Genomic DNA, 56,406 nt, shown 5'->3' with positions numbered 1-56,406 from the left:
AGCGCGTTCATCACGCTCGTGGAGACGGGGTAGCGGCTGGGCGCCTGTGCGCCCCGGGGCGTTCGGACTACGGGGCTTGGTGGCTTCGCAGCTTGGCGAGTCACGGGGGCCTCCGGGCTAGGCAGTATCCCCTCACAGCGGGCCGAACGCTGGCATGTCCCCGGTGTTGGCCTCTGCCCGATGGCTCGTGGGCGCACCCAACTAACTTCGCTCGCATGACCTGACCACGCCGCACCGACGCATCCTCCCCGCCGCAGGCGCCGACGCTCACGAAGCCTCAGCGCCTCATCGAGACGAAGGGGCGGGGGAGTCTTCCGCACGGCAACGTGTTGTTCCTTCCCCACCTTGGTGAACTCCGCGGGCATCCGGTCTGCCGCATCGCCGGACCTCAGCGCACAAGCGGTGCGTTCGAACAGGAGCCGACCTCGCCTGCCGTCGACGCTGGCCCAAGGCACGACGAGGACGTCGACCACCCGCAAGCGTGGGCCATCGCCGGATGGGGCGAAGCGCAGTTGGCCGAATTCAGCGACGGACCCAGCTGGCTCGAACTGGTGAAGCAGTACCCGCACAGTGGCCTCTGGCCGGTGTGCAGTATCGACCCCCAGTACCTCACGCGGCCCTGGGAGCGGGGATGGTGGCGCGAGAACGGCGAAGGCCAAAGCATCCGACAGGTGTTCGGCCTGGAGCGCCACGCGTGGAGCATCCAGGAAGACGACTACTGCTTTGAATGTGGCGTCGTGGATGATCGCAGCGGCGAACTTCACATCGAGTCGCGGAGTTCTGACATGCAGCTCATCGATCGAGTGGCGGGGCATCCGCGAGACTTCTGGTCGCCCGCGCCTGTAGCCCAGGACATCGCGCTGGTACCAGCGTCGACGCCCGCCGAGGCGGTGGCCGAACTCGGATGGAGCGGGCCCTGCAACCGGAGGTGGCTCGGTGCCGACGTCGTGCCCGTGCTGCAGTCGTGGCAAGAGCGGTTCGGCGCCTATGTGTATTCGGCGAGCATGAGTCGGCTCACACTGATGGTGGCCCGCCCCCCGCGCGACGAGGCTGAAGCTCGACTTGTTGCTCGCGAACACTTTCACTTCTGTCGGTACGACACGCAGTTCCATGGCTTCGAAGGAATCGCCCCGTATGTGCGTCGCCTGGTCGGCTCGCACATGTGGAGCTTCTGGTGGGACTGACCGCTCCTCCCCAAGCGTTGGTTCGAGAACTTATCCACTGATCACAGCCGAGATCTTTCGAAAGTATGTTCGATTTGACAGGCTTGCGTTATGTCTTCGCTCACGCTCACAGATGCGGCCTCAACGCTGCCGTCTGAGGCGCGGGGCGCCCGCGAGGCGGGTATTGCCGTTAGTCTGCGGTACTCGAATGTGCCGTCTCGTCATGTGCTCCTCTCGGGCGCGCCGTCCGATCGCCCGCTGGGTGCGGATGTGCAGTCTGACCGGGTGTCGAGTCCGGACGTATCGCTTGGTCAGGTGTCGGTTTCGGGCAGCCTCGCAACCTTCGAGTCGGCCACTGACGCGCTTCGTCTCATGCCGGACTCACTCGATCTCTTCGACGCCCTAAGCGACGACGAGCTGCTCGCTGTCCAGCGCGAGCTCTCCGCGCAGCGCCGTCTCATCGAGTCGCGGTCCGCGCTCGTGGCGGCGCAGATCTCCCGTCGGTCCGCGCGCGAACTCGGATCAGACGGCCTCGCCCAGCGCGGCGGCTATCGCACCGCGGAGGAACTGATCCGGGTGACGACCGGGTCCACCGCGAACGAAGCGCGGCAAGCCGTCCGAGTTGGGCTCACCATCGACGAAGCCCAGCGCGGCGGCCGGGTCGACATGCGCAGCGGCGAACTGACCGCGCCGAGCCGCCCATGGCTGACGGCGGTGTCCGCTGCCGTTGCTTCCGGTGACCTTTCGCTCGCGTCTGCGGACTCCATCGCAAATGGTCTCGGCGCGCCCAATGATGACATCACCGCCGACATGTTGGCGGATGCCGCGGCCCGACTGCTCCTCGAAGCAACACGCGGCAGCGACGATGCCATCTTCACGCCTCTCGACGCCGACCGGCTGTACCGGCGGGCGCGTGACCTGCGGGACGAACTGGATCTCGCCGGCGTCGCGTCGAGGGAGGAGGCACGCAGAGCGGCCAGGGCGCTGCGCATCTACCAGCGCGTCGACGGGATGACGCGGCTTGTCTGGGACATGGATCCCGAGACTGCGGCCGTCGTCCGCGAAAGCTATGACCAGCTCACCTCTCCTCGCCGCGGTGGGCCCCGGTTCGTAGAGGGAACGCCCGAGAACGACCGTGCCGAGCGCATACTTAGTGACGGCCGCACGACAGAGCAGCTTGCGTCAGACGGATTCCTTGAGCTTCTCCGCATCGCCGCCGACACGGCGCCGACCACCCTGATCGGGACACGGCGACCTTCCGTCCGGGTGCTCGGGGCAGCGCCCGTTCTCGAGAAGCGACGGGGCAGCGGCGCGATCGAAGGGCAGGCCGACCCAGTGTCGATCGACACGGTCGAACGCCTCGCCTGTGCGCAGGGAGTCCAGGCAATCGTCATGGATGCCGACGGCCAGCCGCTGGACGTCGGGCGGGAGCAGCGCCTCTACACCCGGCGCCAACGCATCGCGCTCGCCGCCCGCGACGGCGGATGCCGCTGGCCCCGCTGCGAACGCCCGCCCGCCTGGACAGAGGCGCACCACATCAAACACTGGTTCCGCGATGGGGGAGCAACCAACGTCGCCGACGGGATCCTACTGTGTCGACACCATCACCTGCTTCTGCACAACAACCACTGGGAAATCACGCGAACGGGTGGCGACTATTGGCTGACCCCGCCGCCGAGCGTCGATCCGGAACAGCAACCGATCCGCATGCCAAGCCGCAGCCCCACCCCGCGGGACCTGCAGGGCACTGGCATGCACTGACGGGAGTGCGGTGCCGCCCGGGGCAGGCGCGCATGGGGGTGGGGCATGTGCGCGTCGACGCTGCTGCGTAGGCCAGAGCTCCAAGCTTGAGAGGCTTTGCCGCGGGCATTGAGGCATTCTCGCTGTGCAGGCCTACGCGGTCTGGCCCTCGTGCTTGCCCTCCGCGAACTCCTCCACGATCTTCGAGTTGAAGGCCGGCAGGTCGTCGGGGGTGCGGCTCGACACGAGGCCCGCGTCGACGACAACCTCCTCATCGACCCACTCCGCGCCCGCATTCCGCAGGTCCGTCTGGAGGCTCGCATAGGAGGTGAGCTTGCGGCCCTTCAGCACGTCGGCGTCGGCCAGGATCCAGCCGCCGTGGCAGATCGCCCCGACAGGCTTGTGCTGCGCGAAGATCTCGCGCACGAACGACACGGCCGACTCATCCATGCGGATGGTGTCGCCGTTCACGACCCCGCCGGGCAGTACCAGCCCCTGGAAGTCGGCGGCAGAAGCATCCGAGGTCGACATATCGACCGCCTGCTTGTGGCCGTTCTTGCCCTCGATCGAGCCGGACTCGGGAGAGATCATCACGGGCGTCCCGCCCGCCTCGCTCACGGCCTTCCACGGTTCGGTGAGCTCCGAGTCTTCAAAGCCGTTCGTCGCAACGAATGCGATCTTCTTGCCGGTCAGGTCAGCCATGTGGGCTCCTCCTTCGATCAGTCCTCCGGCGCGCCGGGTGGGCGCGCCGCCGTACGGGCACACCGTACGGCCGCTTGTCACGGAGTTGGGCCGAGTCTCACGAACCTCGGAGAAAAGTTGGCGTGAGGCGGAATTTTTATGCCGCGGCGCCGTTGAATAAAATTGAGTCACAGGCACTCAACTTCAAGCCAGGAGGACACATTGCCTACATTCTTCGGACCCGTCGGTAGCGACGCGTTCAACGAGTTTCTCGCCCAGTTCCTGCAGGGCCAGCGCGCCACCGGCCGCCCCATCGACATCACCCGTTTCCTCAGCCGGCGCACGACCGAGCTGATGGGCCGCGCCGCCCGCTTCGCCCGCGAGCACGGTCACAGCGAGGTCGACTCGCTCCACATCCTGCGCGCGCTGCTCGACGAGACGAGCCTCCACGGGGCGTTCCGCGCCGTGCGCGCCGACCGCAAGCAGATCGCGAAGTCGCTCGAGCAGCGCCTGCCCGCCGACGGCGAACAGACGACGGATGCCCCGTCGCTCACGGGTGCCGCGCAGCGCGCGCTCCTCGACGCCTACCAGGCGGCCCGCGCCTTCGGCTCGACCTACATCGACCCCGAGCACCTCTTCTGGGTCTTCGTCGCCAACCAGGATGCGCCCGCCGGCCAGGTGCTCGCGCAGCACGGCGTCACGCCACAGGCCCTGCAGACCCTGCAGGCGACGGCGGAAGACCGCGGGGTTTCGACAGGCTCAACCCGCGAGGGCGGGGTTTCGACAAGCTCAACCGGCGAAGGCAGCTCAACCCCCGAAACCCCCACCCTCGACGAGTACTCGATCGACCTCACCGCCCGCGCGCGTGAGGGTGCCCTCGACCCCGTCATCGGCCGCGCCGAGGAGATCGAGCAGACGATCGAGATCCTCTCCCGTCGCACCAAGAACAACCCCGTGCTGATCGGGGAGGCGGGCGTCGGCAAGACCGCGATCGTCGACGGCCTCGCCCAGGCGATCGTCGACGGCACCGTGCCGGAGCAGCTGCGCGACAAGCGCGTCGTGAGCCTCGACCTTGCCGGCATGCTCAGCGGCACCCGCTACCGCGGCGACTTCGAGGAGCGCCTCACGAACGTCATGGACGAGATCAGCGCACACCCCGACGTGATCGTCTTCGTCGATGAACTCCACACGATCGTCGGCGCTGGCGGCAGCGGTGACGCTGGCGGCATGGACGCCGGCAACATCCTCAAGCCCCGCCTCGCCCGCGGCGAGCTGCACCTGATCGGCGCGACGACCCTTAAGGAGTACCGCCGCATCGAGAAAGACCCGGCCCTCGAGCGCCGCTTCCAGCCCGTGCACGTGGGCGAGCCGAGCGTCGACGACGCCGTGCAGATCCTCCTGGGCCTGCGCGAGCGCTACGAGCAGCACCACGGCCTGCGCTACACCGACGAGGCCATCCGTGCGGCGGTCGAGCTGTCGCACCGCTACGTGACCGACCGCTTCCTGCCCGACAAGGCGATCGACCTGATCGACCAGGCAGGGGCACGGATGCGACTGCGCTCAGGTGTCGTCGCGGCACCCGAGCAGACCCTCGCCGAACTCGAGGAGGCCAAGAACCAGGCCGTCGCCGATGAACGCTACGAGGATGCATCCGCTCTCCGTGACCGCATCGAGAAGCTCACGGCGGCCCCGGCCGGCCAGCTCGAAGTCACCGAGCGCGAGATTGCGGAGGTCATCTCCCGCGCGACCGGCATCCCCGCCGCGCGCCTCACGGAGGACGACCGCAGCCGCCTCGCGCGACTCGAGGGCGAACTCCACGAGCGCGTCATCGGACAAGACGACGCCGTCACGGCAATCGCCAAGTCGATCCGCCGCAGCCGCACGGGTCTCGGTGACCCGAACCGGCCCGTGGGCAGTTTCCTCTTCCTCGGCCCGACCGGCGTCGGCAAGACCGAACTCGCCAAGTCGCTGGCCAAGTCGCTCTTCGGCGACGAGAAGCGGATGCTGCGCTACGACATGAGCGAGTTCGGTGAGCGCCACACGGTCTCCCGCCTCGTCGGTGCCCCTCCTGGCTACGTCGGCTACGACGAGGCGGGCCAGCTCACCGAGCAGGTGCGCCGCAACCCCTACTCGGTCGTGCTGCTCGACGAGATCGAGAAGGCCCACCCCGACGTCTTCAACCTGCTGCTGCAGGTGCTTGACGACGGGCGGCTGACCGACGGCCAGGGTCGCACGGTCGACTTCCGCAACACGGTCATCATCATGACGTCGAACCTCGGCAGCGAGTTCCTCGCCTCCCGCACGGGAAACATCGGGTTCGCGGCCCCGGGGGAGCAGGCGATGGATGTCAGGGCTCGCGTCATGGGCAAGGTGCGCGAAGCGATGCGCCCCGAGTTCATCAACCGCATCGACGAGATCGTGCTCTTCCAGAAGCTCGACCGCGAGCAGCTGCGCGACATCGTGCGCCTGCAGCTTGCGCGGTCGACGGAGCGGCTCGCGGCGCAGGGCATCGAGCTCAGCGTCAGCGATGAGGCGATCGACTGGATCGCGAATGCCGGCTACGAGCCCGAGTACGGTGCCCGCCCGCTGCGCCGCGTGATCCAGCGTGAGGTCGACGACCGCATCGCGGAGCTGCTCGTCGCGGGCGGCTTGGCAGCAGGTGATCGAGCCGTAGTGACCGCCCGTGACGGCGAGCTCGCCGTCACTGGCGAGCGTGCCGCGATGGCGGCCTGATCCACCCAGTCGAGAACGCCCTCTCCCGAACGGGGGAGGGCGTTCTTGCGTGCCAGGCGCTCAGAAGCGGAGCGAGGGCTCGTCCCGCGTCGAGAGGCCCAGCACCGCGGTCTCGACGAACTCGTTCTCTTCGATCCTCTGCGCGATGTGCCGCAGCCGTTCGGCGATCTCGTGCTCGGACGCGTCGCCCTCGAGGTCGACCCCCGCGACGACAAAGAGTCGTTTCGGCCCCACATACTCGAGATGGAGGTAGGTCACCCTGGCGATCTCCGGCTGCGAGAGCAACGCCCGCCCCGCCATGGTGCGCACCGCCGCGGTGGAATTCGCGCCCACGAGGTAGCGCCGGTTGCGGTCGATGAGCACGACGGCGACGACGCCCAGCAGGATGCCGATGAGTATCGATCCGATCGCGTCGAAGACCGGATTCCCCGTGATCTGGTGCAGCGCGATGCTCCCCGCGGCCAGGAGCACGCCGATGAGCGCCGCGAAGTCCTCCGCCACGACCGCGCGGAGCGTGGCGTCGGAGCCGTTGAGCACGACATCCATCGTGCGGACCCCGCGCTGGCGCGCCTGCTGGCGGGCCTGGCCGATGCCCTGCACAAACGACGCCCCTTCGAACACGAAGGAGACCCCGAGCACGATGTAGGCGACGAGGGGGGACTCGACGGGCTCGGGATTCGAGAGCTCCTGAACCCCGTGCATGATCGACACCACGGCACCCGCCGTGAAGATTCCCACGGCCGCGAAGAGCGACCAGACGAAGGCCTCGCGCCCGTAGCCCAACGGATGCTGCGCGTCCCTCGGTCGCGCTGAGCGACGTTCCGCGATCAGGAGGAAGATCTCGTTGCCAGCGTCGACCCAGGAATGGGTTGCCTCGGCAACCATCGATGCAGAGCCGGTGATCGCGGCGGCGACGGTCTTGGCGACAGCCACGACGATGTTGGCGAGGAACGCGATGATCACGGTCACGGCGTCACACTACGCTTCGGCACCGCCGGAATGAAGGCCCGAACGTGGTGAACAGTAGCGTCGATCGCGGCACAGAAGACTCCCGATGCCTGCCGCGAGGAATTTCCAGCGGATGCTTGCGTTGCAAGCAACGCATCCGCTAGCGTTTCCGAGCCGCGAAACTGACGTTCTGACACGCGTTCGCGACAAGCCCAGCACAATCAACCGAATCGCGACGCCGGCCGTTCCCCAGGGCCGCACAAGAAGAGAGAAAGGAGGGGATGACATTGATTACCGAAGCGAAGATCTGTGCCCCAGTCCCCTCCCACACCACTCCTTCCCACTAGACGCGCGCCTCATCCGGCGTGCGACGCCAGATTCGATGAGGTACACAGATTGTCTAGTCAGCACGAGCTCCCCCTCCAGGGCTGGAGCAAAGAACAACTCCCTCCTTTCAGCATCCCCGCGCGGGTACTGCGCGTAGACGGTGCAGCACTGCGGGTGGTGACAAGCGATGGTGCCCGCACCATCCGCAACCGCGCGCGTCGCACGATCTCGGTAGGCGAATGGCTGGCGCTCGACGCCGGTTACTCGCACATCATCCGGGCGGCGCTCCCGCCGCGGGATGACCGCTACGAGATCGCCCTCGACGCGGAACTCGCTCAGGTCCGTGCCGAAGTCGAACGACTCCAAGGCGAACTGGACCAGGTGCGCACCCTCGTCGCGCGCCTCGCGGAGCCGGCCCCAGCCGTCTGAGGCCCGCGTGGTCTGAGGCCCCCGCGTGGTCTCTCCCAGCGAATGACCGGATTTCGGACAGATGACGTTGCCGCGGCACGATCATCTGTCCGAAATCGAGTCACCTGGGAATCCGGGCTTCCCCCCTCGGCGCGGCCTCGCCAGTCGGCACCCGCACCGACTTCGGGCGACGCAAGCTGGGGTATACAGGGGAGACCATGAGCATCCCCCTCGAGGACTACGCGTTCCTGTCCGACCTGCACACCGGCCCACTCGTTTCTCGCCGCGGGAGCATCGACTGGTTGTGCCTGCCGCGCTTCGACTCGCCCGCCTTCTTCAGCGCGATCCTGGGCGATGCGGATGATGGGCGTTGGCTCCTGCAGGTCGTCGACGGCGAGGTGTCCGACCGCCGCTACATCCCGAACACCTTCGTGCTCGAGACCACCTGGACGACCGGCACCGGGATCGCGAAGGTCACGGACTTCCTGCCCGCGGGTGACGGCCACGCCAACCTGATTCGACGGGTCGAATGCCTCGAGGGCACCGTCACCGTCGAGCATGACCTGCGCATCCGCTTCGACTACGCCCGCGCGACGCCGTGGGTGCGCGAAGTGACGCACCACGGCGCCCCTGCGCTGCTGGCGCTCGCCGGCCCCGACGCACTGCTCTTCAACGGTCCGCTGCTGCAGTGGCGGGACAAGCCCGCGGACGGTGCCATCTGCGGCGCGCGCGCTCCCCAGCTTGGGGGTCGATTCGAGATGTCGGCGGGCGACCGCCATGACTGGGAACTCACCTGGTTCCCCTCCTACAAGGACGCGCCGAAGCCCGTCGACCCCGACGAGGCCTATGAGCAGGCGGTGCGCTTCTGGACCGACTGGACCGAGCAGTTCATCGCGACCGACTCCGAGCACCACGAGCTTGTCGGGCGATCACTGCTCGTGCTTCGTGGCCTCACCCACGTCGACACGGGCGGCATCGTCGCGGCGCCGACCGCATCGCTGCCGGAGAACTTCGGCGGTTCCCGCAACTGGGACTACCGCTATGTCTGGCTGCGCGACGCCGCCCTCACGATCGAGGTCTCCATCGCCCACGGCATGAGTCAGAAGGCGACCCTCTGGCGTGACTGGCTGCTGCGCAGCGTCGCTGGCGACGTCAACGACGTGCGCATCATGTACGGCCTCGGTGGTGAGCGCGACCTGCGCGAGTCGGAGCTTGAGCACCTGAGCGGCTACGAGGGATCCCGGCCCGTGCGTGTCGGCAATGGCGCCGCCGGGCAGTACCAGGCGGATGTCGTGGGCGAGGTGATGCTCGCGCTGGGAGCCCTGCGCGACGCCGGCGAGCCCGAGAACGACTACTCCTGGGCGCTGCAGCGGGGACTCCTCGACTACTGCGAGGACAACTTCGACCGCAAGGACCACGGCATCTGGGAGATGCGCGGCGACACCCACTACTTCACCCACGGTCGCGTCATGATGTGGGCGGCCTTCGACCAGGGCATCCGTGCCGTCGAGGAGCACGGGCTCACGGGCCCCGTCGAGCGCTGGCGCGAACTGCGCGACCGCCTGCGCGCCGAGATCGACGAACACGGCTACGACGAGGAGATCGGCAGCTTCACCCAGACCTACGGCAACAAGGAGGTCGATGCATCCCTGCTCCAGCTGCCACACACGGGCTTCATCGCCTACGACGATCCGCGGATGCTCGGCACGGTGGCGCGCATCGAGCGCGACCTGAGCGACGAGGAGGGGTTGCTGCACCGCTATCGCACCGAGGCGCACCTCGACGGGCTGGAGGGGGAGGAGTATCCCTTCCTCATCTGCAATTTCTGGCTCGTCGAGCAGTATGCCGAGAGCGGTCGATTGGATGACGCCGAACGCTTCATGGCCCAGCTGGTCGGGTACGCCAACGACCTCGGCCTGCTCGCGGAGGAGTATGACCCGAAGTCGCGGCGCCTCGCGGGCAATTTCCCGCAGGCCTTCAGCCACCTCGGGCTCGTGCGTGCCGCCGACGCGCTCGCCGCCGCACGCAAGCGCCGGTAGAAGGCCCGTCAGCCGTCGACGAGCCAGCGGATGTCCTCCGCCGTGAGCTTCTCCGAGAACACGCCATCCGCGTCCATCACCGAGGAGAACAGTTCAGCTTTTCGCCGGGAGAGCGCGAGGACCTTCTCCTCGATCGTGTCGGCCGCGATCATCCGATAGACCATGACGTTGCGCTGCTGCCCGATGCGGTGGGCGCGATCGATCGCCTGGTTCTCGGCCGCCGGGTTCCACCACGGGTCGAGCAGGAACACGTAGTCCGCCTCGGTCAGCGTCAGGCCGAAGCCGCCGGCCTTGAGGCTGATGAGGAACACGGATGCCTCACCCTCAGTGAAGCCGTCGATCACCTCACGGCGCCGCCGCGTCGACCCGTCCAGGTAGGCGTAGCGGATGCCCGCGGCATCCAGCCCGCCGGCAACAACCTGCAGGTAGGAGGTGAACTGGCTGAAGACGAGCGTGCGGTGCCCCTCGGCGGCGGCCTCCTCGAGCTGTTCGAGCAGCACCTCGAGCTTGCTCGACGGCACGCCCGCGTGGGCCTCATCGATGAGGGTGGCGTCGAGCGCGAGCATCCGCAGCAGGGTCAGCGAGCGGAAGATGATCATGCGGTTGCGGTCGACGTCGTCGATGAGCCCGAAGAGCTTCTGGCGCTCGCGCTGCAGCACCGTGTCGTAGAGGTGCCGGTGCTCGGGCTGCAGCTCGACCGTCACGACCTGCTCCTGCTTCTCGGGCAGGTCGGCCGCGACGAGCGCCTTCGTGCGGCGCAGCATGAGCGGGCGGATGCGACGGCGAAGGCGCTCGAGGCGCTCCCGCTGTCCGCCCTCGATCGGGCGCACGTATTCCTCCGCGAAGCGCCGGGCCGAAGGGAAGAGCCCGGGCGCGACGATCGCGAAGAGCGCGCGCAGCTCCATGAGGTTGTTCTCCATGGGTGTGCCCGTGATGGCGAGCTTGAACGGGGCGACGAGGTCGCGGGCGCAGCGGTGCACGAGGGCCGCGTGATTCTTGACGAACTGCGCCTCATCGAGCACGAGCCCCGCCCAGGTCGCGGCGCGGTAGTTGGCGAAGTCGAGGCGGAACAGCGCATAGGAGGTCACCACGATGTCGGCCGAGAGGTCAAGCTCCTCACCCGTCGTGCCGACCTGCTGCACCCGCAGCATGGGCGCCCAGCGTTCGGCCTCGGCGGCCCAGTTCGATACGACCGAGGTGGGTGCGACGACGAGGAAGGGATGGCGCGCGCTCGCGGCATCCGTCGCCGTTCGCCGCACGTGCTCGACGAGCGCGAGCGTCTGCAGCGTCTTGCCGAGCCCCATGTCGTCGGCGAGCACGCCGCCCAGGCCGTGGGAGTGGAGGAAGGCCAGCCAGTCGAGCCCCTCCTGCTGGTACGGGCGCAGCGTCACGTCGAGGCCGTGCTCCACGCGGGGAATCTCGGCGGCGTCGAGCAGCCCGCGCGCGGCGGCCCGCCACTCGACCGCCTCGTCGGTCTCATCAGCGAGGTCTTCGAAGTCGGCCCAGAGGCTCGCCTGGTAGCGGCTGATGCGGGGCGCGACGTCCCACTCGTCGATGTCCTGCGCCTCAGCGATCAATTCGCGCAGGCGGTCGAAGACCGGCAGGGTCAGCTTGAGGTGCGTGCCGTCGACTAGCTTGAACTTCTTCTGCCCCTTCGCGAGCGCCTTGAAGAGCGGGCCGAAGGGGATGTCGTACTCGCCGACCCGCACGATGATGCCGAGGTCGAACCAGTCCGGCTGGTCGGTGGGCACGGTCTTGATGATGAGCCGGGGCGGTTCGGGGTGCTCCTCGTCGCGCTCCGCGGCCGGGGGAGGCGCGGGCGCAGGCACCGTGACCGTGGCATCCGTGCTCGTGACGCCCACGCGGCGCTGCAGTTCGGGCACGAGCTCCGCGACGACCTGGTCGACGGATGCCGCGGGCACGACGATCGCGTCCTGCTGCAGCAGCGCCTTCCGCTCGGGTGTGAGCGGCCGGTTGAGCGGGGCCAACTCGAAGCGGGGCGGCGTGAGCTCGAAGCGGTAGAGCCCGTGGTCGGCGATGACGCCGACGGATGCCGCGGCGGTCTGCTGGGCGTCGAACTCCACCCGGGGGGCCAGCGTCAGTCCCTCGGCGTTCGACGATGCGTCGAGCGTGACGCGGGCCTGCCGGCCCAGCAGCACCTCAGCGCCGCGGCTGCCGCCCGTGCTGCCCACGAAGGCGATGCCGAGCCCCGCAGCATCCGCCAGCAGGTTCCACAGGAGGGGACTCTGGTAGTCGTCGAGGTGCAGCCAGTCGCCGTCGCGGCCCGTGTAGACGTCACGGACGGGTCGGTGCAGGGCGGCGAACTGCGAGAACCACGCGTGGTGCGCTTCGTCGAGGTTGGCTGCGCTCGCCTTGAAGGGCAAGTTGGCCCAGGAGAGTTCGGCGCGAGTCCAGTTGCCGGCCGTGCTGCGGGCGACGGGACGCACGGCGAGGCGCACCTCGCCGATGATCGCCGCGTCAGCCGTGACGGTGCGGGCGACGGCGCCGCCCCAGCGACGCACGGCGGGAGGGATCAGCTCGCGCAGTTCGAACTGGAGCGCCATCGCGCGGCCCCCCGGCAGGCCCTCGTGCTCCCCGACGAGCGCTTCGAGCCGACCACGCCAGGTTTCGTCGGGTGGAGTCGGCGTGGGCACCACCCGAGTCTGTCACGCACATCCGACACCTGAGGTACTGACCACGGCCGTTGGGCTCACGGCCGTCTACGGCACAGCATCCGTTATTCGCGGCGTCTAGGGGCGGATCGCATCCGGGTGCAGCTCCCGCACCTCCCGCACCTCGACCGCCGAGCCGACCGCCTCGGCCATGCGGGCGGCGATCTCGAGCGCGCGCGACTCATCCGTCACCCGCACGACGATGAAGCGCAGCAGCGGCGTCGCCCCGGCGAGGGACCCGTCGTGGATGCCGCCGTGCCGGTCGACGAGGAACGCGTCATGCCCGTCTTCCAACACCTCGGAGTAGACGAGTTCGCCGCTCTGCGCCAGCTCGTCGTCGAGCTGCACCATGAATGAGGTGACCCGCTCCGCCCACGCTGAACCGTGCGCGCGCACCTCCGACTCCTCGCCGAAGACCATGAGCATGTACTTCACCTTCATGGTCATTCCTCCTGCACTGCGTCGGTGACGGTGTCCCAGACGCCGAGGAGGTTGCCCTCGCTGTCCTTGAAGTAGGCGTAGCGCCCCATGCCCTGCATCGTCAGGATTGCCGACACCATCTGGCCACCCTTCGCAGTGATCGCGGCCACAGCATCCTCGATGCGGTCGACGGTGATGACAAACGTCGGGTGCGGAACATCGCTGCCCCGCTGGTGGATGTCGCCACCGATGCCGCCCTCGGCGGCCTCCACCATGATGTTGCCGTCGCCCCAGTTCTCCATCTTCCAGCCGAAGACCTCGGCATAGAACGACTGCGCCCGCTCGAGGTCATCGGCGGGGATCTCGAAATGGTTCACGATTGCCTTCATCTCGAAAGCGTGCGCCGCCATGGCCCCAGAGTCAATAGGCGGCATCTCAACTTTGCGGCCCTGGTTGGCCTTCTCCTGATTGTGCTGATCGCGGTGTTACTGCTCGTCGCGCCGGGGCGACGCGGCGGTCGCGGTGTCCGCGGCATCCGTGTCGTCGCCCTTCTTCGACCACCAGCGCGTCGCAAAGTAGAGGCCCACCCCGACCGCGACCAGGATGAGCGCGCGGAGCCACACCTCGCCCGACTGCTGCGTCATGAGAGCGATGCAGGAGAGCACCGCGAGCACGGGCACGAAGGTCCAGACCTTGAAGTGGTCGCTCTCGCCCTTGTCGCGGCGCAGCACCAGCACGGCGATGTTGGTGCTGAGGAAGACGAACAGCAGCAGGAGCACGACCGTGTTCGCGAGGGTCGAGAGATCGCCCGTGAACGTGAGCCCCATGGCGACGATCGTCGTGACGATGATGGCGACCCATGGGGTTCCGCGGCCGGAAAGCACCTTGCCGAGCGGGGGCGGCAGCAGGCGCTGCTTCGCCATGCCGTAGGCGAGGCGGCTCGCCATGATCATGGTGAGGAGGCATCCGTTCGCGACCGCGATGAGGGCGATCGCGCTGAAAAGCCACGGCGGGATGCCGGCGCCCGTCTCCTCCACGACGGCGAGGAGGGGGCCGGTGGACTCCGCAAGCTCCTCCGGCGCGAGTGTGACGGTGGATGCCGCCGCGACGAGCATGTAGAGCGCCCCTGCGGTCAGGAGCGAGGCGAAGAGGGTGCGGGGGTACACGCGGGCGGGGTCACGGATCTCCTCCACGATGTTCGCCGAGGTCTCGAAGCCCACATAGGAGTAGTAGGCGAGCAGCACGCCGGCCATGACCGCCAAGGCAGGGGTCGTGTCAGGGTTGAACTCGGTGAGTCGGCTGAAGTCACCGTTGCCGCCGCCCACGAAGACCCCGACCGTGATGAGCACGATCAGCAGGCCCGTCAACTCGATGGCCGTCATGACGAAGTTCGCTTGCATCGACTCCTTGATGCCGCGCAGGTTGATGAGCGCCACGAGCACGAGGAAGAGCACGGCACCCAGGATGGGCGGGATTTCGATGAACACGCTCAGGTAGTCGCCCGCGAACGCGAGTGCCAGTGCGGCCGCGCTCACGACACCGGCCGCGAGCATCGAGAAGCCTACGAGGAATGACACGATCGGTTTCTTGAACGCGCGCTCGGCGAAGACCGCCGAACCGCCCGCGCGCGGGTACTTCGTCACGAGTTCCGCATAGGAGCCGGCGGTCAGCAGCGCCAGGAGGAGCGCGATGCCGAGCGGCACCCAGATCGCGCCGCCCGTCTCGCCCGCCATGACGCCGACGAGCGCGTAGATGCCGGCGCCGAGCACGTCGCCGAGGATGAAGAGGAAGAGGAACAGGCCGGAGATGTTGCGCTTGAGCTTGGCGCTGGCCGGAGGTGTCTCGACTCCTGCAGGTGAGGTCATGAGCAGAAGGTAGGCCCGAACCGCTCCGGCGGCAATGCCTGCGAGTGCGGGAGGCTGGGAGTATCTGCGCCTAGATGAGGCCGCGGAGCAGCTCCTCCGGCGTGACGCCGCGATCGCGTGCCCGGCGGAGCAGCCGCTCGTGCTCGTCCTCGGTCAGCGAGATCGTGAACGGATGCCACGTCGGTGCGTCGAGCGAGAAGAGGGCGTCGTCCTCCTCCTCGAAGGAGGCGCCAACGCGTTCGGGGCCTGCGAGCTCAGCGGCGGGGTCGATTGTGGGCCGAGGAGCGCTGACCTCGGGCCGCACCTCGGTGCTGATGGTGTGGCCCGCCGTGAAGCCGGGGCCGCTCGGCACGGGGGTGCCGCGGCGGTAGGCCTCCGCGACCGCGCGGGCACGGACATCCGCTGCCTCGTTGAGCTCGTGGCCGACGTGGCCCTTGACCCACTCGAAGGTGAAGTCGCGACCCTGGAGCGCCTCGTCGAGTTCCTTGAGTAGCTCGACGTTCATGACGGGGGAGCCGTCGGCCTTGCGCCAGCCCTTGCGCTTCCACCCGGGCATCCACTTGGTGACCGAGTTGATGACGTACTGGCTATCGCACAGCACCAGCAGGTCTTCGTTGACGTGTGCGGTGGCGCGGAAGAGCTCGAGCACGGCCTTCAGCTCGCCCTGGTTGTTGGTGGCGTGCTTCCAGCCGCCGGCGTCCCAGCATCCGTCGTCGACGTACCAGGCCCAGCCGGCGGGGCCTGGATTTCCGAGTGCTGATCCGTCGGCGGCGGCGATGATCGTCATTCGGCAATCGTAGCTTTGCGCCCCGACAGCGAGTGCTTGACAGGCAAGTGAGCACTTGCCTATCATGAGTGCATGAGCGACGTGTACAAGGCCCTGGCCGACGAAACGCGCCGCCTCCTGCTAGACGAACTCATGCAGCGCGATGAGCAAACCCTCTTCGAGCTGTGCACCAAACTCGCCATGCACCACGACCTGACGCCCACCCGGCAGGCGGTGTCGCAGCACCTCGACGTGCTCGAAGCAGCGGGACTCGTGCGCACGGAGCGCCGGGGGCGCTACAAGCTCCACACCATTAACACCGCCCCGCTCGCGCAGATCGCCGAGCGGTGGCCCTCGCGAAGGACACACACATGAAGCTCCAGACCGTCAGCATCGTCGTCGATGACCAGCAGCAAGCACTCGAGTTCTACACCGGCACGCTCGGCTTCGAGGTCGCCGCCGACGTGCCCATGGGCGAGCACCGCTGGCTCACTGTCGTGGAGGCGGGCAAGCCGGACGCGACGCAGATCTCCCTTGAGCCGAAGGCGCACCCGGCCGCCGTCGCCTACGCGGATGCCCTCCTGGCCGACGGTATCCCGTGCTGCATCATGGCGGTGGACGACGTGCAGGCAGAGTACGACCGGCTCGTCGCCGAGGGTGTGGCCTTCACGCAGCCGCCAAGCAACATGGGCCCCGTCACGATCGCCGTGCTCGACGACACCTGCGGCAACCTCCTGCAGATCGCGCAGCTCAACGGCTGAGCGAACCGTCTACGCCTTGGGGATGACCGTCAGCACGCGCGTGATGAACTCGAAGTAGGAGTTCATGTAGCCGGTGAGGAACTCCTTCGTCGACTCGTTCGTCACCTCGCCGTCGTCGGTGATGAGGCCCGGCGTCATCTGGATGTAGGCCTCGGGCGAGTTCATCTGTGGCGAGTCGCAGAAGCTCAACACGCTGCGGAGGTTCTGCTGGGCGACGGCCGTGCCGATCGCGCCAATCGACGCCCCGATGACCGCAGAGGGCTTGCGCGCGAAGGAGTTCTGCCCCCACGGCCGGCTCGCCCAGTCGATCGCGTTCTTGAGCGCGCCCGGGATGGCCCGGTTGTACTCGGGCGTCACGAAGAGCACGGCGTCGACGGATGCGATGGCCTCCTTGAGTGCGCGACCCTCGGCCGGGTAGTCGTTGTCGTAGTCGTAGCTGTAGAGCGGCAGGTTCGCGATGGGGATCTCGGTGAACTCGAGCTCCTTCGGGGCGAGTCTGATGAGCGCCTTCGAGAGGGTGCGGTTGATGGATGCGGTCGCGAGGCTCCCGACGAAGTAGCCGACCGTGTAGGGCGGTTCGTGGTGGTGGATCTCCGGCATGGCGTGCCTCCTCGGCGTCGTGGACGTGCGGATGCCCGCCACGCTAGGTCGGGCGGCCTCAACGTTGGGCGAGACTCAGGCGACTCACGGCTGGACGTCGCGGCGTCAAGGCTGGGCGCTGCGTGTCACGGCGCGGTTGTAGCGCATGGCGACCTCGAGCCACTCACCGAGCCCGCCCTCGTCGGCGATCGCATCCGCCTCGACCTCGATCCACCCCGGCCCCATGTCGCGCCCCTCGCCCATCTCCGCCTGCCGTGCTCCGGCGCGCTCGACGAGTCGCTCGTGCTCCTCGGCTGCCACCCGCACGAGGAGCCCGCCGTTCTTGAGGGCGCTCGCGATCATCTTCTCGTTGACCATGAACGATCGACCGCCAAACATCGACACCTCGCGCACGGTCGGCTCCTCCGCGAGCCGGGCGCGAAGACGTTCCACGAGCTCGCCCTGTTCCGGTGTCATGGTGCCTCCCTCGTCGTAGGGCAACGGTAGGCGCTCCGCCGGGGCCGTGGCTAGGGCGCGATCACCCGGGCGCCGCTGTCGGAGGGCACTGCCAGACTGGGCGGGTGAAGCATCCCTTCGAGCGCGTCGTGCAGCAGCATGGCGCGACTGTGCTGCGCGTGTGCCGGGCCGTGCTGGGCGTGCAGGACGCGGATGACGCGTGGTCCGAGACCTTCCTCGCCGCGCTGCGCGCCTACCCCTCGCTGCCCGATGACGCCAACGTCGAGGCATGGCTCGTGACGATCGCGCACCGCAAGGCGATCGATGTCATTCGCGCGCGCGAGCGTGCCCCGCTGCCGGTCGCGGAGCTTCCCTCCACAGGGGTCGCGCCCGCGAAAGATCCAGACCTCTGGGCGCTCGTCGCCACCCTGCCGGATCGGCAGCGGCAGGCTGTCGCTTACCACTTCTTCGCGGGACTCCCGCACTCCGAGGTTGCCGCCATCGTCGGCTGCTCTCCGGATGCCGCACGCCGGGCCTCCTCCGACGGTGTCGCCGCCCTGCGAGCCAAGTGGTTCCCCCCGTAGCGATTCTTCCTGCCGCCGACCTCACATCCGTGCCCACCCGCGCGTCTACAGGGAAACGGCACCACGACAAGGAGCTCCCATGACCACCATCTTCGAGGGCGCACCGCCCGCGCTGCAGCCCGACCATTTAGAGGAGGCGGCAGCGCTCTCCCGACTGCATGAGCGACTCGAGACGGATGCCGCGGCATCCGAACTCCTCGACGTCGCCTACCGCACGGTCGACACCCCGATCGGCGCGCTGCTCCTCGCCGCGACCCCCGCGGGCCTCGTGCGCCTCGCCTTCGAGCGTGAGGACTTCGACACCGTGCTGGAAGCGCTCGCCGCCCGAGTGAGCCCGAGGGTGCTCGAGTCACCAGGCCGTCTCGACGCTGCCGCCCGGCAGGTCGACGAGTACTTCGCGGGCACGCGCCGGGCCTTCGACGTGCCGCTCGACTGGCGGCTGACGAAGGGCTTCCGCCGCGCCGTGCTCGAGCATCTCGCGGGGATCGGCTATGGGGCGACCGAGAGCTACACGCAGGTCGCCGCCGCGACGGGCAGCCCGCGCGCCGTGCGCGCCGTGGGTACCGCCTGCGCGACCAACCCGCTGCCCATCGTCGTGCCGTGCCACCGCGTGCTGCGCTCCGACGGTTCCCTCGGCGGCTACCTCGGCGGGCTCGACGCCAAACGCGTGCTGCTCGGGCTGGAGGCGGCAGCGTGAGCGCCGGCACGGAGGCGGCGACGGCCGCGGCTGGCGCTGCGTCGGCCCCGACTGGTGCTGCACTCAGCCCGGTTCCCGAACCGTCGCCCCTCCTTGTCGGCGACGACGGACTCGCCAGGCCCGCGTGGGCATCCCGTGACCCGCTCATGCGGGAGTACTACGACACCGAGTGGGGCATGCCCGTGCGCGACGAGCGTGGAGTCTTCGAGCGGCTGAGCCTCGAGGCGTTCCAGTCCGGCCTCTCATGGGCGACGATCCTGCGCAAGCGCCCCGCCTTCCGCGCGGCATTCCACGACTTCGATCCCGACACGGTCGCGGGCTACGGCGAGGCGGACTTCGACCGGCTCATGGCCGACGCGGGCATCGTGCGCAACCGCCTCAAGATCGCGGCAACGATCCAGAACGCCGCCGCAACGGTCGCGCTGCGCGAGGAGGGCGGGCTCGCCGAGTTCGTCTGGTCATTCCAACCGGCTGAGACTCCCAAGCCGGTCACCTTCGCGGATGTCCCCACCACCTCGCCCGAATCGACCGCGCTCTCGAAGGCGCTCAAGAAGATGGGCTTCACCTTCGTCGGGCCGACAACGATGTACGCCCTCATGGAGGCCATCGGCATCGTCGACACCCACCTCCTCGGCAGCCACCGCCGGGGCAGCTCTGGGGTGTGGGCGGAGTAGGCGCCGGGATTGCGCGCCACCTCTGGCAGTCGCCGCGTCACGCGTCGAAGCGCGCGCCCTCCCAGCTGGACCGGCGGAGCATGAGCGCCAGCAAGATCAGGCCGCCGGCCGGGATGAGAGCGAGCAGCGCCCAGGCGCCAGACAGGTTGGAGTCGTGGAGGCGGCGAACGGCGACCGTGACTCCGGGAACGAGCGTGAAGAGGACCCATGCTGCGCCGAGGATCGCGAAACCCGCAACTACTGCCGACTCGGAAGGCCCGGTCGCGCTCGTCGTGAAGACGGTGAGGTCCGCGAAGAACCCCGAACCGAAAGGCCCGACTCTCAAGCTCGGCTGGGGAGCCGATCCGGCCACCAGGAGGGGTACGGCGAACAGGCATGTCCCGACGACGAGGATGTTGACCAGCATCCACCACCAGTACTCGCTGCGGCTCGCACGGCCGCGCAGGAGGAACGCGTCCCTCACGAACCGCGCCATGGCAGTCGGCAGCGATGCGCCGGAGGCGGGCGGGGAATCCGCGAGTATTCCGGTGGCGTAGGTCACAGCCCGATGCTAGGGGAGTGCCGCTCAGTTTCGATAGGGCGCCCGCATGCCGAAGTGCTCGCGCAGGGCGAGGTCGGCCGCGTACCAGCCGTTCATGCCGTGGACGGCGGGCCCAGGGGCCGTCGCCGCGGAGCAGAGGTACAGGCCATCGACGGGAGTCCGCCACGGGGTGCGCGAGATCACCGGACGCTTGACGAGCTGCAGCAGGTCGAGCGCGCCGGAGAAGATGTCGCCGCCGATGTAGTTGGCATTGTGCGCCTCGAAATCACTCGTCGACATCGTGTTCGAGGCGACGATGAGGTCACGGAAGCCCGGAGCGAAGCGTTCGATCTGCCGAATGACCGACTCCGTGACATCCGCCGTGCTGCCGTTGGGCACGTGCGTATAGGTCCAGAGCACGTGGTGGCCCTCCGGAGCACGCGAGGGGTCAACCACGGAGGGCTGCACCGCCAGCACGTAGGGCTTCTCGTGCACACGACCCCGCGCGACCGCGTGCTCGGCTGCCACGATCTCCTGCCGCGAACCGCCCACGTGCACGGTCGGCGAGAGCGCGACCTGCGCGTTGGACCACGGCACAGGCCCGGAGAGGGCGAAGTCGACCTTCGCCGCCGCCTGCCCGTAGCGGAAGCGGGCGAGCGCCCGCGCGTACTTCGCTGGCAGGTCGGTGAAGCGGGCGAGCATCCGCGGCGTCGTGTCGAGCAGGGTGATCTTCGACGGCTCGAGATCCTTCGCCGAGGTCACGGTCGTGCCCAGGCGGATGCGCCCGCCCATCGCCTCGAAATCGGCCGCCATCGCGTCCGCGATCGCCTGGGAACCCCCGAGCGGCACGGCCCAGCCACCGGCGTGCGCATGGGCGGCCAGCAGGATGCCCGCGCCGGAAGTCGTGAGCGACGGTTGGGAGTGGTTCGTGTGGGCGGCGACGCCCGTGAGCATCGCGCTGGCTGCCTCGCTTGAGAAGCGCCGGTTCCAGCTCGCCGAAGTGCCCTGCTCGAGCGTGCGCAGGCCGTAGAGCACCGCCGCCGGGATCGAGTCGGGCACCCGCAGGAGCTGCGAGCCGGTGAAGTCGACGATGCCATCGATGCGCTTGATCAGCGGCGCGAAGAAGCGGCGCCACGCCCTGCCGTCGGGCCCTAGGCCGTCGACCGTGCGGTCAAGCGAGTGCCACGCGATGCCGGCCCGTCCACCGTCGAGCGGATGCGCATACGACGCCTCCGGGATGACGAAGTCGACGCGGCGCTTGAGGCCCCACGCCTGGAAGAAGGGCGATGCCAGCGCCGCCGGGTGCACGGCCGAGCAGACGTCATGCAGGTAGCCCGGGCCTGTCAGCTCGCGCGTCTGCAGGCCACCGCCCACGACATCCGCCGCCTCGGTCAGCACGACCTCGAGGCCCGCCTTGGCGAGCGTCAGCGCGGCGGCAAGACCGTTGGGCCCGGCCCCCACCACATTCGCATCAACCACGGGCACCATCCTGCCCGGGTTCGGGGGTGCCGGGGTCCGGCTCGCCCGCCGGGTTCTCGACATCGACGGCGTTGGCCCCGTCGGGATCCACGTCGGGGTCGCGCGCGGGCGCGCCCGCCGCGGTCGCGCCATCCGCAGATGGATGGGTTTCGTCGTGCGGCGCTCGGTTTTCGGCAGGATGCTCGTGTCGCGATCTGAGCTTTCCGCCGAAAGGTGAGCGCGGCGCATCCGCACCGGTGCCCGACGGCGCGAAGGGGCCGCCGCCCCGCGCGGCGTGACCCGGCCCGAGCTGCACGGGCCCCACGAGCTCGTCGATCGGCGTGCGGATCCACCACAGCCGACGCTGGCGCCGCTCCTCGTGCGTCGCGAAGCGGTAGAGGAAGACGCGCGCGCGCACCCACGAGGGCGGTGCGTCCGGGAAGGGGTTGAGCCGGAGCAGCCGGAGCACAGCCTTGTCGCCCTCGAGCAGACGGATGAGCAGCACACTGAACCACCGCTCCTGCCGGCCCAGCGCCAGGAACCACATGAGCCAGTCGAGCCGAAGGTGGTACGGCGCGAACTGCCGCGGCACCCGCGTCGGGTCGCCGGGCTTGCCCTTGAACTCGTACTCGCGCCATCCGCGGTCGGGCGTCGGCGCGCGGGTGCCCTCGATGACGATCTCGTAGCGCTCCTTCGTCACAGTGCCGAACGCCCCGTAGGCGTTGACGAGGTGGTAGCGGTTGAAGCTCGCGTTCATGAGCTGGTTGCTCGAGAACAGGTTCAGGAGCGGGCGCCAACTCAGCACGACCAGGAACGCGGATGCCACGAGCACCACGATCGCGAACCACGTGTACTCATCGGCGACCCCGAATGTGCCGGCCTCGCCGCGCCCCGGCAGCTCCCACCCGGGCACCCAGGCGTTGAGGGCGGTCGCGGCCTTCACGAGCCACGGGAAGTCGGCGATCGCCGAGAAGGCGAGCACGATGCTGAGCCAGTTGAGCCACGCGAAGTTGCCGGTCAGCACGAGCCAGCCCTGCGTGCCGATGATGATGACGGCGGCCACGGAGGAGGCGATCTGCGCGACCGGATGCGGGATGAGCGCCGCGAAGAGGAACCACGGCACGACGAGCTGCGCGAAGTGGGAGCCGAGCACCTCCGCCTTGTGGAACCACTTCGGCAGGAGGTGCGCGAATCGGCTGAGCGGCCCCGGCATGGGCTGCGTCTCATGGTGGTACATGAGGGCCGTGAGGTCGCGCCACTCGCTTCCGCCGCGCATCTTGATCATGCCCGCGCCAAACTCGAGCCGGAACACGAGCCACCAGCACAGCACGATGATCGGCAGGGGCGGCGGCACCTCGTTCGAGCCGAGGAACGCGACGATGAACCCCGCCTCCAGCAACAGGCTCTCCCAGCCGAAGCCGTAGAAGGTCTGGCCGACGTTGACGATCGAGAGGTACAGGGTCCACATCAGGAGGAACACGAGCAGGGGAACCCACGGCGGCCCCATTTGCGGCAACCCGACGACGACGGATGCCGCGGCGAGGGCCCCGACGAGGCAGACGAGGCGAAGCATCCGGTCGCTGTAGTGCCAGTGGAAGATGCTCGGCGCCTGCCGGAAGGTCACGCGGCGCAGGAACGCGGGCGTGGGCGAGAGGCCGCGCTCCCCGAGCAGCGCGGGGAACTGGTTGAAAGTCGACAGGAAGGCGACGAGGAACATGGCGGCGACGCCCCGCTGCAACACCTGCCGCGCGAGCTCGTACTCGGTCGCCCACATCCACTCCATGCGCCAGACGCTAGAGTCGGCGGTCCGCCGCCGCTCTCACCAAGCACCCAGCGAACCCCGCCACTTCCCGCTGAGACGACACTCAAGCACCTTCACAGTGCCCGGGAGGGTGTTTGAGTGTCGTCTCAGCGAGTTAGGGCGTCGGCGTGAGCGCGTCGTAGGCGCGGAAGGACGGCGTCAACCGCAGGCACAGCGCGATGAGCGCGATGATCAGGATGCCGCCGAGCAACGGCGGGAACCAGAGCCCCGCCACGAGGGCAACCGCGCCGACGTAGAAGTCTCCGATGCGGGGCCCGCCCGTGACGACGACGATGAAGATGCCCTGCAGGCGTCCGCGCATGTTGTCGGGCACGGCCGTCTGCAGCATGGTCGAGCGGAAGATGGCGCTGACGTTGTCGGATGCCCCGGTGCCGGCCATCATGATCGACGCCAGCACGAGCGCGGTCAGGTTTGCCCCCGCGATGTCCTCCGTGGCAGCGGCGAAGCCCCCGAGCTGCACGACCGCGATGACGACGCCGAAGCCAAGGACGAAGGCACCGTAGGCGGCGATGGACCAGCCGATCGCGATGCCGTGCCGCCGCACGGTGCCGAGCTTGCCCGACAGCAGGCTGCACAGCAGGGTGCCGATCGCGCCAGCCGCAGTCAGGATCCCGACCGTCACCGCGCCGCCGCCGATGAGGAGCGCCCCGACGGCCGGGAACAGCGCGTGCGGTCGCCCGAAGGTCATGGCGATGATGTCGACGATGAACGACATCCGGATGTTCGGTGCCCGCTTGAGAAAGGCGAGCCCCTTGCGCACCGACTCGAGGCCCGGGCGGTGCAGTTCGCCCTCAGGGGTGATGGAGGGCAGCGCGATGATGCCGAGGAACGCGGCGCAGAACAGCACGACGTCGAGCGAATAGGTCCACGCGAAGCCGAGGCTCGCGACGAGCACGCCGGCGATCGCCGGGCCGACCGTGATGGCCGCGCCCGCGCTCATCCCCTGGAGGGCGGATGCTGCGGGCAGCAGGTTCCGCGGCAGCAGGCGCGGCGTGATGGCGTTGCGGGTCGCCCCCATGATCGTGGCCGCGACCGAGTTGAGGGTCGTGAGCGCGTAAAGGTGCCAGAGCTGCTGCACGTCGAGCCAGGTGATCGTGGCGAGGGTCGCGATCGCGAGCCACGCGGCGACGGCGGCCAGGAGGGCGACGCGTCGGCGATCGAAGGCGTCGGCGAGCATCCCGCCGTAGAAGCCCGCGAGGATCATGGGCACGAGCGCGATCGTGCCGACCATGGCGACGGCGAAGGTCGACTCCGTCATGGAGTAGACGTGCAGGCCGACGGCGACGACCGTCATCTGGCTGCCGATCGTCGAGATCGCGGTGCCGATCCACAGGCGGGCGAAGGCGGGACTGTGCTTGAGCGGCGTGAGGTCGATCAGGTGCGCGAGGCGCCGACTCTTCGGGGGTGTTTCAGGCGCAGGCACCCGAGAAGCCTACGCCGTGCCGCCGCCGGCGCGTGCCTCAGTCCCGGGCGTCGTCGGGCGTTGTCGAGACCACGGACGCAGCACCGCGCTGGCGTCGACGCCGCCGCAGCAGCACCCAGGTCAGCAGCAGCGCAATCGCGGGCACGATGAGCCACGGCAGGATGACGCCGAGCGCGACGAGTAGGAACGACACGAAGCCCACAAGCGCATCCCACCCGGCGACGAGCCCCGTCCAGAAGGTGTCGGGGTCGTCGACCGGGGCGTCGGCCTCCGAGCCGAGGTGCACCGTGATGGTCGAGTAGTCGACCTGGTCGGCGATCGAGCGACGCTGGGACTGGAGCGACTCGAGGTCGGCCTGCCGCTCCGCGAGCGTCGACTCGATCGTGATGAGGTCACTCGTCGTGTCAGCATCCACCATGAGCGCGAGCAGGCGGTCGACGGATGCCTCGAGTGCCGTGATGCGCGCATCCAGGTCCTTGGCGACCGAGGTGACGTCCTGACGATAGGTGCGCGTCTCCTCAACCTCGCCCAGTTCCTCGAGGTCGTTGAGGGTGCTGCTGAGCTTGGCCGAGGGGATCCGCACGGTGAGTTCGGCGCGGCCCGGGTCGTCGTCACGCGGCGCCGTCTCGGAACGATTGTCGACGTGTCCGCCTGCCCGCTCCACGATGTCGGCTGCCGCATCGGCGGCGTCGCGCGGGTCCTCGACTGTGAGCCACAGGTCGCCCGTGACGATGACCTGTCGCCCCTGCGCTTCGACCTGTTCAACACGTCGCTCATCCGAGACGTCGGGCAACGCCTCGCCGACTGCCTGCCCACCGGAGTCGGAACGGGCCTCGGAAAAGCCGCTCCGGGCATCCGCGGAGCAGCCGGTGAGGGCCGCGAGCGTCAGCAGGATCGTGGCCGGGAGCAGGAGTCGTCGCCTCATGGGCTCAGGCTATGGGTGGGGTGAACTACAGCACCACCCAACGTTTGCAACGATCCGAGCGTCAGGCGCGACTCGGTGCCCGCTGACATACTCTGCATCATGACCTTCGGCAGCAGCATCCGCACCGCATTGGCAACCGTCGGTCTCGCCCCGCGGCCGGTGCTTCATGTCGCGGGCGATGTGGGGGAGGGGCCCGTCGTCATCCTGGTGCACGGAATCGCGTCGTCGTCGGTGACGTTCCAGAACCTCGTGCCGCTCTTGGAGCGAGACCACCGTGTCATCTCGATCGACATCCTGGGGCACGGAGAGTCGCCGACCCCCGCGAACGCCGAATACACCATCGAGGAGCATGTCAAGTGGCTCCAGCGCACCATAAAGCGCCTGCGCATCCGGGACGAGTACACGATCGTCGGCCACTCCCTCGGCGCCTTGATCGTGTCGCGATTCGCCCGGGTCACGCGCGACCGCATCACGAAGGTCGTGCTCGTGAGCCCCCCGGTCTATCTATCGCCGCAGGAGATCGCGGACCCGATCGACCGCGCCGCCGTGGGCGCCTACCTGCGCGTCTACGAGTACCTCCGCAGCCACAAGGAGTTCACGATCAAGCGGGCCGCCGTCGTCGCCCGGCTCATGCCCATCCGCGACTCATTCGAGATTACGGAGCGAAACTGGCGCGCCTTCGTGCTCTCGCTCCAACGGTGCATCGAATCGCAGACCACCCTTACCGATATCGCCGCCATCAGGGTGCCGGTCGAAATCATCTACGGCGCACTCGACCAGTTCATCATTCCCGGCAGCATGAAGCTGCTCAAGAACATGCGCAATGTCACGGTGCGCCGGGTCGACCTCAACGACCACATCGTGCGGCGCAGGCTCGCCCGGGAGATTGCGGCAGCCATCCGGGGCGAGCAGCAGGACACGGATGCCGCGGAGCGCCGCGACCCGCAGCATTCCGAACCACCTGCGGACACCGACGCGGGGTAGCGTCGAGGGATGCACACTCGTACCCTCGGCCGCACTGGTCGCACCGTCTCAGTCATCGGCCTCGGAACCTGGCAGCTCGGCGCGGACTGGGGTGACGTCAGTGAAGCGGATGCCACGGCCGTCCTCGACGCGGCCGTGCAGTCCGGCGTCACCTTCTTCGACACCGCCGACGTCTACGGTGACGGCCGCAGCGAGAGCATCATCGGCCGTTACCTCGCCGACAACCCGTCGATCGACATCACGGTGGCGACCAAGATGGGACGGCGCGAGGAGCAGGATCCCGCCAACTTCACGCTCGGCAAGTTCCGCGAGTGGACCGATCGCTCGCGCCGCAATCTCGGCGTCGACACGCTCGACCTCGTGCAGCTGCACTGCCCGCCAACGCCCGTGTTCTCGAACGACGCCGTCTACGACGCGCTCGACACCCTCGTCGAGGAGGGTGCGATCGCGAACTATGGCGTCAGTGTCGAGACCGTCGATGAGGCGCTCGCCGCGATCGCGCGTCCCGGCACGGCCTCGGTGCAGATCATCCTCAACGCCTTCCGCCTCAAGCCCCTCGACGCCGTCTTGCCCGCGGCCAAGGAGGCCGGCGTCGGCATCATCGCTCGCGTGCCCCTCGCATCCGGCCTCCTGAGCGGTCGCTACACGACCGAGACGACCTTCGCCGAGAACGACCACCGCACCTTCAACCGCGGCGGCGAGGCCTTCGACGTGGGAGAGACCTTCTCGGGCGTCGACTTCGAGGCCGGCGTCGCGGCGGCGCAGGAGTTCGCGGCCTTGATCGCAGGGGAGCCTGCGGCATCCGGATACTCGACCGCGCAGGTCGCCCTCGCGTGGGTCGCACAGCTCGACGGCGTGAGCTCGGTCATCCCTGGCGCGCGCAACCCGGAGCAGGCGCAATCGAACGCGGCCGCGGGTGAACTCCCGCAGCTCAGCGAGGGCTTCACTGCGGGCGTGCGAGACATCTACGACCGCTACTTCCGCGCCGCCGTCCACCCGCGCTGGTAGGAGCGGCTCACTCCTTGAGGGTGAGCACCGGCTCCGTGTCTGGGATGGGGCTCGCGTCGCGGCCGCGCAGGTCGGGGCCGCGGAAGAAGACGGCGACGATGACCCCCAGGAACGCGAATACCGCCGCCACCCAGTAGGCGCCCACCGCGTCGAAGCCGTCGATCATGAAGCCGGCGAGGGCCGAGCCGATCGCGGCGCCGATCAGCTGGCCGGTGCCAATCCATCCGTAGGCCTCGGCGGTCTCGCTGAATTTGACGCTCGCCGAGGTGATCGTGAACATCGCGGCGAGGGCGGGCGCGATGCCAACTCCCGCGATGAAGAGGGCGATGGAGATCCACCACAGTTCCAGGATGAGCATGGCTGCCGCGAGGCCGACGAAGACGATGCCCATGCGGCGGGCGAGCGCCCACGGATCGATCTGCCGGTGACCGAACGTCAAGCCGCCCGCGAGCGAGCCGACAGAGAAGATCGCGAGGGCGATGCCGGCGCTCGCGTCGCCGTGGCCGAAGGTCGCGACGACTCCGGCCTCGATCGCGGCACAGGCGCCGACGAGGAGGAAGCCGAGGCCCGTGGCGAGCAGCACGGTCGGCCGGCCCAGCACGGCGCCCATGCGCCTGCGGGCCCGGGGGATGCGCACCTGGCTGAGTTCGCGCGCTGCGACGAACCACGCTGTGCCCACGATGAGGAACACGAGGGCGAGTAGGATCGCCTGCCTCGTGCCCACCTGGGTCGCGACGAAGGTGGTGACGACCGGGCCGACGACCCAGATGATCTCCTGCGCCGAGGCATCGAGCGAGAAGAGGGGGGTGAGCTGCTTCGCGGGTACGAGCTTGGGGTAGATCGTGCGCACGGCCGGTTGGATGGGCGGGTTCGAGATGCCCGCGATGAAGCCGACGAGCATGTAGAGCGCGACCGACATCTCGACGAGCGCGATCGTCGCCACAGCGGCGGCGCAGACGGATGCCGTCAGCACGATGACGGGCCGCATGCCCCAGACCCCCATCCATCGGGTGGTGACGGGCCCGGCGATGGCCTGCCCGATGCTCGTCGCCGCGAGCACGAGGCCGGCCGCGCCGTAGGAGTCGTGCACCTGCTCCACGTGCAGGAGGAAGGCGAGCGAGAGCATCCCGCCGGGGAAGCGAGCGACCAGCTGTGACCCCATGAGGCGCCCCACGCCGCGGGTCTTCAGCAGGTCGATGTAGCGCTTCACAAGAGCACGAGTCTAGCCCCCGAGGGTGGCGTTTCACGGTCCAGCATGGGGCGGATTCGGATGTCGGTGGTTGCCTGCAGGATTACTGCACAGGCTGTGCAGAACTCGGCGAAGTTATGCACATCTGTGGATGACACGCCCACTAGATATAGGGATATGTTCTCGGGCACACCCCGCTATATAGTGGTCGAACGCTGAATCGGCACAAAGGGGAAAAAGAGTGGGAATCACCGTAGTCAAGCGCGACGGCACACGCGAGCCATACGATGCGAACAAGATCAACCTCGCGATCGAAGAGGCCAGCAAGGGCCTCGACGAGAACATCACGTGGGTGACCCAGATCGCGAGCGAGCTTGAACTGACACTCTTCGACGGCATCACGACGCAGCAGCTCGATGAGGCCGTCATCCAGGTGGCCCTGCAGAACGTCAAGGACGACCCCGCCTTTGACACCGTCGCGGCGCGCCTCCTGCTCAAGACCATCTACAAGCGCGTGCTCGGCGACTACGAGAACGACGACGACCTCCGCCGCCTGCACGTCGAGCACTTTGGCCCCAACATCCGCCGCGGCGTCGAGGAAGGCCTCCTCGACCCGCGACTCGTCGAGCTCTTCGACCTCGACCAGCTGGCCGCCGCCCTCGACCCCACGCACGACGGGCTGCTCAAGTACATCGGTGTCGTCACGCTCAACAACCGCTACGGCATCAAGGGCCGCAACGGCGACGCCCTCGAGGTTCCCCAGTACTTCTGGATGCGCATCGCGATGGGCCTCTCGCTCAACGAGCCCGACCCCAACGCCACCGCCATCGCCTTCTACGACAAGATGTCGAAGCTCGAGTACCTCGCCGCCGGCTCGACGCTCGTCAACGCGGGCACGATCTACCCCCAGCTCGCGAACTGCTTCGTCATGGAGATGCAGGACGACATGGAGCACATCGCCAAGACGACGCGCGATGTCATGTGGCTCACGAAGGGCACGGGCGGCATCGGCCTCTCGGTCACGAAGCTGCGCGCCCAGGGTTCGCCCATCCGCTCCAACAACACGACCTCGACGGGCCCCATCCCGTTCATGCACACGATCGACTCGATCCTGCGTGCCGTGAGCCGTGGCGGCAAGAAGTTCGGCGCCCTCTGCTTCTACATGGAGAACTGGCACATGGACTTCCCCGAGTTCATCGACCTTCGCCAGAACTCCGGTGACCCCTACCGTCGCACCCGCACCGCCAACACGGCCGTGTGGATCAGCGACGAGTTCATGAAGCGCGTGCAGAACGACGAGGACTGGTACCTCTTCGACCCGCTCGAGGTCGCCGACCTCAACGAGCTCTACGGTGCCGCCTTCTCGGCTCGCTACAACGAGTACATCGAGATGGCCAAGAACGGCGAGCTGCGGATGCACAAGGTCATCAAGGCCCGCGAGCAGTTCAAGGCGATCCTCGTCTCCCTGCAGGGCTCGAGCCACCCGTGGCTCACCTGGAAGGACACGATCAACAACCGTGCCCTCAACAACAACACGGGCACGATCCACCTCTCGAACCTCTGCACCGAGATCACGCTGCCGCAGGACGAAGACAACGTCTCCGTCTGCAACCTGGCATCGATAAACCTCAGCCGCCACCTTCTCGTGGATCCCGTGACCGGCAAGGTCAGCATGGACTACAAGAAGATCGACGAGAGCGCCCGCATTGCGGTGCGCCAGCTCGACAACCTCATCGACATCACGCGCTCCTCGGTCAAGGAGGCGGATTTCTCCAACCAGCAGAACCGTGCCGTCGGTCTCGGCGTCATGGGCTTCACCGACATCGTCGAGAAGCACGGCTTCTCCTACGAGAGCGAAGAGGCCTACGAGTTGATCGACGAGATCATGGAGCACGTCTCCTACGCGGCGATCGATGAGAGCGCCGAGCTCGCCAAGGTTCGCGGCTCCTACACGAACTTCGAGGGTTCGCGCTGGTCGCAGGGGCTCGTGCCGATCGACTCGATCGCGCTCACGGAGCAGGACCGCGGCGTCGAGATCAAGGTCAACCGCAAGACGCGCCTCGACTGGGACGCGATGCGGGAGAAGGTCAAGGGCGGCATGCGCAACGCGACGCTCATGGCGATCGCACCGACGGCATCCATCGGCCTCGTCGCCGGCACGACGCCCGGCCTCGACCCGCAGTTCTCGCAGATCTTCAGCCGCTCAACCTCGAACGGCAAGTTCCTCGAGGTCAACCGCAACCTCGTCGCCGACCTGCAGAAGCTCGGCATGTGGGAGAGCGTTCGCGAAGACATCCTGCGCAGCCAGGGTGACATCTCGCGGGTGGCGTCGATCCCGGACCACCTCAAGGAGGTCTACAAGACGAGCTTCCAGCTCTCGCCCTACGCCTTCCTCGAGGTCGCGGCGCGTGCCCAGAAGTGGATCGACCAGGCCATCAGCCGCAACATGTACCTCGAGACTCGTGACCTCGGCGAGATGATGGACATCTACTACGGGGCATGGGAGCGCGGCGTCAAGACGACCTACTACCTGCACATGAAGCCCCGTCACCAGGCCGAGCAGTCCACCGTCAAGGTCAACAAGACGGCGGAGATCTCGGGCGGAGCGAAGCGCGGCTTCGGCGCGGCCAGCTCGGCAGCGGCATCCGTGCCCTCCTCCGCGACGCCCGCAGAGGAGCAGACCGCGGTGAGTGCCGCCCCGGCAGCAGCTCCCGCCGTCTCGGCACCCGCCCGCCGCGGCTTCGGCAGCGTCGCCCCGAAGGAAGGTGCGTGATCGTGAAAGGCCACACCATGAGCGCAAGCATCGACGACTACTCCGTGCCGGTCGATCCCATGGACGACCTGCAGTGCGACAGCTGCCAGTAGGACACACCGCGTAGCCGGCCGCGGCCACCGGGGCAGACGTCTCGGTGGGCCCGGCTCTCGCACACACCAGAAAGAAGATGAAGTAACGAATGGGCATTCTCGGCACCGGCATCCAGGAAGCACTCCTGCTCAAGCCGATCAAGTACCAGTGGGCCATGGACCTCTACGACCAGGCGGTTGCCAACACCTGGTTCCCCAATGAGATCCAGCTCGGCGAAGACATCGCAGACTTCAAGAAGATGACGGATGAAGAGCGTCACGCCGTGACGTTCCTCATGAGCTACTTCAACCCCAACGAGCTGCTCGTCAACAAGGCGCTCGCCTTCGGTGTCTACCCCTACGTCAACTCGGCCGAGGCGCACCTCTACCTCGCCAAGCAGATGTGGGAGGAGGCCAACCACTGCATGTCGTTCGAGTACGTGCTCGAGACCTTCCCCATCAACAGGGAAGAGGCCTACGCGGCGCACGTCGACATCCCGTCGATGGCCAAGAAGGAAGAGTTCCAGGTCAAGTTCCTCCGTCGTATGACCGAGGAGACCCTCGACATCAACACGCTCGAGGGCAAGCAGGACTTCGTGCGCAACCTCGTTGCCTACAACGTCGTGCTTGAGGGCATCTGGTTCTACTCGGGCTTCATGGTGGCGCTGTCGTTCCGCCAGCGGAACCTGCTGCGCAACTTCGGCTCCCTCATGGACTGGATCGTGCGCGACGAGAGCCTGCACCTCAAGTTCGGCATCAACCTCATCCTCACGGTGCTGGAGGAGAACCCCGAGCTGCAGACGCCCGAGTTCGCCGAGGAGATCCGCCAGATGATCCTCGACGCGGTCGAGCTGGAGGAGCAGTACAACCACGACCTGCTCCCCGGTGGCATCCTGGGCCTCAACGCCAACTACATCAACCAGTACGTCAAGTACCTCGCAGACCGGCGCCTCGAGGAGCTCGGATTCGAGGCGCACTACAAGGTTTCCAACCCGGCCAAGTGGATGGCGACCGCGAACGACACGCTCGAGCTGGTCAACTTCTTCGAGTCGACCAACACCTCCTACGAGGTCAACGCCAAGACCACGGCGTCAGCCGCGAAATAACCAAATCCCGCTTACCCGCGAGGAAGGCGCGTCCCGATCACGGGGCGCGCCTTCTGCGTTGCGTGCCCGGCATCGGCGGCTGGGACCGACAGTGCGGCTCAGCGTGTCGCGAGTGCCTTCTGCACCCGCTGCACCGAGACCGGTCCGGTCGTGCCGAGGTGTTGCGCGAAGAGGCTGATGCGCAGTTCCTCAAGCATCCAGCGCACCTGCACGAGGTGCGCCCGCTCCGGGTCGTCGACCACTTCACGCGTCAGCGGGAGTGGCCCGCCGGCCTTCAGATACAGCTCGGTGGCCTTCTGCACCTCGGCCATCCACACGCGGTCGCGGCCCAGGTTCTCGGCGAGGCGGCCGACCCGGTGCGTGATGCCATCGAGGTACAGCGGGATGCGACGGAGTCGCTCCACCCCGGCGAGGCCGACGAACCCTGGGTGCACGAGGGCGCCGAGCTGCTCGCGGGCGTCGGTGAGCGGCGCGATGAGCGCCATGCTCGTCGCTGCCTTGATGGCCTTCTCGGCGGTGCGCGCCGAGGCGAGCGACCTGGCGACGAGCGAGACCGTGGTGAAGAGCCCGTCGACGATGCCGGCGGAGGCGCGGTCTCGGAGTGCCTCGAAGTCGGCACGGCGCCAGGGGAGGGCTGAAGCATCCGTCGTCTGGCCGATGGTCGCGTCGAGGGTCGCCGCCATGGCGTCGGCGAAGAGCTCCTTCGTTGATGCGTAGGGGCTCGCGCCGAGGCTGAGGATCTCGGCCGGGGTCAGGTGCTGCTGCACATACGCGGTCGGCGCGGGGATCGCGAGCTGCAGCATCCGACGCACGCCGCGACGATGCTCGCGCAGCTGCTCGGCGGGCGTGCTCATGAGCCGGATAGCGACCGAATTGCCCTCGTCGATGAGCGCCGGGTAGCCGCGCACGACATTGCCCGCGAGCTTGGTATCTCGCACGCGCGGCAGCTCCTCGAAGTCCCAGGAGGTGAGCCCCGCGCGTTCGATGGACGGGGCGGATGCCGCGGCCGCCGCACCCGGACGAGGCGCGGGTTGCGACGCCCGCGCGTGGGCCTTCGCGACGCTCTCCCTCGCACGGTCGCGCAGCTTGGCCTGCAGGGAGGTGAGGTTCTTCGATCGGGCGAGTTCCCGGCCGTGCTCGCCGATGACGGCGAAGGTCACGAGCAGGTGATCGGGCACGCGTTCGAGTTCGAAGTCCTCGACGTCGACGGGCGTGTAGGTGCGTCGTTGGATCTCCCGCGCAAGATATTCCGTCAGCGGCATCTCGGTGACATCGAGGTCTTCGGGGAGGTCAGCGAGGAGCTTGCGTGCCCAATCTCCCGCGGGCACGACATTGCGGCGGATGGCCTTCGGCAGCGCCTTGATCAGCGCGGCGACCAGGTCGGCACGCAGGCCGGGCACCTGCCAGTCAAAGCCCGCGGGGGAGAGGCGCGCCAGCAGGGCGAGGGGCACGTGCACGGTGACGCCGTCGTCCTTGGAGCCGGGCTCGAAGCGGTAGGTGAGCTTGAGGCGCTGCTCGCCCTGATGCCACCACTTGGGGTAGTCCGCCTCGAGCAACTCGGGCGCGGCGTCGGACTCCTCGAGCAGGTCCCCACGTGTCATCGTGAGCAGTTCGGGGCTCTCGGGGCGGGTGCGCTTCCACCACGACTCGAAGTCCCGCTGCGTGCATACCTCTGCGGGAATGTGACGGTCGTAGAAGTCGAAGACGGACTCGTCATCGAGCAGGATGTCGCGGCGGCGGGTGCGCTCCTCGAACTCGGCGAGCTGCTTGCGCAGGGCCCGGTTGGTGCGGTCGAACTGGGTCAGGCGCTTGTCGAGCCGCGTGACATCCCACTCGCCCTCGATCAGGGCGTGCCTGATGAAGAGCTCCCGGGACTGCACTGGGTCGATGCGCGCGAACTGCACGCGTCGTCGCGCGACGATTGGCACGCCGTAGAGGGTGACGCGTTCATACGCGACCGCGGCGCCCTGCTTCTTCTCCCAGTGGGGTTCGCCGTACTGCCGCTTGACGAGCTCACCTGCGAGCGGCTCCGCCCAGGCCAGGTCCACGGCGGCGTTCATGCGGGCGAAGAGGCGACTCGTCTCCACGAGCTCGGCCGACATGATCTCGGCGGGAAGCTTCTTGGCGAGCGCCGAGCCTGGGAACACTGAGAAGCGCACCTGCCGCGCCCCGATGTATTCGCCCTTCTTGTTTCGTGGACGCTCACGATCCTTGGGGGCTTTGCCGGATGCCGGCACCACGGTGTCGTCGCGCACGCCGAGCTGGCTCAGCAGCCCCGCCATGAGCGACTTGTGGATGCCGACCCCGTCATTGCTCGGTTCACCGACCGTGAGCCCCAGCGACTTCGCCATCCGGGTGAGCTGTCGGTAGACATCCGCCCACTCCCGCACGCGCAGGTAGTTGAGGTACTCGGCCTTGCACAGGCGACGGAACTGGTTGCCGCTGAGCGCCTCCTCCTGCTCCCTGAGGTAGTTCCAGAGGTTCAGCAGGGTGAGGAAGTCGCTCGTCTTGTCGACAAAGCGGGCGTGCAGCTGGTCGGCCTGCGGGCGTTTCTCGAGCGGGCGCTCGCGAGGGTCCTGGATGCTCAGCCCGGCGACGATCGCCATGACCTCGCGCGTGACGCCGTGGCGGCCCGACTCGATGACCATGCGGGCGAGGCGCGGGTCGATCGGCAACTGCGAGAGCTGGCGGCCGATCTTGGTGATCTCGGGTGCGCCGGTTGAGCCCGCCTTGCCGGTTGGGCTTGTCGAAACCCGCACCGCCCCCAACTCGCGCAGCAGGTCGAGCCCGTCCTTGATGCCGCGAGAGTCGGGCGGCTGAAGGAAGGGGAAGTCCTCGATCGCGCCCAGCCCGAGCGAGATCATCTGCAGGATGACTGCGGCAAGGTTGGTGCGCAGGATCTCCGGGTCGGTGAACTCGGGCCGCTTCTCGAAGTCCTCCTGCGAGTACAGGCGGATCGCGATGCCGCTGCTGGTGCGGCCCGAGCGTCCCGAACGCTGGTTCGCGGATGCCTGCGAGATCGCCTCGATCGGCAGCCGCTGGATCTTCGCCCGCGTGCTGTACCGGCTGATGCGGGCGGTGCCCGCGTCGATCACGTATTTGATGCCGGGCACCGTCAGGGAGGTCTCGGCGACGTTGGTCGCGAGCACGATGCGGCGACGGATGCCCGGGCTCGAGCTCCTCTGGAACACTCTGTGCTGGTCGGCCGAACTCAGCCGCCCGTAGAGCGGCAGCACCTCCACGCCGGGCAGGTTCCGCGCCCGGATTGCGTCCTCCGCATCGCGGATCTCGTTCTCCCCGCTCAGGAACACGAGGATGTCGCCGCTGCCCTCCCGGCCGAGCTCGTCGATCGCGGCGTTGATGCCGTCGAACAGGTCGATCGCGTCGCCGGTGCCGCTGCTCTCCTGCTCGTCGGGGTCGTCGGTGGCAGCATCCGGGGCCAGCGGCCGGTACCGGATCTCGACCGGGTAGGTGCGCCCGCTGACCTCGACGATGGGGGCGGGGTCACCGGACGCGGCGGCGAAGTGGCGCGCGAAGCTCTCGGGGTCGATGGTCGCCGAGGTGATGATGACCTTGAGCTCGGGCCGCTTCGGCAGCAACTGCTTGAGGTAGCCGAGCAGGAAGTCGATCGTGAGGCTGCGTTCGTGCGCCTCGTCGATGATGATGGCGTCGTACTTGCGGAGCATCCGGTCGCGGTGAATCTCGTTGAGCAGGATGCCGTCGGTCATCAGCTTGATGCGGGTGCCCTTGGCGGTGCGGTCGGTGAAGCGCACCTGGTAGCCGACGAGCTCGCCGACCTCTTGCCCGAGTTCCTCGGCGATGCGTTCCGCGATGGTGCGGGCGGCGATGCGGCGCGGCTGCGTGTGCCCGATCGACTCGTAGCCGAGCTCGAGCAGCATCTTGGGCAGCTGCGTCGTCTTGCCCGATCCGGTCGCACCCGCGACGATGACGACCTGGTGGTCGCGGATGGCCGCGCTGATGTCGTCGCGCCGCTGGCTGACCGGGAGGTCTTCCGGGTACGTGACGGTGACGGGGAGGGCGGCAGTCATGAGCCCTCCATCCTACGTCGCGGGCGTGTCGAGCCCGGCCTCCCGCGCGAGGATCGCCGCCTGCATGCGGGTGCTGCAGCTGAGCTTGGCGAGCACGCGTGAGACGTGGGTCTTGGCGGTCGCGGTCGAGATGTGCAGGTCACGAGCGATCTCGGCGTTCGAGCGGCCGTGCGCGAGGCCGCGCAGCACGTCGATCTCGCGGGCGGTGAGGGTGTCGAGCCAGGCGGGGGTCGCGGATGCCTCGGGCTCGGCAGTGCGCGCAAAGGCGTCGAGCAGCCCGCGCGTGACCTCGGGGGCGAGCACGCCCTCGCCGGTGGCGACCCGTCGCACGGCGTCGATGAGTTGCGGCCCGCCCACGGTCTTGAGCAGGAACCCGGCGGCGCCCGCGCGGAGTGCGTCGAAGACGACGTCGTCGTGGCCAAAGGTCGTGAGCACGAGCACCTCGGCGAGGTCTTCGCCACGGATGGCGCGGGTGGCGGCGATGCCGTCGACCCCGGGCATCCGGATGTCCATGAGCACGACGTCCGGGCGGAGGGCGCGCGCGTTGCTGATGGCGGTGGCGCCGTCGCCCGCTTCGCCGACGACCGTGATGTCGTCGGCGTTCTGGAGGAGCAGTCGCAGGCCGGAGCGGATGGCCGCGTGGTCGTCGGCGAGGAGCACGGTGATCATGTGGTCACGCTCGTGAGGGCGTTCGTGGCGAGGGGGATCGTCGCGTGGACGAGCCACCGGTCGTCGGGGGTCCAGCCGGCGCTGAAGGTGCCGCCGAGGGCTTCGGCCCGTTCACGCATGGTGGTCGTGCCCATTCCGCCGCCCGCGGTGTCGGTGATGGTCGTGCCGCGAGCATTGCCCACCCTGATGTCGACCTCCTCCGCCCGCACCTCCACATCGATGCGGACGCTCGCCCCCAGGGCGTGCCGGGCGGCGTTGCCGAGGGCCTCCTGCACGATGCGGTACGCCGCGTGATCGACCGCGGCAGGGAGGTGCGGGATGGGCTCGGGCGTCACCGCGCAGTGCACCTCGATGCCGCGGGAGCGCGCGCCCGCGACGAGCTCCGCGACCTCGGCGAGGCGGGCGGGGGAGACGAGCGCATCGTCCTCACCGCGAAGCAGGCCGATCATGGAGCGCATCTCCTCGAGGGCTTCCACGCTGGCAGAGCGGATCGCCCCCAGTGCCTGCGCTTCGCGCGCGGGGGTGTCGCCGGAGAGGGCCGCCTCCGAGTGGATCGCGATCGCCGAGAGGTTGCCGGCGAGCGCGTCGTGCAGGTCGTGGGCCATGCGGGTGCGTTCGCCGCGCACGGCGTCGGCCTCCCTCAGCTCGGCGAGACGCTGGATGTCGCGGGCCCTCGCCGCGGCGAGCTCGGCGAGTTCGCGCTGCTGGCGTACCGATAGGCCCCACCAGAGCGGGGTGCCGAGGAGCGCGAAGACCTGCAAGTCCATGAGGATCGTCTGCTGCAGGTCGCCCGTGATGATGAACGTTGCCGCGGTGCTCGCGACGACTACGGCCACGGCCACGATCCCCAACCTGCGCGGGGTGGCGGGGCCCGAGTAAAGGGCGGCGGCGTAGAGCAGGTTGACGAGCGCGATGATGACGCCAAGGCTGCCGCCCGCGTAGCCGTCGACGGCGAAGGCGACAAGGCCGATGCCGAGCGCGAGCAGCGGATGCCGACGTTCGATGAGGATCGCGCCACACGCGACTGCGAGCGGCACCACATGCCACCAGGGGGAGAAGGCGTGATCTCCGAGGGGTTCCCATGCCCTGACGAGCCCGACCGAGAGCAGCAGCAGTCCGAGTGCGGCGACGGCGAGGGCCTCGGCGATTCCCCGCGTGCGGTCCTGGCCCCACCACTCGCGAACATCCACGATGCAATCTCAGCACACACGGTGCTGTGCGGGGTCATCCGAAGGATGTACTCGCCTGCGGCGGGTTCGGCCGGGTGGCCGATTCCCGCGCGGGCGACGGCCCGCGACGCTGGTGCCATGGTCTCCCTTCCGCCCGAACTCCCGCTCGAACTCGCACTGCCTCTCCTGGCCCTGGCGCTGGTCGATTCGCTCAGTTTTGGAACCCTCCTCATCCCCCTGTGGCTCCTACTGGCCCCGGGCCGGTTGCGACCCTCGCGTGTGCTTGTGTTCCTTGCCACGGTGGCCGTCTTCTACTTCGGTGTGGGCCTGCTGCTGACGGCGGGGGCGGTGTCGTTCCTCTCCGATGCGGAGTTTCTTGAGAGCCCCATGGCGGGCCGCGCGCAGTTCGTCATCGGGGCCGGGCTGGTGGTGTGGAGCTTCTTCATCGGCCGAAAGAAGACGGATGCTGCGGGCGAGGGTGCCGACGCCACGCCGGGTCGTCTGCTCCGCTGGCGCGACCGTGCCATGCATGACGGGGGCGGGCGCGGTTCCCTGCTCAGTCTCATGGCGCTTGCGCTCACGGCGGCCGTGCTGGAGCTTGCCACCATGCTGCCCTACCTGGCGGCGGTGGGCCTCATCAGCGGGTCCGAGCTCGACGGCGGCGGCCGGGCGCTGACCTTGGCGGCCTACTGTGCGGTCATGGTGGTGCCGGCGCTCGTGCTGCTGGCCGCCCGCATCCTCGTCCGCCGACTGGTTGAGCCGCTGTTGCAGCGGCTCGCGGCATGGATGGCTCGCGAGGGTGCCGAGACCACCGCGTGGGTTGTCGGCATCGTCGGCTTTCTCGTCGCTCGCGACGCGATCGCCCGCGTGCCGGAACTCTTCGACGCGCTCGGGTTCATCTCCTGACTACGCCGCGTGCTCCCCGGCGGCGGGCTCCAGGTGGAAGGTCGCGGCGAAGCGCCCCAGCAGGGTGGGGTCGCCGTCGATCACGTGCACGGTGCCGCCTTCGATCGCGTCGGCTGGCTTCAGCTCGCCCGAGATGAGCGAACGGATGCCCGGCCCGGCAGCGAAGACGAGGTCGGCGTGCTCGTCGAAGCGGTGGGCGGTGGGCACGGGGGTGCTGGTGCTGCCGGGGCGCGGGGCGATGCGCAGGCCCTCCGGCCCCGTGCGGAGGGCGAGTGCCACCTCGCCGATGTGTGCGTGGTAGGTGGTTGGGGGGTGGGCGGCCGCGGCATCCGCGTCGTAGGCCGCCCTGAAGGCCGTCGTCATGGAGTCGCTCGTGATGACGTCATCGGTCCCGGGCTCTCCCATGGCCTTGAAGCCCCAGCGCCCCAGCGCAAGCACGACGTCTTCAAGCTCCCGGCCGTAGGGGGTGAGTTCGTAGACGAGCCCGCAGTGGGCGAGGGGCACGCGGTGGACGACGCCGGCCTCCTGCAGTTCCTTGAGGCGGGCGCTGAGGATGTTGGTGGGGATGCGCGGCAGTCCAGCCTTCAGGTCGGTGTAGCGGCGGGGGCCCACGAGCAGGTCGCGAACGATGAGCAGCGCCCATCGTTCGCCGACCAGCTCGAGTGCGGTCGTGACGCCGCAGTATTGGCCGTAGTTGCGGGATGCCACTTAGGCAGAGGCTCCATCCTGCGCGGCAGCCCACGCCTCGGGCCCCAGCTCTGAGGCCCTCGGGTCCATCCAGAAGACGCTGAACTCGTTGCCGTCGGGGTCTTCGAAGTCGCGAGAGTACATGAAGCCGTAGTCCTGTGCGGCCTTCGGTTCGATGGCTCCCGCGGCGATGGCACGGTCGATCAGTGCGTCGACACTCTCGCGGCTGTCGGTGCTGAGGGCGGTTTGCAGCTGGCTGTGTGTCCGCGGGTCGGGAATCTCCTTCTTCGTGAAGGTGCTGAAGAACTCACGGGTCAGCACCATGAGGTAGATGCGTTCGTCGATGACGACGCACGCGGCGTTGTCATCGGTGAACAGGGGGTTGATCTCCCAGCCGAGGTCGGTGAAGAACTTCTTGGCCCGGGGAAGGTCACTCGTCGTCAGGTTGACGAAGATTTCGGTGGGCATGGTGTCTCCTTCGGTGCGTGCGGTTCGGTCGGTGTGGATGGTGTTCCTGCTCGGAGCCCCCGCAAGCACGACCAGCTTGTAAAAAGCAAGTTCGCTTGTCAATAGCAAGCAAGGGGAATCTTTCGCGAAGTGATTGAGTACGCAGAGTACTTTGTGTTACAAAGTGATCATGTCTTCCCGCCCAAGAGCAGTCCCCATGACCGAACCCGACGATGACCGCCCGCTCGACCCGGCCGAGATGCTCGCACTCGCCGAGCGACAGCGCCGCCGTGTTGACCTTGCCTACGTCGCTCCCGTGGCAGTGCTCTACCTCGTGTGGGGCATCGCGTGGTTCGTCGGCTTCCTGCTCCTCTGGCTCGGGCGCGTGACGGACTGGATGTCGCTCTCGCTGGCCGGCACGGTGTTCGGCGTGCTGCTCGTCGCCTCGATCGTGACCTCCGCCATCGTCGGGATGCGGATCGGGCGCGGGGTGCGCGGCGGCTCGACCGCGTTCCAAGGCTCCGTGTATGGCATCTCGTGGTCGCTCTCTGGCATGGCCTTCGCCGCCGTGGGGGTGGGCCTCATCAGTAACGGGATGTCACCGGAACTCGCAGGCCTCTATTTCCCCTCCGCGTACGCCCTCATGGCCGGGATCATGTACCTCGCCGGCGCAGCCCTCTGGAACGAGCGCAGCCAGCTCGTACTGGGATGCCTCCTGCTCGTCGTCGGCTCCATCGCCCCTTTCTTCGGTCTCCCCACCAACAACCTGGTGATGGCGATCGGTGGTGGCGGCGGCTTCCTCGTGGCAGCCGCACACTTCGCCCTCGTGATCAGGAGGGCGCGCCATGGAGCTTGACCCGGTCATCCACGCGGCGGCGCGGCTCCGCATCACCGCGACCCTGGCAACGCTGCCGGTCGGCGACCAAATGTCGTTCCCGCGCCTGCAGGAGCTGCTCGACATGACGGCAGGCAACCTCTCGACCCACCTCCGCAAGCTCGAGGACGCGGAGTACGTCGAGGTCACCAAGACACACCAGGGACGCACACCCGTCACCTACCTGGCCCTCTCGAAGCGCGGCCGTCGCGCCTTCGAGGACTACACCGAAACCCTCCGAACCCTGTTGGGAGCATCCGAATGAACACCCTCGCCCGTCTCGATGGCGTGACGCGCCGCTTCGGGGATGTCACGGCCCTCGACGATGTCTCCCTCGAGATCGGCTCCGGCCGCATCGTGGGCCTCCTCGGCCCGAACGGTGCAGGCAAGAGCACGCTTCTCTCGCTCCTGCAGGGCCTCCGCAGGCCGACGTCCGGCACCGTCGAACTCTTCGACGGCAGCCCCGGTGACCACCACAACCGGCGGATGCTCGGCTGCACCCCGCAGGAGACCGCCCTGCCTCCGACGCTGCGGGTGGGAGAGGTGCTCGACTATGTGGGCGCACACTTCGAGAACCCGGCGCCCAAGCAGGAGCTCGCCGAGCAGTTCGGCTTCGCCGACCTGCTGCGCCGCCAGACCGGTTCGCTCTCGGGCGGGCAGAAGCGGCGCATCAGCGTCGCGCTCGCCTTCGTCGGGCGGCCGAAGCTCGTGTTGCTCGACGAGCCGACCACCGGACTCGACGTTGACGCACGCAAGGTGCTGTGGGCGGCCGTCCAGGCGCAGCAGGCCGCCGGCGCGACGGTCGTCGTCACGAGCCACTACCTCGAAGAGATTGAGGCGCTGGCGGAGCGTGTCGTCGTGATCGGGGAGGGGCGCGTGCTCGCCGACGATGACCTCTCGACTGTGCTCCAGCAGGTGGGGCTGCGGATGCTTCGACTCACGACCGAGCATCCGGAGGCCGTTTCTGCCCTCCCCGAGGTCGTCGACACCCGTGCCGAGGAGGACGGTGCGCACACATTCTTCGTTCGCGACGCCGACGAAGCGGTGCGCGCCCTCGTGCAGTCGGGGGTGCCGTTCCACGGACTCACGGTGCGCGGGGCAAGCCTCGAGGAGGCATTCCTGACACTGACCGGGGGCGCAGGCGCCCAGCCGGTTCGCCTCGACACCAAGGGGAGCAACTGATGTCCGCCATGAACCTCGCCCTCGTGCACGCCAAGTACGGGCTGCTCGAGACCATGCGCATCCCCATCGCGGTGATCAGCGCGCTCGCGTTTCCCGCGCTCGCGCTGCTGTTCTTCGTCGTGCCGCAGGAGGTCGTGGCGGCTGACCCGCTCTTCGCCACCCAGGCCGTGATCTCGCTGAGCGTCTTCGCGGTGATGTCGAACTCGCTGTTCAGCTTCGGCCTCACGATCTCCGAAGACCGCGAGAAGCCCTGGGACCCCTACCTGCGCACGCTCCCCGGTTCGGGAGTCTCGCGCGTGCTCGGCTACGTGTTCTCGATCGGAACGATGGGGCTCGTCGCCATCCTGCCCGTCATCGTCATCGGCAGGCTCTTCACTGCGGCCGAGGCTTCACTGTCGGGAGTGCTCCTCGGCCTGGTGGCGCTCGCGATCTCCGCGCTGCCGTTCATGCTCATCGGAGTGTGCGTCGGCTACGCGATGCCCTCGAAGGCGGCGATCGCGGTCGTGCAGGTCGTCATGTTCAGCTTCGCCTTCGCGGGCGGGTTGTTCCTGCCGCCCATCATGTTCGCGCCGTGGCTCGACACCCTGTCGACGTTCTTCCCCTCGCGCCAGGCACGTGAACTCGTGATCTGGGCTGTGCAGGGAGGTGAGCTGCACCCGTGGGTGTGGATGGGCATCCTCGTGTGGATCGCCGCCACTGCCGCCCTCGCGCTCTTCCTCTTCCGCCGTGACGAGGGCCGCCGCTTCCGCTGAGCCGCCAGGTCCCTGCGGCCCGCCTGCGCTCGCGCTGCAGTTTCCGTCCGGCGTTACAGATACTTCCGTAGCGCCGGACGGAAACTGTAGCGCTGCCCCTGACCGCTCACGCTGCGACCATGCGCTGGCCCATCCGGCTCAGTTGTATACAAACATCCCTGTTCGGGCGCCCGGGCTGCGTGACAGGTTGGCTTCAGGCCTCGTTGTGTATACAGTAAGAGGCGTCGACGGGGCGGAGGGAGCACGGATGCGCGCATCGGATCGGGCGTACCGCACCCTGCGCGACGACATCATCGACTGGCACCTTCCGCCCGGCACGGTGCTCGGCGAGGTCGAGCAGTCCGAGCGTCTCGGCGTCAGCCGCACGCCCCTGCGCGAGGCTCTCTCGCGACTCATCGCCGACGGGCTCGTCGCCACCCAGACCGGTCGCGGCCTCGTCGTCACCAACGTCTCCGTCGAGAACATCCGCGAGCTCTTCGAGGTGCGCCGTGCCCTCGAGGAGCAGGCGGCCCGACTCGCGGCAGTGCGAGCGGATGCCATCACCTTCGCCGCGCTCGAGGCAGAGTTCCGCGCCGCCCCCGGCCTGCTGGCATCCGACGACCCCGCCCGCCACGACTACTACGACCTCGTCGCGCGCTTCGATGCCGCGATGGACGTGGCGGTGCGCAACCCCTACCTCGTGGCCGCGCTCACCTCGCTGCGCACCCACCTCGTGCGCATCCGTCGCCTCGCGAAGGATGATCCAGCGCGACTGCGCCAAGCGGCAACCGAGCACCTGCTGATCGTGCAGGCGATCCTCGCCCGAGACGCCGACCTTGCCGCCCACGCGACCCACGTCCACCTCCACAACGCCCTCACCAGCGTCCTCGCCACGGCGGGGACGACTCCCCTCGAAAGGACCGCATCGTGAAGCTCCACCCCGTGCGCACATACCGCAGCGACGAGAACCTCGCCCGCGAAGACCAGCTCGCCTGGAAGATCGCGGATGTCGCATCCGAGCGCGTCGACGTCACCGACGAGGTTGCCGACATGGTCATCAACCGCGTCATCGACAACGCCTCCGTCGCTGCAGCGAGCCTCACGCGGGCTCCCGTCGTCTCGGCCCGCGAGCAGGCGGAGCGTCACGGCGGCTTCGAGCCGGGCGCGACGGTATTCGGCACCACGACGCGCGTGAGCCCGGAGTGGGCAGCATGGGCCAACGGCGTGGCGGTGCGCGAGCTCGACTACCACGACACCTTCCTCGCTGCGGAGTACTCGCACCCGGGCGACAACATCCCGCCGATTCTCGCGGTCGCGCAGCACATGCGTTGCACGGGCGACGACCTCCTTCGCGGCATCGTCACGGGCTACGAGATCCAGATCGACCTCGTCAAGGCGATCAGCCTGCACAAGCACAAGATCGACCATGTGGCCCACCTCGGCCCGTCGGCGGCGGCAGGCATCGGCACGCTCCTCGGCCTCGACACCGAGACGATCTTCCAGGCCGTCGGCCAGGCGCTGCACACGACGACGGCCACTCGCCAGTCGCGCAAGGGCGAGATCTCCACTTGGAAGGCACACGCTCCGGCGTTCGCCGGCAAGATGGCGGTCGAAGCGGTCGACCGTGCCATGCGCGGCCAGACGAGCCCCACCCCGATCTACGAGGGTGAGGACGGCGTCATCGCGTGGCTGCTCGACGGGCCAGAGGGCCGCTACGAGGTGCCGCTGCCCGAGCGGGGAGAGGCGCGCCGCGCCATCCTCGACAGCTACACGAAGGAGCACTCGGCCGAGTACCAGGCCCAGGCGTGGATCGACCTCGCGCGCAAGCTGGGCAATGAGCGTCCCGAACTGCGCGACCCCGCCAACATCCGCAGCGTCGTGCTCCACACGAGCCACCACACGCACTACGTGATCGGTTCGGGCGCGAACGACCCGCAGAAGTACGACCCGACAGCGAGCCGCGAGACGCTCGACCACTCGATCCCGTACATCTTCACGGTCGCGCTGCAGGACGGCAGCTGGCACCACGTCGACTCCTACGCGCCCGAGCGTGCCGGTCGCCCCGACACGGTCGAGCTGTGGCACAAGGTCACGACGCTGGAGGACGCCGAGTGGACGCGCCGCTACCACTCCAACGACATCAGCGAGAAGGCCTTCGGCGGTCGCGTCGAGATCGAGCTCGAGGACGGCACCCGCGTGGTCGACGAGATCGCCGTCGCCGACGCCCACCCGCTCGGTGCCCGGCCCTTCGCCCGTGCGCAGTACGTCAACAAGTTCCGCACCCTCGCGGAGGGCGTGCTCGAGGCCGATGAGATCGAGCGCTTCCTCGACGTAGCCCAGCGTCTGCCCCAGCTCACGGCCGACGAGCTGTGCGGCCTCACGATCAACGCCGAACTCCCGCGCCTCACCACCAAGGGGATCTTCTGATGCTGTATTCCACCAAGACTCCCACTGAGAAGCGGGCCGGGCTGCGCGAACGCCTGGCGACCGGGGAACTCCAGCGGTTCCCCGGCTCGTTCACCCCACTCAGCACGCGGCTGATCGAGGAGAAGGGCTTCGAGGGCGTCTACATTTCGGGCGCCGTGCTCAGCAACGAACTCGGCCTGCCCGACATCGGCCTCACGACCCTCACCGAGGTCGCCCAGCGCGCCGGCCAGATCAGCCGCATGACCGACCTGCCCTCGCTCGTCGACATCGACACAGGCTTCGGCGAGCCCATGAATGTGGCCCGCACGATCCATGAACTCGAGGATGCGGGCGTTGCCGGCGTGCACATCGAGGACCAGGTCAACCCCAAGCGCTGCGGGCACCTCGACGGCAAGGCGGTCGTGGATGACGACACCGCGATCAAGCGCGTGCGCGCCGCGGTCGAGACCCGCCGCGACGCGAACCTGCTCATCATGGCGCGCACCGACCTGCGCGGCACGATCCCTGGAGAGGCGGGGCTTGCAGCATCCATCGACCGCATGAAGGCGCTCGTGGATGCGGGTGCCGACGCGATCTTCCCCGAGGCGATGGCCGACCTCAGCGAGTTCGAGGCTGTGCGTAAGGCGATCGACGTGCCGATCCTCGCCAACATGACGGAGTTCGGCAAGAGCGCCCTCTTCACGACCGAGCAGCTGCGGGAGGTCGGCGTCAACATCGTCATCTACCCCGTGACCCTGCTGCGGGCGGCGATGGGCGCAGCCGAGCGCGTGCTCGACACGATCGTTGCCGAGGGCACGCAGGAGGCATCCGTGCCCGACATGCTCACGCGGGCCCGTCTTTACGAACTCGTCGACTACTCGGGGTATAACTCCTTCGACGAGGGCGTGTTCAATTTCACCGTTCCCGGCCGGCACTGAGCCAGGTCGAAGCGACAGCACCACGAAGGAGTGTCATGACTGAGGAGATTCGCAAGGGACTCGCGGGGGTCGTCGTCGACACCACCGCCATCTCGAAGGTGAACCCCGAGACCAACTCGCTGCTCTACCGGGGCTACCCCGTGCAGGAGCTCGCCGCCAAGTGCACCTTCGAGGAGGTCGCCTACCTGCTCTGGCACGGCGAGCTGCCGACGCCCGTGCAGTTGGAGGAGTTCCAGGAGCTGGAGCGTTCGCAGCGCCGCCTCGACCCTGTCATCAAGCGGGTCATCGACGAGCTGCCGACGACCGCGCATCCGATGGACGTCGTGCGCACCGCCGTCAGCGTGATCGGAGCCCAGGACGACACGGTGCCCGGGATGTCGTCGGCCGACGACGAGGAGGCGAACCTGCGTCGCGCGATCAGCATGTTCGCGCGGATCCCCGCGATCGTCGCCTACGACCAGCGCCGCCGCCGCGACCAGGAGCTCGTCGAACCGCGCGACGACCTCTCCTACTCGGCGAACTTCCTGCACATGACCTTCGGTGAAGTGCCCGAGGCGGTCGTGGTTGAGGCTTTCGACGTGTCGATGATTCTCTACGCGGAGCACTCCTTCAACGCCTCGACCTTCACGGCGCGCGTCGTCACCTCGACGCTGAGCGACATCTACAGCGCGGTCGTTGCCGCGATCGGCGCGCTCAAGGGGCCGCTCCACGGCGGCGCCAACGAGGCGGTCATGCACGTCTTCGACGAGATCGTCATCCCCGAGCGTGCCGAGGAGTGGCTCGACCAGGCCCTCGCCGAGAAGCGCAAGATCATGGGCTTCGGCCACCGTGTTTACAAGAGCGGCGACTCGCGCGTCCCCACCATGAAGAAGGCGCTCGACACCCTCATCGAGCACTACGACGCGGGCCAGATGGGCGAGCTCTATGACCGGCTCGAAGCGGCGATGGATGCTCGCAAGTCGATCAAGCCCAACCTCGACTACCCCAGCGGGCCCGCCTACCGGCTGATCGGCTTCGACACCGAGATGTTCACGCCGCTCTTCGTGGCGTCGCGCGTGACCGGCTGGACAGCGCACATCATGGAGCAGCTGCGCTCGAACTCGCTCATCCGCCCCCTGAGCGCCTACAACGGGCCAGAGCAGCGCGAGGTCTGATCCCCCGCGGAAACTCAGGAACGGGTCGTGATATCCCTTGGTGGACCCGGCCCGTTTTCATATCTGCTTGCGCCGTTCCTGAACTTCCGCCGGAATCTCGGAGAGGCGGCCCGGCCGACTTTCACAATTCAGGAGTGTCACCCAGCCCTTCCTGAGTTGTGAAAGAACTCTCCTGAGTTGTGAAATGGCTTTCCTGACCTTCCGAAACCCAAACGGTGGCACGATAGAGCAATGACGATTCCCACCATCACCCTCAACTCAGGCCGCGACATTCCCCAGCTGGGTTTCGGGGTCTTCCAGGTGGATCCGGCCGAGACGGAGCGCATCGTCACCGACGCCCTTGAGGTGGGCTACCGCCACATCGACACGGCGGCCATCTACGGCAACGAGGAGGGCGTGGGACGCGCCATCGCGAAGTCGGGCATCCCGCGCGATGAACTCTTCATCACGACCAAACAGTGGATCACGGAGCAGGCGGCCGACCGTTCCCGCCCGGCGATCGAGTCAAGCCTCGAGAAGCTGGGCCTCGACCGCGTCGACCTCTACCTGATCCACTGGCCGGCTCCCGCGAACGATCTCTATGTCGAGGCGTGGCACGCGCTCGAGCAGTTCCAGGCGGAGGGCCTCACCAGCTCGATCGGCGTCTCCAACTTCCTGGTGCCGCATCTCGAGCGCCTGCTCGACGCGAGCGACACGGTGCCCGCCGTCAACCAGATCGAGGTGCACCCCGCCTACCAGCAGCCCGGCGTGCAGGCGTTCTGCCGCGACAAGGGCATCGCGATCGAGGCGTGGGCACCGCTCGGCCAGGGCAAGTACCCGCTCTTCGAGGAGTCAGCGGTGGCAAATGCAGCCGAGGCGCACGGCAAGACGCCGGCGCAGGTCGTCATCCGCTGGCACCTGCAGCGCGGGCACATCGTCTTCCCCAAGTCGAACCGTGCGGAGCGCATGGCCGAGAACTTCGATGTCACCGACTTCGAGCTGACGCCTGGCGAGGTTGCGGCGATCACGGCCCTCGAGCGAGATGGTCGTGTCGGCTCGCACCCCGACAGCGTCAACTGAGCCCGGCCCTCCGCTCCAGCCCCGGCCGGCCCTCCGCTCCAGCCCGGCCCGGCCCTTCCCGAAAGCGCCCATGAAGATTCGTCGCGTGCTCCTCCTCGCCCTCGCGGGCATCTTTGCTGGCTTCTTCTCTGGCCTCTTCGGGGTGGGCGGCGGCATCGTCATCGTGCCCCTCCTGGTGATCCTGCTGCACTACCAGCAGCGTCGCGCGAGCGGCACGTCGCTCCTGGCGATCCTGCCGACGGCGATCGCGGGCTCGCTCGGCTACGCCATCAACGGTGACGTCGACTGGGTTGTCGCCGGATGCCTCGCGGCCGGTGCCATCGTCGGCTCCATCATCGGCACGGCCCTCCTGGCACGCATCTCGCAGCTCTGGCTCAGGTGGGGCTTCATCGCTTTCCAGGTGGTCATGGCCGTGAGCCTCTTCTTCACGGTGCCCGACCGCGGCGGCGAGTTCGTCTTCTCGCTGGGTTCAGTGTTCGCGCTCGCCGGTGTCGGGCTCGCCACGGGCATCCTGTCGGGGCTCCTCGGCGTCGGCGGCGGCGTCATCGTGGTTCCCGTGATGATCGTGCTCTTTGGCATGGGCGACCTGGTCGCGAAGGGTTCCTCACTCGTCATGATGATTCCCACGGCGATCACGGGCACGATCAACAACCTGCGCAACGGCAATGCCGACGTGAAGGGGGCCCTCACGATCGGCCTCTTCGCGGTGCCGGCGTCATTCGGCGGGATCGCGGTCGCGGGCCTCGTCGACCCTCAGCTCGGCAGCGTGCTCTTCGCGCTGCTTCTCGTCTTCACGGCGACACAGCTCGCGATCAAGGCGATTCGGGAGCACCGCAACAAGGGCTGAGTTCCCCCGGTGCGATCGCGCTAGGGCTGCAGGCGCCGGTGCGTCCAGGCCCCGCCGTCGCGTTCGTACAGCAGGCGCCGGTGGAGCCGGTGCACGGTGCCGTGCCAGAACTCGATGACCTCGGGCTCGAGCCGGTAGCCGTACCAGAACTCGGGCCGGGGCAGCGCCTCAGGTGACGAGGCGAGGGCAGCCGCTCGTGCCACGAGGTCGGCCGGGTCGTCGAGCGGCTCGCCCTGCTGGGACGCGATCGCTGATGCCTGGGATGGGATGGGGCGCGCGGCGAAGAGTGCGTCGGACTCCTTTTCGCTGAGCCTCCGCACGGGCCCCGCCAGGCGCACCTGCTGGATCGTCTCACGCCAATACGCCGTCATCGCGCCCCATGGCTGCCCCGCCAGTTCGCGCCCCTTGCGGCTCGTCGCGGTCGTCGTGAAGGTCACGCCCGCGGCATCCACTCGTTTCAGCAGCACCATGCGGGTGGAAGGCCGGCCGTCAGCATCCGCCGTCGCGAGAGCGACCGCGAGGTGCTCTCGCGCGCCCAACTGCTCGGCGCGCGAGAACCAGGTCACGAGCAGCGCACCGGGGTCGCTTGGGGGCGAGTCAAACTCGGGCAGCTCGAGGCCGCCGTCGCCGCTGAGGGTCTGCGGGTAGCTCATGGTCGCAATGTTAAGCCCGCGTCGGCCACAGGTGCTCGACCGGCCCACCTGGCTCACTCCGCCGCGAACTTACCGTCGCGGCGACCCCGAGAGCAGTTCCTGCACGGCTGCGAGGTCGGCGCGGAGACCTCGCGAGAAGTGCAGCCAAAGGATCGGTTCCAGCACGCGCATGACACCGTGGAGGCGGACCTCGAGCGAGGCAGTCAGGCGGCATCCCGCGTCTGTCGGCACGACCCGGTAGCTGCCGCCGCCATTCCAGGGGGAACCGTCAAGAGTCCATGCAACGAGCGTCCCCGGTGCAAACTCGCTGATCTCCCAGCGCATGACGACGCCCCGGCCGCCCATCTCGACGCGGGTCTCACCGCGGACCCCGAGAGCAGGCCCACTTGCGTGGCGGTACCGGCTCCCGACGATGGATTCGCGCCACTGGACTTCGTTCTCCACCTGGGAGAGGTAGCCGAACACCGATGCGGCGTCTCGAGGGATATCGACCGACCGCCGTGTTCTCATGGAAATCGAGTCTTGCGAAACTTTCGGGTCGGGTCATCCCCACGAGAGGGGGTGAACCGGCCCGACTACCAGCCGCGCGCCCGCCACTCCCCGAGGTGGGGGCGTTCCGCCCCGAGGGTCGTTCCGGCACCATGGCCGGGATGCACGTGCGTGTCGTCGTCGAACGCTCCAAAGAGTCGCTCGCTCACGTCGGTGAACAGCTGCTCGAAGCGCTTCGCGTCGCCCCACGTGTTGCCGACCCCGCCCGGAAACAGGCTGTCGCCCGTGAACAGGTGCGTCGATCCGCTCGTGTCATCGAGCACGAGTGCGACCGACCCTGGGGTGTGTCCGCGCAAGTGTACGACGCCAAAGGAGAGGCCGTCGACCCCGACCGTGTCGCCATGCGACAACCGCCGGTCGATCGCAACCCCCGTGTGCTCCTCGATCGCGTCGGCATCGTCGGCCCCCGCAAGCAGGGGAGCGCCCGTTGCGCGCCCCGCCTCCGCCAGGGCCCCGATGTGGTCCCGATGCTGGTGCGTCGTCACGATCGCCCGCACGGATGTCGCCACCTCTGCGTCCTCGCGAGCGTCGTCGAGCATCCCTTCGATGGCTGGCCAGTCGTTCGCGGCGTCGATGAGCACCTGCGCGCCTGAGGCGCGCGACGTGACGAGGTACACGTTGTTGTTCATATCCGACACCGACATGGAACGGATGACGGCGAAGCCGAGATCGTGGAGCAGGGTCATGCCGTCAGCCTATTGAGGCGGCGTCTCGGCTCACGGCAACAGCGACTGGCCGAACGGTCCAGGGTTGTGCGCAACCTCCCAGCGGAAGCCGTCCGGGTCGGTGAAGTAGCCGGAATATCCACCCCACTCCCGCCGCTGCGGCTCGGCCAGGATGCGCGCCCCCGCTGACCGCGCCGCCGCGATGACGGCGTCGACCTCGGCCTCGCTCGCGACGTTGTGCGCCAGGGTCACAGGCGCGGAACCGTCCCGCGAGACGGTGCCGATCTCTGCCTCGGCGTGCCCACGGTCCCAGAGGGAGAGCGCGAGACGCTCGCCGACGCGGAGCATGAGCACTTCGCCATCGACGGCCACTTCGGGGTCCCACCCGAGGCCGTCGACGTAGAAGGCACGGGAACGCTCGACGTCATCGACAATGAGCGTGACGAGGCTCAGTCGCTGGTCCATGACCGAATCGTGCCAGCATCCGCCGACATTATCGAGGTGCCTACGCGATCGCCTTGCGCGACGAGATGACACCCGTGTCGAAGCCGAGCAGGTGCAGGCCACCGTGGAAGCGGGCGTGCTCGACCTTGAGGCAGCGGTCCATGACGACCGCGAGGCCGTTCTCCTCGCCGTAGCGGGCCGCCTCCTCGTTGTAGATGCCGAGCTGCACCCAGATCGTCTTCGCGCCGACCGCGAGCACGTCGTCGATCACCGCGGGGATGTCGCTCGCCTTGCGGAACACGTCGACGATGTCGGGCACTTCGGGCAGCGAGGCCAGGTTGGGGTAGGCCTTCTGGCCGAGGATCTCGTCGGCGTTCGGGTTTACGAAGTACACGCGGTAGTCGCTCGACTGCAGCAGGTAGGTGCCGACGAAGTAGCTCGAACGGGCGGGGTTGGGTGAGGCGCCGACGATCGCGATCGACTTCGCGCGACGCAGGATGCCGAGGCGCTGCTTCGCGGTCGGGCCCACCCAGGTGCGCTGCGACTTCAGCAGCTTCGCAAGGGGAGAGGAGGCCGGGATGCTGCAGCTCAGGCCATTCGCTAGCTGCACGGTCTCGGTGTCGCCGGTTGAGCCTGTCGAAACCATGCTCACGCTCCCTTCAGTGCGGCGTCGAGCGCCTGGTCGAGGTCATAGATGATGTCGTCGACATCCTCGATACCCACGCTGATGCGGATCAGCCCTGCGCCGACGCCGCCGTCGATGAGCTGCTGCTCGGTCAGCTGCGCGTGGGTCGTCGAGGCGGGGTGGATGACGAGGGTCTTCGCGTCGCCGATGTTGGCGACGTGGCTCGCGAGTTCGACGGACTCGATGAACTTCTGGCCGACGGCGCGGCCGCCGCGGATGCCGAAGCCGAAGACCGAGCCGGGAGTGCCGTTCAGGTACTTGAGCGCGCGGTCGTGGTGCGGGTGCTCCTCGAGGCCCGCCCAGTTGACGTACTCGATGCGGTCGTCGGCGCGCAGCCACTCTGCGACCGCGCGGGCGTTGTCGACGTGCGCCTGGATCCGGTACGGCAGCGTCTCGACCCCCTGCGCCAGGTTGGCGGCGGATGTCGCGGAGAGCACGGGCCCGATGTCGCGCAGCTGCTCGGCCCGCAGGCGGGTGAGAAAGGCGTATTCGCCGAAGTTGCCGTACCAGTTGAGCCCGCCGTAGTGCGGCACCGCCTCGTCGAAGAGGGGGAAGCGGTGGTTCGACCAGTCGAAGCGACCCGACTCGACGACCACGCCGCCGAGCACGGTGCCGTGCCCGCCGAGGAACTTCGTCGCCGAGTGCGTGACGATGTCGGCGCCCCACTCGATGGGACGGCACAGGTAGGGGGTGGCGACAGTCGAGTCGATGATGAGGGGCAGGTCGTGCGCGTGCGCGACCCCGGCGAGCGCCTCCAGGTCGGCGATCTCGCCGGAGGGGTTCGCAACTGTCTCGGCGAAGATCGCCTTCGTGTTGTCCTTGATCGCGGTCGCGTAGTCCTCGGCGTTGGCCGACTGGACGAAGGTCGTCTCGACGCCGAAGCGCCGCAGCGTGACATCCAGCTGCGTGATGGATCCGCCGTAGAGGTTCGCGGATGCCACGATGTGGTCGCCAGCGCCGGCCAGCGAAGCGAAGGTGATGAACTGTGCGCCGAGGCCGCTCGCGGTGGCGACCGCGCCGAGGCCCCCCTCGAGGCTGGCGACGCGCTCCTCGAAGGATGCGACAGTCGGGTTGGAGACGCGGCTGTAGATGTTGCCGTACTTCTGCAGGGCGAAGCGCGCCGCGGCATCCGCGCTGTTGTCGAAGACGAACGCCGTCGAGTTGTAGACGGGGAGTGCGCGCGAGCCGCTCACTGCGTCTGGAATGTTGCCTGCGTGGATCGCGCGGGTCTTGAAACCCCAGTCGCGGTCGGTCGTGTCCCGGTCTGCCATAGGGCACAGGCTATCCGAGCCTCCCACACAGCCCGGGCCGCGTTACGTCGTGTGACCGCGAGCGGCAGCACCGACCGCGACCGCTGCTCCTTTCGCCGCGAATGACTGCGTTTCGGTCAGATGACGGTGCCGCGGCACGATCATCTGACCGAAATCCGATCATTCGTGACACCAGGCGCGGTGCCACGCCCGCCGGTCACGCGTATCGTGCGAGTGACACATCCAACGGGAGGAACCCATGCGTGCCATCACCGTCAGCGAGCCCGGCGGCCCCGAGAACCTGGTCCTGAGCGAGGTCGACGACCTGCCTCTCGGCGGGGGCGAGGTGCGCATCCGCGTCGCGGCGGCGGGCCTCAACCGCGCCGACATCGCGCAGCGCCAGGGCACCTACCCCTCGCCTCCTGGGGCGCCCGAGTGGCCGGGTCTCGAGGTCTCGGGCACCGTCACCGAGACGGCACCGGATGTCACGGGCGTCCGTGTCGGCGACCGCGTGTGTGCCCTGCTCGCGGGTGGCGGCTACGCGGAGGAGGTCGTCGTGCACGAGGGGCTCACCCTCCCGCTGCCGGAGCACCTCGACCTCGTCGAAGCGGCCGCGCTGCCCGAGACCCTCTGCACCGTCTGGTCGAACGTCTTCATGAGTGCCGAGCTGCAGCCGGGCGAGACGCTGCTCGTGCACGGCGGCGGCAGCGGCATCGGCACGACGGCGATCCAGATGGCGAAGCTCGGCGGGGCACGGGTGGCGGTCACGGCGGGCTCTGCCGAGAAGCTCGCGGCCTGCGCCGAGCTTGGGGCGGACATCCTCATCAACTACCGCGAGGAGGACTTCGTCGCCCGCATCAAGGAGGAGACCGACGGCGCCGGGGCCAACGTGATCCTCGACATCGTGGGTGGTGCCTACGCGGCATCCAATGTCCGCGCGCTCGCCGTGGATGGCCGAATCATGGTCATCGGCAACCAGAGCGGCGTGCCGGCGGAGTTCAACCTGGCGCACCTCATGGTGAAGCGCGGGCGCATCTGGGGCACGACCCTGCGAGCCCGCCCGCTCGAACAGAAGCTCGCGATCGTCGCGGGCGTGCGCGAGCACGTGTGGCCCTGGGTTGCGGAGGGCCGCCTGCGCCCCCTCGTCGACAGCACCTTCTCCTTCGCCGAGGTCGCGGATGCCCACCGCCGCATGGAGGGGTCCGCCCACACGGGCAAGATCCTGCTGACGCCCTAGCGCCACCCTGGTAGCCAGTAGTGGCTGCGGATGAAGGGTTCCGGCAGCATGATCCCCGTCCAGACGGGGTAGAAGTAGGCGCTCAGCAGCACGACGAGCGCCAGCACCACGATGACGACCCGGATGCCCGTGGCCCGCCGCCACTCGCCCTCCCACGGCCGCCCCATCACGACGCCCAGCGCATACGTCAGCGCGAGCACCATGTAGGGCAGGAAAGCGATCGCATAGAACTGGAACATCGTGCGCTCCGGGTAGAGCAGCCACGGCGCCCACCCCGCGACGACGCCGACCAGGATCAGCCCGGCACGCCAGGACCGCGGATGCCGCAGCAGCCGCCACACGAGCAGCCCGAGTGCCACCACCGCCAGATACCAGATGAGCGGGTTGGGCAGGGTCGTGATGAACTGCTCACAGCGGTCGACCGAGCATCCGTTCTCACCCTCGTCGGCGTAGACACGGTAGAACGCCGTGGGCCGCAGCATGGGCAGCCACTGCCACGCGGGTGACGCCCAGCCGTGTTCCGTGCCGAGATCGACGTGGAAGTTGTAGGCGCTCACTTGGTAGTGCCACCAGCTCTGCCAGTCGAGCGGCACCCACGAGAGCACACCTTCCCAGGGGTTGCCCTCCGCCCACTGCCGGTAGTAGCCGCCCCCCGTGCGGAACCACCCCGCCCAGCTCGCGGCATACGCGATGGCGGCGATCGGCACCGTCAGCAGGAAGCTCACGGGTGCCTGCTTGAGGGCGGTGCCCGAGAACCAGAACGGGATGCCCGCCCGTCGCCTCGCGAGCGCGTCGACGATGAGCGTGTAGACGGCGAAGATCGCGAGGAAGTACAGCCCGCTCCACTTGACGGCAGTCGCGAGTCCGAAGGCGAGGCCGGCGGCCACGAGCCACGGGCGGGCCCACAGGGCAGGGCCCCAGTCGAGGGAGAGTCCGCGCTTTTCGCGCTCCAGCATCCATCGTTCCAGGCGGCCCCGACTCTGGCGCCGATCGAGCAGCACGAAGAGGAAGCC

General features: G+C 68.3%; 54 protein-coding genes (2 of these 54 running past the window's edge). 27 read left to right on the top strand and 27 right to left on the bottom strand.

The genetic code is table 11. The features are described from left to right. The 3 genes from FVA74_RS10935 to FVA74_RS10925 form a co-directional block, all read left to right on the top strand. On the top strand, positions 1–33 hold the 3' portion of the coding sequence (locus FVA74_RS10935; RefSeq protein WP_240792220.1) for a bifunctional RecB family nuclease/DEAD/DEAH box helicase. It extends 3,438 nt beyond the left edge of the window; 33 of the gene's 3,471 nt are visible here — the last part of the coding sequence; the start codon falls outside the window, past its left edge; the stop codon is at positions 31–33. A gap of 293 nt (positions 34–326) precedes the next feature. After that, positions 327–1,184: a DUF4253 domain-containing protein gene (locus FVA74_RS10930; protein WP_147905587.1), complete on the top strand. Its 858-nt coding sequence runs from the start codon at positions 327–329 to the stop codon at positions 1,182–1,184. 90 nt (positions 1,185–1,274) lie between these two features. Beyond that, the gene (locus FVA74_RS10925) at positions 1,275–2,924 is read left to right on the top strand and encodes an HNH endonuclease signature motif containing protein (protein WP_147722391.1); all 1,650 of its coding nucleotides are present in this window, start codon (positions 1,275–1,277) and stop codon (positions 2,922–2,924) included. Positions 2,925–3,056: 132 nt separating this feature from the next. Here the strand turns inward: FVA74_RS10925 and FVA74_RS10920 are convergent, their stop codons facing one another. Then, on the bottom strand, positions 3,057–3,605 hold the full coding sequence (locus FVA74_RS10920) for a type 1 glutamine amidotransferase domain-containing protein (RefSeq protein WP_147722389.1): 549 nt from the start codon (positions 3,603–3,605) through the stop codon (positions 3,057–3,059). Between the two features lie 201 nt (positions 3,606–3,806). On the opposite strand from FVA74_RS10920, the gene FVA74_RS10915 reads away from it, so the two are divergent. Next, positions 3,807–6,317, top strand: a complete 2,511-nt coding sequence (locus tag FVA74_RS10915; RefSeq protein WP_147722387.1) for an ATP-dependent Clp protease ATP-binding subunit — start codon at positions 3,807–3,809, stop codon at positions 6,315–6,317. Between the two features lie 60 nt (positions 6,318–6,377). Here FVA74_RS10915 and FVA74_RS10910 read toward each other — a convergent pair whose 3' ends face one another. After that, entirely contained in the window at positions 6,378–7,286 is a 909-nt protein-coding gene (locus FVA74_RS10910; protein ID WP_147722385.1) for a cation diffusion facilitator family transporter, read from the bottom strand. A gap of 375 nt (positions 7,287–7,661) precedes the next feature. Between FVA74_RS10910 and FVA74_RS10905 the strand changes: the two genes are divergently transcribed. Next, positions 7,662–8,021, top strand: coding sequence for a hypothetical protein (locus tag FVA74_RS10905; protein WP_147722383.1), 360 nt, complete (start codon positions 7,662–7,664; stop codon positions 8,019–8,021). Between the two features lie 197 nt (positions 8,022–8,218). Further along, the gene (locus tag FVA74_RS10900; RefSeq protein WP_147722381.1) at positions 8,219–10,039 is read left to right on the top strand and encodes a glycoside hydrolase family 15 protein; all 1,821 of its coding nucleotides are present in this window, start codon (positions 8,219–8,221) and stop codon (positions 10,037–10,039) included. A gap of 8 nt (positions 10,040–10,047) precedes the next feature. Here FVA74_RS10900 and FVA74_RS10895 read toward each other — a convergent pair whose 3' ends face one another. From FVA74_RS10895 to FVA74_RS10875, 5 genes are all read right to left on the bottom strand, one after another. Next, on the bottom strand, positions 10,048–12,693 hold the full coding sequence (locus tag FVA74_RS10895; RefSeq protein WP_240792219.1) for a DEAD/DEAH box helicase: 2,646 nt from the start codon (positions 12,691–12,693) through the stop codon (positions 10,048–10,050). Between the two features lie 96 nt (positions 12,694–12,789). After that, positions 12,790–13,152 carry a YciI family protein gene (locus tag FVA74_RS10890; protein ID WP_168220113.1) on the bottom strand — a complete coding sequence of 121 codons (363 nt, stop codon included), beginning with the start codon at positions 13,150–13,152 and terminating at the stop codon, positions 12,790–12,792. Between the two features lie 2 nt (positions 13,153–13,154). Next, positions 13,155–13,541: a VOC family protein gene (locus FVA74_RS10885; RefSeq protein ID WP_168220112.1), complete on the bottom strand. Its 387-nt coding sequence runs from the start codon at positions 13,539–13,541 to the stop codon at positions 13,155–13,157. Positions 13,542–13,616: 75 nt separating this feature from the next. Further along, entirely contained in the window at positions 13,617–14,996 is a 1,380-nt protein-coding gene (locus FVA74_RS10880; protein WP_147722375.1) for an APC family permease, read from the bottom strand. A gap of 70 nt (positions 14,997–15,066) precedes the next feature. Next, positions 15,067–15,783 (bottom strand): RNase H family protein, encoded by a 717-nt coding sequence (locus FVA74_RS10875; protein WP_147722373.1) that lies wholly within the window; start codon positions 15,781–15,783, stop codon positions 15,067–15,069. A 72-nt stretch (positions 15,784–15,855) separates the two neighbouring features. Here FVA74_RS10875 and FVA74_RS10870 point away from each other — a divergent pair, with 72 nt between their 5' ends. Both FVA74_RS10870 and FVA74_RS10865 read left to right on the top strand, forming a co-directional pair. Continuing rightward, positions 15,856–16,137 (top strand): helix-turn-helix transcriptional regulator, encoded by a 282-nt coding sequence (locus tag FVA74_RS10870; protein WP_147722371.1) that lies wholly within the window; start codon positions 15,856–15,858, stop codon positions 16,135–16,137. After that, positions 16,134–16,523: a VOC family protein gene (locus FVA74_RS10865; RefSeq protein WP_147722369.1), complete on the top strand. Its 390-nt coding sequence runs from the start codon at positions 16,134–16,136 to the stop codon at positions 16,521–16,523. The genes FVA74_RS10870 and FVA74_RS10865 overlap by 4 nt, the downstream gene beginning before the upstream one ends. Positions 16,524–16,532: 9 nt before the next feature. Here the strand turns inward: FVA74_RS10865 and FVA74_RS10860 are convergent, their stop codons facing one another. Both FVA74_RS10860 and FVA74_RS10855 read right to left on the bottom strand, forming a co-directional pair. Continuing rightward, positions 16,533–17,123, bottom strand: a complete 591-nt coding sequence (locus FVA74_RS10860; protein ID WP_147722367.1) for an NADPH-dependent FMN reductase — start codon at positions 17,121–17,123, stop codon at positions 16,533–16,535. 105 nt (positions 17,124–17,228) lie between these two features. Continuing rightward, entirely contained in the window at positions 17,229–17,579 is a 351-nt protein-coding gene (locus FVA74_RS10855; protein ID WP_147722365.1) for a TfoX/Sxy family protein, read from the bottom strand. 104 nt (positions 17,580–17,683) lie between these two features. On the opposite strand from FVA74_RS10855, the gene FVA74_RS10850 reads away from it, so the two are divergent. The 3 genes from FVA74_RS10850 to FVA74_RS10840 all read left to right on the top strand — a co-directional run bounded on the left by FVA74_RS10850 (position 17,684) and on the right by FVA74_RS10840 (position 19,513). Further along, positions 17,684–18,142, top strand: coding sequence for an RNA polymerase sigma factor (locus FVA74_RS10850; RefSeq protein WP_147722363.1), 459 nt, complete (start codon positions 17,684–17,686; stop codon positions 18,140–18,142). Positions 18,143–18,221: 79 nt separating this feature from the next. Continuing rightward, positions 18,222–18,839: a methylated-DNA--[protein]-cysteine S-methyltransferase gene (locus FVA74_RS10845; RefSeq protein ID WP_147722361.1), complete on the top strand. Its 618-nt coding sequence runs from the start codon at positions 18,222–18,224 to the stop codon at positions 18,837–18,839. Continuing rightward, positions 18,836–19,513, top strand: a complete 678-nt coding sequence (locus FVA74_RS10840) for a DNA-3-methyladenine glycosylase I (RefSeq protein ID WP_168220111.1) — start codon at positions 18,836–18,838, stop codon at positions 19,511–19,513. Before FVA74_RS10845 ends, FVA74_RS10840 begins: the two co-directional genes overlap by 4 nt. 37 nt (positions 19,514–19,550) lie before the next feature. Here FVA74_RS10840 and FVA74_RS10835 read toward each other — a convergent pair whose 3' ends face one another. The 5 genes from FVA74_RS10835 to FVA74_RS10815 form a co-directional block, all read right to left on the bottom strand. Continuing rightward, positions 19,551–20,054, bottom strand: a complete 504-nt coding sequence (locus FVA74_RS10835; protein ID WP_147722359.1) for a DUF805 domain-containing protein — start codon at positions 20,052–20,054, stop codon at positions 19,551–19,553. A gap of 24 nt (positions 20,055–20,078) precedes the next feature. Beyond that, positions 20,079–21,521 (bottom strand): NAD(P)/FAD-dependent oxidoreductase, encoded by a 1,443-nt coding sequence (locus tag FVA74_RS10830; protein WP_187266472.1) that lies wholly within the window; start codon positions 21,519–21,521, stop codon positions 20,079–20,081. Continuing rightward, a complete protein-coding gene (locus FVA74_RS10825) occupies positions 21,505–23,274 on the bottom strand; it encodes a lipase maturation factor family protein (RefSeq protein WP_147722357.1) in 1,770 nt (589 codons plus the stop codon). The genes FVA74_RS10830 and FVA74_RS10825 overlap by 17 nt, the downstream gene beginning before the upstream one ends. A gap of 133 nt (positions 23,275–23,407) precedes the next feature. Further along, on the bottom strand, positions 23,408–24,736 hold the full coding sequence (locus FVA74_RS10820; protein ID WP_187266473.1) for an MFS transporter: 1,329 nt from the start codon (positions 24,734–24,736) through the stop codon (positions 23,408–23,410). Positions 24,737–24,773: 37 nt separating this feature from the next. After that, on the bottom strand, positions 24,774–25,661 hold the full coding sequence (locus FVA74_RS10815; RefSeq protein WP_147722355.1) for a DUF4349 domain-containing protein: 888 nt from the start codon (positions 25,659–25,661) through the stop codon (positions 24,774–24,776). A gap of 99 nt (positions 25,662–25,760) precedes the next feature. Between FVA74_RS10815 and FVA74_RS10810 the strand changes: the two genes are divergently transcribed. Continuing rightward, positions 25,761–26,645, top strand: a complete 885-nt coding sequence (locus FVA74_RS10810; protein ID WP_147722353.1) for an alpha/beta fold hydrolase — start codon at positions 25,761–25,763, stop codon at positions 26,643–26,645. A 9-nt stretch (positions 26,646–26,654) separates the two neighbouring features. Next, positions 26,655–27,653 (top strand): aldo/keto reductase, encoded by a 999-nt coding sequence (locus FVA74_RS10805; RefSeq protein ID WP_147722350.1) that lies wholly within the window; start codon positions 26,655–26,657, stop codon positions 27,651–27,653. Between the two features lie 7 nt (positions 27,654–27,660). Here the strand turns inward: FVA74_RS10805 and FVA74_RS10800 are convergent, their stop codons facing one another. Continuing rightward, entirely contained in the window at positions 27,661–28,863 is a 1,203-nt protein-coding gene (locus FVA74_RS10800) for an MFS transporter (protein WP_147722348.1), read from the bottom strand. A 220-nt stretch (positions 28,864–29,083) separates the two neighbouring features. Between FVA74_RS10800 and FVA74_RS10795 the strand changes: the two genes are divergently transcribed. Both FVA74_RS10795 and FVA74_RS10785 read left to right on the top strand, forming a co-directional pair. Further along, entirely contained in the window at positions 29,084–31,615 is a 2,532-nt protein-coding gene (locus FVA74_RS10795; protein WP_147722346.1) for a ribonucleoside-diphosphate reductase subunit alpha, read from the top strand. Positions 31,616–31,796: 181 nt separating this feature from the next. Then, on the top strand, positions 31,797–32,792 hold the full coding sequence (locus FVA74_RS10785) for a ribonucleotide-diphosphate reductase subunit beta (RefSeq protein WP_147722344.1): 996 nt from the start codon (positions 31,797–31,799) through the stop codon (positions 32,790–32,792). 98 nt (positions 32,793–32,890) lie between these two features. On the opposite strand, the gene hrpA is transcribed toward FVA74_RS10785, so the two are convergent. The 3 genes from hrpA to FVA74_RS10770 are packed head-to-tail and all read right to left on the bottom strand — an operon-like array spanning position 32,891 to position 38,700. Beyond that, on the bottom strand, positions 32,891–36,841 hold the full coding sequence (gene hrpA / locus FVA74_RS10780) for an ATP-dependent RNA helicase HrpA (RefSeq protein ID WP_147722342.1): 3,951 nt from the start codon (positions 36,839–36,841) through the stop codon (positions 32,891–32,893). A gap of 12 nt (positions 36,842–36,853) precedes the next feature. Next, a complete protein-coding gene (locus FVA74_RS10775; protein WP_147722340.1) occupies positions 36,854–37,510 on the bottom strand; it encodes a response regulator transcription factor in 657 nt (218 codons plus the stop codon). Then, positions 37,507–38,700 (bottom strand): sensor histidine kinase, encoded by a 1,194-nt coding sequence (locus FVA74_RS10770; RefSeq protein WP_147722338.1) that lies wholly within the window; start codon positions 38,698–38,700, stop codon positions 37,507–37,509. The genes FVA74_RS10775 and FVA74_RS10770 overlap by 4 nt, the downstream gene beginning before the upstream one ends. A gap of 117 nt (positions 38,701–38,817) precedes the next feature. On the opposite strand from FVA74_RS10770, the gene FVA74_RS10765 reads away from it, so the two are divergent. Continuing rightward, positions 38,818–39,585 carry a GAP family protein gene (locus FVA74_RS10765; RefSeq protein ID WP_147722336.1) on the top strand — a complete coding sequence of 256 codons (768 nt, stop codon included), beginning with the start codon at positions 38,818–38,820 and terminating at the stop codon, positions 39,583–39,585. Here the strand turns inward: FVA74_RS10765 and FVA74_RS10760 are convergent, their stop codons facing one another. Then, a complete protein-coding gene (locus tag FVA74_RS10760; RefSeq protein ID WP_147722334.1) occupies positions 39,586–40,293 on the bottom strand; it encodes a helix-turn-helix domain-containing protein in 708 nt (235 codons plus the stop codon). It lies immediately after the preceding gene. Further along, positions 40,294–40,740: a VOC family protein gene (locus tag FVA74_RS10755; protein WP_147722332.1), complete on the bottom strand. Its 447-nt coding sequence runs from the start codon at positions 40,738–40,740 to the stop codon at positions 40,294–40,296. Positions 40,741–40,936: 196 nt separating this feature from the next. Here FVA74_RS10755 and FVA74_RS10750 point away from each other — a divergent pair, with 196 nt between their 5' ends. The 10 genes from FVA74_RS10750 (at position 40,937) to FVA74_RS10705 (ending at position 49,910) form a co-directional block, all read left to right on the top strand. Further along, positions 40,937–41,575 (top strand): hypothetical protein, encoded by a 639-nt coding sequence (locus FVA74_RS10750; RefSeq protein ID WP_147722330.1) that lies wholly within the window; start codon positions 40,937–40,939, stop codon positions 41,573–41,575. Next, positions 41,565–41,858: a transcriptional regulator gene (locus tag FVA74_RS10745; RefSeq protein ID WP_147722328.1), complete on the top strand. Its 294-nt coding sequence runs from the start codon at positions 41,565–41,567 to the stop codon at positions 41,856–41,858. The genes FVA74_RS10750 and FVA74_RS10745 overlap by 11 nt, the downstream gene beginning before the upstream one ends. Beyond that, positions 41,855–42,775, top strand: coding sequence for an ABC transporter ATP-binding protein (locus FVA74_RS10740; RefSeq protein WP_147722326.1), 921 nt, complete (start codon positions 41,855–41,857; stop codon positions 42,773–42,775). Before FVA74_RS10745 ends, FVA74_RS10740 begins: the two co-directional genes overlap by 4 nt. Then, positions 42,775–43,527 (top strand): ABC transporter permease, encoded by a 753-nt coding sequence (locus tag FVA74_RS10735; protein ID WP_240792217.1) that lies wholly within the window; start codon positions 42,775–42,777, stop codon positions 43,525–43,527. Before FVA74_RS10740 ends, FVA74_RS10735 begins: the two co-directional genes overlap by 1 nt. Positions 43,528–43,774: 247 nt before the next feature. Then, positions 43,775–44,437 (top strand): GntR family transcriptional regulator, encoded by a 663-nt coding sequence (locus tag FVA74_RS10730; RefSeq protein WP_147722323.1) that lies wholly within the window; start codon positions 43,775–43,777, stop codon positions 44,435–44,437. Continuing rightward, on the top strand, positions 44,431–45,933 hold the full coding sequence (locus tag FVA74_RS10725) for an MmgE/PrpD family protein (protein ID WP_147722321.1): 1,503 nt from the start codon (positions 44,431–44,433) through the stop codon (positions 45,931–45,933). Before FVA74_RS10730 ends, FVA74_RS10725 begins: the two co-directional genes overlap by 7 nt. Then, positions 45,933–46,850 carry a methylisocitrate lyase gene (gene prpB, locus FVA74_RS10720; protein ID WP_147722314.1) on the top strand — a complete coding sequence of 306 codons (918 nt, stop codon included), beginning with the start codon at positions 45,933–45,935 and terminating at the stop codon, positions 46,848–46,850. Before FVA74_RS10725 ends, prpB begins: the two co-directional genes overlap by 1 nt. A 35-nt stretch (positions 46,851–46,885) precedes the next feature. Continuing rightward, on the top strand, positions 46,886–48,004 hold the full coding sequence (locus FVA74_RS10715; protein ID WP_147722311.1) for a bifunctional 2-methylcitrate synthase/citrate synthase: 1,119 nt from the start codon (positions 46,886–46,888) through the stop codon (positions 48,002–48,004). Positions 48,005–48,235: 231 nt separating this feature from the next. Then, entirely contained in the window at positions 48,236–49,063 is an 828-nt protein-coding gene (locus FVA74_RS10710; RefSeq protein ID WP_147722309.1) for an aldo/keto reductase, read from the top strand. A 70-nt stretch (positions 49,064–49,133) separates the two neighbouring features. Next, on the top strand, positions 49,134–49,910 hold the full coding sequence (locus tag FVA74_RS10705) for a sulfite exporter TauE/SafE family protein (RefSeq protein WP_147722307.1): 777 nt from the start codon (positions 49,134–49,136) through the stop codon (positions 49,908–49,910). A 20-nt stretch (positions 49,911–49,930) separates the two neighbouring features. Here FVA74_RS10705 and pdxH read toward each other — a convergent pair whose 3' ends face one another. From pdxH to FVA74_RS10675, 6 genes are all read right to left on the bottom strand, one after another. Beyond that, a complete protein-coding gene (gene pdxH, locus FVA74_RS10700; RefSeq protein ID WP_147722305.1) occupies positions 49,931–50,563 on the bottom strand; it encodes a pyridoxamine 5'-phosphate oxidase in 633 nt (210 codons plus the stop codon). Between the two features lie 69 nt (positions 50,564–50,632). Next, positions 50,633–51,073 carry an SRPBCC family protein gene (locus FVA74_RS10695; protein WP_147722303.1) on the bottom strand — a complete coding sequence of 147 codons (441 nt, stop codon included), beginning with the start codon at positions 51,071–51,073 and terminating at the stop codon, positions 50,633–50,635. A 65-nt stretch (positions 51,074–51,138) separates the two neighbouring features. Beyond that, the gene (locus FVA74_RS10690; protein ID WP_147722301.1) at positions 51,139–51,798 is read right to left on the bottom strand and encodes an MBL fold metallo-hydrolase; all 660 of its coding nucleotides are present in this window, start codon (positions 51,796–51,798) and stop codon (positions 51,139–51,141) included. 30 nt (positions 51,799–51,828) lie between these two features. After that, the gene (locus tag FVA74_RS10685) at positions 51,829–52,242 is read right to left on the bottom strand and encodes a VOC family protein (RefSeq protein ID WP_147722299.1); all 414 of its coding nucleotides are present in this window, start codon (positions 52,240–52,242) and stop codon (positions 51,829–51,831) included. Positions 52,243–52,282: 40 nt separating this feature from the next. Then, positions 52,283–52,867, bottom strand: a complete 585-nt coding sequence (locus tag FVA74_RS10680) for a CoA-binding protein (protein WP_147722296.1) — start codon at positions 52,865–52,867, stop codon at positions 52,283–52,285. A 2-nt stretch (positions 52,868–52,869) separates the two neighbouring features. Further along, on the bottom strand, positions 52,870–54,177 hold the full coding sequence (locus tag FVA74_RS10675; RefSeq protein ID WP_147722294.1) for an O-acetylhomoserine aminocarboxypropyltransferase/cysteine synthase family protein: 1,308 nt from the start codon (positions 54,175–54,177) through the stop codon (positions 52,870–52,872). Positions 54,178–54,415: 238 nt separating this feature from the next. Between FVA74_RS10675 and FVA74_RS10670 the strand changes: the two genes are divergently transcribed. After that, positions 54,416–55,393 (top strand): NAD(P)H-quinone oxidoreductase, encoded by a 978-nt coding sequence (locus tag FVA74_RS10670; RefSeq protein ID WP_147722292.1) that lies wholly within the window; start codon positions 54,416–54,418, stop codon positions 55,391–55,393. On the opposite strand, the gene FVA74_RS10665 is transcribed toward FVA74_RS10670, so the two are convergent. After that, a protein-coding gene (locus FVA74_RS10665; RefSeq protein WP_147722290.1) for a dolichyl-phosphate-mannose--protein mannosyltransferase crosses the window boundary here: on the bottom strand, positions 55,390–56,406 show its 3' portion. Its footprint extends 501 nt past the window's final position; only the last 1,017 of its 1,518 coding nucleotides appear in the window; the start codon falls outside the window, past its right edge; it ends in the stop codon at positions 55,390–55,392. The genes FVA74_RS10670 and FVA74_RS10665 overlap by 4 nt on opposite strands.

Source organism: Salinibacterium sp. dk2585, assembly GCF_008001035.1.
Taxonomy (GTDB): Bacteria; Actinomycetota; Actinomycetes; order Actinomycetales; family Microbacteriaceae; genus Homoserinimonas.
This window is presented reverse-complemented; position numbering and strand designations above follow the sequence as displayed.

Coding starts and splice junctions, on each gene's coding strand:
- FVA74_RS10885 (WP_168220112.1), bottom strand. CDS start 13,541: ATGGCGGCGCACGCTTTCGAGATGAAGGCAATCGTGAACCATTTCGAG.
- FVA74_RS10745 (WP_147722328.1), top strand. CDS start 41,565: ATGGAGCTTGACCCGGTCATCCACGCGGCGGCGCGGCTCCGCATCACC.
- prpB (WP_147722314.1), top strand. CDS start 45,933: ATGCTGTATTCCACCAAGACTCCCACTGAGAAGCGGGCCGGGCTGCGC.
- FVA74_RS10680 (WP_147722296.1), bottom strand. CDS start 52,867: ATGGTTTCGACAGGCTCAACCGGCGACACCGAGACCGTGCAGCTAGCG.
- FVA74_RS10805 (WP_147722350.1), top strand. CDS start 26,655: ATGCACACTCGTACCCTCGGCCGCACTGGTCGCACCGTCTCAGTCATC.
- FVA74_RS10775 (WP_147722340.1), bottom strand. CDS start 37,510: ATGATCACCGTGCTCCTCGCCGACGACCACGCGGCCATCCGCTCCGGC.
- FVA74_RS10815 (WP_147722355.1), bottom strand. CDS start 25,661: ATGAGGCGACGACTCCTGCTCCCGGCCACGATCCTGCTGACGCTCGCG.
- FVA74_RS10755 (WP_147722332.1), bottom strand. CDS start 40,740: ATGCCCACCGAAATCTTCGTCAACCTGACGACGAGTGACCTTCCCCGG.
- FVA74_RS10825 (WP_147722357.1), bottom strand. CDS start 23,274: ATGGAGTGGATGTGGGCGACCGAGTACGAGCTCGCGCGGCAGGTGTTG.
- FVA74_RS10750 (WP_147722330.1), top strand. CDS start 40,937: ATGACCGAACCCGACGATGACCGCCCGCTCGACCCGGCCGAGATGCTC.
- FVA74_RS10740 (WP_147722326.1), top strand. CDS start 41,855: ATGAACACCCTCGCCCGTCTCGATGGCGTGACGCGCCGCTTCGGGGAT.
- FVA74_RS10880 (WP_147722375.1), bottom strand. CDS start 14,996: ATGACCTCACCTGCAGGAGTCGAGACACCTCCGGCCAGCGCCAAGCTC.
- FVA74_RS10695 (WP_147722303.1), bottom strand. CDS start 51,073: ATGAGAACACGGCGGTCGGTCGATATCCCTCGAGACGCCGCATCGGTG.
- FVA74_RS10675 (WP_147722294.1), bottom strand. CDS start 54,177: ATGGCAGACCGGGACACGACCGACCGCGACTGGGGTTTCAAGACCCGC.
- FVA74_RS10735 (WP_240792217.1), top strand. CDS start 42,775: ATGTCCGCCATGAACCTCGCCCTCGTGCACGCCAAGTACGGGCTGCTC.
- FVA74_RS10870 (WP_147722371.1), top strand. CDS start 15,856: ATGAGCGACGTGTACAAGGCCCTGGCCGACGAAACGCGCCGCCTCCTG.
- FVA74_RS10730 (WP_147722323.1), top strand. CDS start 43,775: ATGCGCGCATCGGATCGGGCGTACCGCACCCTGCGCGACGACATCATC.
- FVA74_RS10715 (WP_147722311.1), top strand. CDS start 46,886: ATGACTGAGGAGATTCGCAAGGGACTCGCGGGGGTCGTCGTCGACACC.
- hrpA (WP_147722342.1), bottom strand. CDS start 36,841: ATGACTGCCGCCCTCCCCGTCACCGTCACGTACCCGGAAGACCTCCCG.
- FVA74_RS10920 (WP_147722389.1), bottom strand. CDS start 3,605: ATGGCTGACCTGACCGGCAAGAAGATCGCATTCGTTGCGACGAACGGC.
- FVA74_RS10900 (WP_147722381.1), top strand. CDS start 8,219: ATGAGCATCCCCCTCGAGGACTACGCGTTCCTGTCCGACCTGCACACC.
- FVA74_RS10765 (WP_147722336.1), top strand. CDS start 38,818: ATGGTCTCCCTTCCGCCCGAACTCCCGCTCGAACTCGCACTGCCTCTC.
- FVA74_RS10705 (WP_147722307.1), top strand. CDS start 49,134: ATGAAGATTCGTCGCGTGCTCCTCCTCGCCCTCGCGGGCATCTTTGCT.
- FVA74_RS10925 (WP_147722391.1), top strand. CDS start 1,275: ATGTCTTCGCTCACGCTCACAGATGCGGCCTCAACGCTGCCGTCTGAG.
- FVA74_RS10875 (WP_147722373.1), bottom strand. CDS start 15,783: ATGACGATCATCGCCGCCGCCGACGGATCAGCACTCGGAAATCCAGGC.
- FVA74_RS10810 (WP_147722353.1), top strand. CDS start 25,761: ATGACCTTCGGCAGCAGCATCCGCACCGCATTGGCAACCGTCGGTCTC.
- FVA74_RS10890 (WP_168220113.1), bottom strand. CDS start 13,152: ATGAAGGTGAAGTACATGCTCATGGTCTTCGGCGAGGAGTCGGAGGTG.
- FVA74_RS10685 (WP_147722299.1), bottom strand. CDS start 52,242: ATGGACCAGCGACTGAGCCTCGTCACGCTCATTGTCGATGACGTCGAG.
- FVA74_RS10830 (WP_187266472.1), bottom strand. CDS start 21,521: ATGGTGCCCGTGGTTGATGCGAATGTGGTGGGGGCCGGGCCCAACGGT.
- FVA74_RS10670 (WP_147722292.1), top strand. CDS start 54,416: ATGCGTGCCATCACCGTCAGCGAGCCCGGCGGCCCCGAGAACCTGGTC.
- FVA74_RS10865 (WP_147722369.1), top strand. CDS start 16,134: ATGAAGCTCCAGACCGTCAGCATCGTCGTCGATGACCAGCAGCAAGCA.
- pdxH (WP_147722305.1), bottom strand. CDS start 50,563: ATGAGCTACCCGCAGACCCTCAGCGGCGACGGCGGCCTCGAGCTGCCC.
- FVA74_RS10860 (WP_147722367.1), bottom strand. CDS start 17,123: ATGCCGGAGATCCACCACCACGAACCGCCCTACACGGTCGGCTACTTC.
- FVA74_RS10845 (WP_147722361.1), top strand. CDS start 18,222: ATGACCACCATCTTCGAGGGCGCACCGCCCGCGCTGCAGCCCGACCAT.
- FVA74_RS10690 (WP_147722301.1), bottom strand. CDS start 51,798: ATGACCCTGCTCCACGATCTCGGCTTCGCCGTCATCCGTTCCATGTCG.
- FVA74_RS10710 (WP_147722309.1), top strand. CDS start 48,236: ATGACGATTCCCACCATCACCCTCAACTCAGGCCGCGACATTCCCCAG.
- FVA74_RS10785 (WP_147722344.1), top strand. CDS start 31,797: ATGGGCATTCTCGGCACCGGCATCCAGGAAGCACTCCTGCTCAAGCCG.
- FVA74_RS10855 (WP_147722365.1), bottom strand. CDS start 17,579: ATGACACCGGAACAGGGCGAGCTCGTGGAACGTCTTCGCGCCCGGCTC.